The sequence below is a fragment of the Streptomyces speibonae genome (assembly GCF_984686075.1).
Genome location: NZ_OZ480260.1, coordinates 734,064 through 791,734 on the forward strand (window position 1 = coordinate 734,064; position 57,671 = coordinate 791,734).

Genomic DNA, 57,671 nt, shown 5'->3' on the forward strand with positions numbered 1-57,671 from the left:
GGGCAGTCCCGTGCCGCTGTACTACCAGCTGGCGCAGCAACTGGAGGCGGCGATCGAGCGCGGCGTCCTCGCACCGGGCAACCACCTGGGCAACGAGGTCGACCTCTCCGTGCGCCTCGGCCTGTCCCGCCCCACCGTCCGCCAGGCCATCCAGTCCCTGGTCGACAAGGGCCTCCTGGTCCGGCGGCGCGGGGTGGGCACCCAGGTGGTGCACAGCCAGGTCAAGCGCCCCCTGGAACTGAGCAGCCTCTACGACGACCTGGAGGCGGCCGGGCAGGGACCGACCACGGAGGTGGTCGGCAACGAGACGGTCCCGGCCTCCCCCGAGGTGGCCGCCGCCCTCGGTCTCGCGGAGGGCGCCGAGGTGGTCCGGCTGGAGCGCCTGCGCCGCACCCACGGCCAGCCGGTCGCCCTGATGTGCAACCACCTGCCGCCGGGGCTGCTGGACCTGGACGGCGCCCGCCTGGAGTCGACCGGCCTCTACCGGATGCTGCGCTCGGCCGGGGTGACCCTGCACAGCGCCCGCCAGACCGTCGGCGCCCGCTCGGCCACGGCGCCGGAGGCCGCCCGCCTGGACGAGGAGGAGGGCGCCGCCCTGCTGACCATGCAGCGCACGGCCTACGACGACACGGGCCGCCCGGTGGAGTTCGGCGCCCACCTCTACCGCGCGTCCCGCTACTCCTTCGACTTCCAGCTGCTGGTCAGGTCCTGAGCGCACGGGCGGCCGGGGCGCAGCGGGCGAGGATGTCCCGGTGTCGCCGGGGGGTACTGTTCCCCCGTCGTGCTTCGTCCTGATCGGCGGGACGGGCGAACGGGGAGTCGGGCTGGAGCGGGAGGGCGGCGGTGTGACGCCGGCGGGGAAGGCAGCGGTGGGCCGGCGTCCCTGGGAGCGGGAGCCCGGGCGGGTACTCGCCGTGTGCGCGGTGGTGACGGGCGCGCTGCTGGCGTTCCACCGCGCGGTGCCCAACACGCCCGGGCGGCTGGGCAGCCTGCTGGAGGCGTTCCTGCCGTGGCTCGGCCTGGTGGCCGTCCCGCTGTTCGGCCTGGCCCTGCTGCGCCGCTCGGCCGTCGCGCTCCTGGCCCTGCTGCTGCCCGTGGCGGCCTGGACGCAGCTCTTCGGCGGACTGCTGCTGCCCGGGACCGCGTCCGGCCCGCACAACCTGGTCGTGGTGCAGCACAACGTCAGCGACGAGAACACCGACCCGGCGGGCACGGCCCGGGCGCTGGCCGACGCCGGGCCCGACCTCGTCGCGCTGGAGGAACTGGTGCCGCCCGCGCTGTCGGTGTACCGCAGGACGCTCGCGGCCGACTATCCGTACCACGCGGTCCGGGGGACCGTCGGCCTGTGGTCGAAGCATCCGCTCACCGGCGTCCGCGCGGTGGACATCAAGCCGGAGGACATCACGGAGCCCTGGCACCGCGGGCTGCGGGCCGTGGTCCGCACCCCGTACGGCGAGGTCGCCGCGTACGTCGCTCATCTGCCCTCGATCCGGATCGGGGCGGGCGGTCTGGCGTCCGCACGGCGCGACGAGAGCGCCGGTCTGCTGGGCCGGGCCGTGGCCGCCGAAAGGCTGGACCGGGTGGTGCTGATGGGCGACCTCAACGGCACGGCCGACGACCGCGGGCTGGCGCCGCTGACCGCACGGCTGGACACGGCCCGGCGGGGCTTCGCCCTCAGCTTTCCCGCCGCCCTGCCGCTGGCCCGGATCGACCAGGTCATGGCCCGCTCGGCGCGCGTCGACCACATCCGCGCGCTGCCCGCCACCGGCAGCGACCATCTGCCGGTGGCGGCCCGCGTCACTCTGCGCTGAGACCGGCGAACGGGCCGTCCAGGGCGGCCCACTGCAGCAGCATGATGGTCTTGGCGTCGTTGATCCCACCCGTACGGATCATGCGCAGGGCCCGGCGGAAGGGCAGCTCGAGGATCTCGATGTCCTCGCCCTCCTCGTCGAGTCCGCCGCCCTCGTGGGTGCGGGTGGCGGGGCCGTAGGCGGCGGCGTAGAAGCTGACGCGTTCGGTGACCGAGCCGGGGCTCATGTAGACGTCGAAGACGTGCTGGACGGGGCCGATGGTGTGGCCGGTCTCCTCCACCACTTCCCGGCGCACCGCGACCTCGGGGTGCTCGTCCTCGTCGTCCAGCAGGCCGCCGGGTGTCTCGATCAGCATGCCGTCGGGGTGGCCGTTGACGTACACCGGGAAGCGGAACTGGCGGGTGAGCAGCACGGTTTCGCGTTCGGCGTCGTAGAGGAGCATGGTGGCGCCGTTGCCGCGGTCGTGCGTCTCACGCTCCTGGGTGCTCCAGGTGCCGTCGGCGTGCTGGAAGTCGAAGCGCGTGGTGCGCTCGACGTACCAGTGGCTGGACAGCAGGGTCACGTCCCGGATCTTCACGCGCGGGTTGCCGGTCAGGTCACGGCCGGTCCGGTCGAGTCCGGTGCGTCCCCGGCGGTCCGGGGTGTCGACGCCGGCGGTCATCGGCGGGCCGTTCGGTGGGCGGCGGGATGCACAGTGCTCATGCCCGCTATGAAACATGAAAGAGGAAGGCCATGGAAAAGGCCGCATCGGAGCATCCGATGCGGCCCGGTGACCTGCTGTACCGCAAGTCGGGACGACAGGATTTGAACCTGCGACCCCTTGACCCCCAGTCAAGTGCGCTACCAAGCTGCGCCACGTCCCGGTGCGCCCACGTGCGGTGACCCACGTGATCGCGCGGACAGCACTTTACCTCACGCCCCGGGCCGCGCCGAAGCGGGCCCGGACTTGGGACAATCGGCGTATGGGCAGCACGGACAACACCTCCGCGGGCCGGACAGCCGCCGCGCGGGACCGGGACGACGAGGGGCGCGCGCGCAACGCGCGGCCCCGGGACGGGCTCGGCCGGCCCCTCCCGCACGGCGCGGAAGGGGTGCCACGGCAGCCCGAGGGGGTCGTACGGCGGCCGGAGGAGAGCGTCGCGGAGGCGCAGCGGCTGCTGGACGGGGGAAAGCCGTTCCACGCGCACGAGGTGTTCGAGGACGCCTGGAAGTCGGGGCCGGAGGAGGAGCGTGAGCTGTGGCGGGGGCTGGCCCAGCTCGCGGTGGGGCTCACCCATGCCGCGCGGGGGAACACCGTCGGCGGGGCGCGGCTGCTGCGGCGCGGGGCCGCGGCGGTGGAGGAGTGGGCCGTGGGGGCGAGCCCGCGCCCGCACGGGATCGACCTGCCCGGTGTGATCGCGTGGGCCCGGGAGCTGGCCGCCGAGGTGGAGCGGGGGGTGGCGGTGGACGCGGGGGTGCGGCGGCCGCGGTTGCGGGGTGAGGTCTGACGGGGGGTGCCGTCGGCCGGGTGCGGTGGCGGCGCGGGGAGTGCCGTGCGGCAGACTCGGGGCGTGCGAGAGATTCATGTCATCGGTATCGGTGCGGGCGATCCGGATCAGCTGACCCTGCAGGCGGTCAAGGCGATGCGGTCCACGGACGTGTTCTTCATCCTGGACAAGGGGGAGGCCAAGGCGGATCTCACCCGGCTGCGGCGGGACATGCTGGACGCGCACCTGCCGGAGGGCGGCTACCGCGTGGTGGCGGCGCGGGACCCGGAGCGGGACCGGTCGGCGGGCGGCTCCGCCTACTCCCCCGCCGTCGGGGACTGGCGCAGCGCCCGCGCGGACATCTACGAGGAGCTGATCGCGCGGGAGCTGGGGGACGGGGAGACGGGTGCCTTCCTGGTGTGGGGTGACCCCTCCCTGTACGACAGCACGCTCGGGATTCTGGAGGAGGTCCTCGAGCGCGGGAACGTCTCCTTCGGGTACGACGTGGTGCCGGGGATCAGCAGTGTGTCGGCGCTTGTGGCCCGGCACCGGACAGGGCTGAACCGGGTGGGCCGGGCGGTGCAGATCACCACGGGGCGGCGGTTGGCCGAGGGGTTTCCTGAGGGGGTGGACGATGTGGTGGTGATGCTGGACGCGCACCAGACCTTCCGTGAGTACGTCGGCCAGGACCTTGACATCTACTGGGGTGCCTATATCGGTACGCCGGACGAGGTTCTCGTCTCCGGGCCCCTTCATGAGGCCGCGCCGCGGATCGAGCGGGTGCGGGCGGAGGCGCGGGAGCGGAAGGGGTGGATCATGGATACGTATTTGCTGCGGCGTGGGGGTGTTGGGGACTGAGCGCCCAGGGCGTGCGGCACCAACCTTGTCGATACGTAGTGGACGCTCCTTAAGGGGCGCCCAGTGTGCGGAGGGTTGTCCCGACGTCTTCGGTCTGTGTGACGCCCGGGGGCAATGGTGGGCGGTCGATGATGACGACCGGGAGGGACAGCGCGCGGGCCGCTGTGAGTTTCGCCGTGGTTGCTGTGCCGCCGCTGTTCTTGGTGACCAGGACATCCGTGCGGTGGTGGCGGAGCAGTTCCGTCTCGTCGGGGACGGTGAAGGGGCCGCGGGCCAGCAGGACCTCCGTGTGCGGTGGCATCGGCGGCTCGGGGGGTTCCACCGAGCGGACGACGAAGCGCTGTTCCGTCAGGTGCGCGAAGGGCGCGAGGCCGAGGCGGCCCGTGGTGAGGAACACCCGGTGTCCGAGGCGGGGCAGCAGGTCCGCGGCCGCCTCCGTCGAGGGGACAGGGTGCCAGCGGTCTCCGGGGCCCGGCCGCCAGGCGGGGCGGCGCAACACCACCAGGGGTACCCCTGTGGCCGTCGACGCCCGTGCCGCGTTCGCCGTGATGGTCTCGGCGAACGGATGTGTCGCGTCGACCACGGCGTCCACCCGCTGTTCGCGCAGCCAGGCGGCGAGTCCCTCCGCGCCGCCGAAGCCGCCCACCCGTACCTCTCCGGCGACGGGCCCCGGGCGGCGCACCCGTCCGGCGAGCGAGGTGGTCACCCGGGTGCCGGGCCGGGCGGCCAGTGCGTCGGCCAGTTCGCGTGCCTCGGTGGTGCCGCCGAGGACCAGGACGTGCGAGGGCATGGCGCCGAGGGTACGGGGACGGGACACGGCGTCCGGCACCGGTCCGTGTCCGAAGATCGTCATCCGGCCGCACTCATGTGCGCACACGCCCTACGATGACGCCGGGCGAGTGGAGGAGTCATCACCGTGAACTGGAGTGAGCAGGGCTATCACGCTCAGCGTTGGGCGGCGCGGGGGGCGTTGGCCGCCGGCGTGCTCGCGGTGGTGGCCCCTCTCGCCTACGGCGGGACGCGCGGGCTGGTGCTGCTGGTGTGCGCGGTCGCGGGACTGGCGCTGAGCGCGGCCGCCGTGTGGTGGACGCTCACCCTGCGGGGCCCGGTGCGGTGGGTGTCCGCGCTGGTCGCCGTGGGTGTTCCGGCCGGTCTGCTCGCCCTGTTCGCGGTGACCCTGTTCTGGGGACTGCTGATGTCGCTGGCCTTCTGGGGGCTCGCGGTGTGGAGCGGGCGGTACGCGCTGCGCGGCACGGGCAGCGGGCGGGCCGTGCGGGAACGGCGGCTGCCGCCGCCCCGGAAGCCGGTGCTGATCATGAACCCGCGTTCGGGCGGCGGCAAGGTGGGCCGGTTCCGGCTGCGGGAGAAGGCGGAGCGGCTGGGTGCCCGGGTGGTCCTGCTCGAGCCCGGCAAGCAGCACGACGTCACCGAAATGGCACGGGCCGCCGTCGCGGACGGCGCGGATCTGCTCGGCGCCGCCGGCGGCGACGGCACCCAGGCGCTGGTCGCGGCCGTGGCCGCCGAGCACGACATCCCCTTCCTCGTCATCAGCGCCGGGACCCGTAACCACTTCGCCCTCGACCTCGGCCTCGACCGGGGGAATCCGTCCGCCTGCCTCGACGCGCTCACGGACGGCGTGGAGATCCGCGTCGACCTGGGGTTCGCGGGCGATCAGCCGTTCGTGAACAACGCCTCCTTCGGCGCGTACGCCGCGATCGTGCAGAGCCCCGCGTACCGCGACGACAAGATCGGTACGAGCCTGGAGATGCTGCCCGACCTGCTCACCGGTCAGCAGGGGCCCCGGCTGGTCGCGCGGGCCGGGGACACGACGCTCACCGCTCCGCAGGCCGTGCTGGTCAGCAACAACCCGTACCGCACCGGGGACCCCTTCGGGCTGGGCCGGCGGGAACGGCTCGACTCCGGTGTGCTCGGCGTCCTCGGGGTCAAGCTGGAGGGCGCCATCAGTGCCGCGGCGCTGCTACTGAATCCGGAGCCGAGCGGGCTGACGGTGCTGACCGCCCGCGAGGTCGTCATCGAGGCGGACCGGGACGAGATCGAGGCCGGCATCGACGGGGAGGCGATGGTGCTGCCGGCCCCCGTGCGCTGCCGGATCGCGCCGGGCGCGCTGCGGGTCCGGGTCCCGCGCAAGCGGCCCGGCGCCACCTCGGCCCCGCCCCGGCTGGACTGGCGGCGGCTGCGGAAGCTGGCGGCGACGGTCGGCCGTACCGCCGCGCCGAGCCGCATGCACCGTCCCCACGCCGTGCCGAACGACACCGGGGCGGCGCCGGACGAGCGCGGCGAGTCGGCCGGGTCCTCCTCCTCGGCGCGGCAGTAGCCGGTTCCTTCGTCAGCGCAGCAGCAGTTGCAGGCCGCCCACCACGGTCGCGGCGATCACCAGCCGCTCGAAGAGTCTCTGGTTGATCCGGTCCACGGCCCACCTGCCGAGGAACGCGCCGGGCACCACGAACGCCACCAGCGCCGCGTCGAGCAGCAGCGAGTCGGCGTCGATGAGTCCGAGTCCGGCGCTGAAGGGCAGTTTGGAGGTGTTGACGATCAGGAAGAAGAAGGCGGAGGTGCCGAGGAAGCCCAGCTTCCGGAAGCCCGCGGAGAGCAGGTACAGCGACATCACCGGGCCGCCCGCGTTGGCGACCATGGTGGTGAAACCGCCGAGGACGCCGTAGGAGCGGGCCTTGAGGCGGCCCGCGCGGGTGGTGACCGGGGCGGGTTCCTGCCCGGCGTCGGCCCGGCGCCGGCGCCACACCGTCACCGCGGCCATCAGCAGCAGGATCGCTCCGATCGAGGTCCGTACGGCGCCGTCGTCGGCCCACATCAGGAACGCGGTGCCGGCGACGACGCCCGCCGCGACCGCAGGGAAGAGCCGCCACAGCGTCGGCCAGTGGGCGTGCCGGCGGTAGACGAGCACGGCGAGGACGTCTCCGGCGATCAGGATGGGCAGCAGCACGCCCGTGGAGGCGCGGGCGGGCAGGACGGCGGCGAAGACGGCGAGGCTGACCGTGTTGGCCCCGCTGACGGCGGTCTTGGAGAAGCCGACGAGCAGGGCGGCGAAGGCGAGCGCGGCGAATTCGAGGCCGGTGAGGTGCCAGGGCGTCAAGGTGTTCATGCGGGGGCCGATGCTATGTGCAAGCAATGGACGCCCGTAAGGACCGTCTCGCCTGTTGGCTCCCCCTCCCCCGGCCGCCGGTCAGTGCCGTTCGACCAGGACCGCGCTCCCCTGGCCCACGCCCACGCACATCGTCGCCAGGCCGCGGGCGCCGCCGGTGCGGCGCATGCGGTGCAGGAGGGTGGTGAGGATGCGGGCGCCGGAGCAGCCGAGCGGGTGGCCCAGGGCGATGGCTCCGCCGCTGGGGTTGACCAGGTCGGGGTCGATGCCGAGCTGGTCGACGCAGGCGAGGGCCTGGGCCGCGAACGCCTCGTTGAACTCCGCCTCCTGCAGGTCGCCGATGCCCCAGCCGGCCCGGGCGAGCACCTTGCGGGTGGCGGGAACGGGGCCGATGCCCATGACGTCCGGGTGGACGCCCGCCGAGGCGCCGGCGACGTAGCGCCCGAGCGACTCCAGGCCCAGTTCGTTCAGGGCCTCCTCGCTGACCAGGAGCAGCCCGGCCGCGCCGTCGTTCATCGGGGAGGCGTTGCCGGCGGTCACCGAACCGCCCGCCCGGAAGACGGGCTTGAGGCGGGCCAGCTTCTCGGCCGAGGTGTCCTCGCGGACGCATTCGTCGGTGTCGACGACCACGCCGTCGGGGCGGGTCACGGGGAGGAGCTCGTCGTCGAAGTGGCCGCGTGCGCGGGCGTCGGCGGCCCGCTGGTGGCTGCGCAGGGCGAACGCGTCCTGGCGCTCGCGGGCGATGCCGTGGCGGGCGGCGACCTCCTCGGCGGTCTCCCCCATGGACAGCAGGCCGTGCAGGTCCTTCATCGCGGGGTTGACCAGCCGCCAGCCCAGGCGGGTGTCGGCGGTCTCCATGCGGTGCGGCAGCGCCTCGTCGGGGCGGGGCAGCACGAAGGGGGCGCGGCTCATCGACTCGGAACCGCCCGCGATCACGATGTCCGCCTCGCCGGCCGCGATGGTGCGGGCGGCGGTGGTGACGGCCTCGAGACCGGAGGCGCACAGCCGGTTGACGGTGGCGCCCGGCACGGTCTCAGGGAGCCCGGCGAGCAGGGCCGCCATGCGCGCGACATTGCGGTTGTCCTCGCCGGCCTGGTTGGCGGCGCCCCAGTAGACGTCCTCGACGCGGGCCGGGTCGAGCGCGGGGACGTCGGCGACCAGGCCGCGGATCACGGCGGCGGCGAGATCGTCGGGCCGTACGGTGGAGAGGGCTCCGCGCAGTTTGCCGATGGGGGTGCGGCGGGCGGCCGCGAAATGGACGGGACGCACGACTGGACTCCTGACCCGACGCCGGTGACCGAGGTCCGACCGGCGGCTTCCTCAACTTGTGATGGGCACCGCAACTCTTAATTAGCACCGCTAGTTTTGCACTATAGGCCGCCGGACGGCCCGCTGGGAAGATCCCGCGGGCCGTCGTTCCGTCCGGGCCGCCGGATACCCCGGGCCGGGTTTGTGCCGTTCGGGCGGGGGCACCCGCGCGTTCGTGGAGGGGTTGCGAAGCACCGCGGCACCCATGGACGAAGCGAGAAGGAGGAACGGTTCTTCATGACTGTCGTGAGGAGCACCCTGTCCGACGAGGCCCGCCGGGTTTCCTGCGAGGCCCTGCAGGACACCCTGGTGGACCTGCTCGGACTGTCACTGACCGGAAAGCAGGCCCACTGGAACGTGGTCGGACCGCGGTTCCGTTCGGTCCATCTCCAGCTGGACGAGGTGGTCTCGGCCGCGCGCACCCACGCCGACACGGTGGCGGAGCGGTCCGCGGCGCTGGGCGTGCCGCCGGACGGCCGCGCGGAGACCATCGCCAAGGTCTTCTCCCTGCCGGCCCCCAAGGAGGGGTGGCTGCGCGACGAGGAGGCCGTCGCGGTGATGGCACAGGCCCTGGGCTCGGCGGTCACGCGGCTGCGCGAGCGCATCGACGCCACCGAGAAGGCGGATCTGGTCACCCAGGACCTGCTGATCACGATCACCGCCGACCTGGAGAAGCAGCGCTGGATGTTCGAGGCGGAGAACGTCCCCGGCGCGTCCTGACCGCGGTGGCCGGCGGAAGCACACGCACGTGAGGGGCACATGATGAGCGACGCCCTCGAAATGGACGCGCTGTGGGAGGACTTCCACCGCGTGGTGAACATGACCTCGGCCGAGCTGGCGGCCTGGCTGCGGGTGAGCGACGCCGACGAGACGACCGAGCCGCTGCCCGACCGGGCGGGCTCCGAGGCCGGGCAGCACGTCCTCGCCATCCTGCAGAAGCGCCGTACCGACCTCACCGAGGACGATCTGCGCCTGATGGAGGAGGTGGTGGACACCGTCACCGCCGAGACCGACCCGGAGAACGAGCCGGCCGCCGAGGACACCCCGCGCCGGCACCGTCTGATGACGCTCGGCCACGATCCCCTCAAGGCCTGACCGTGCCCGGCCGGGAGGAGGAGCGGGCCGTGGTGCGCGCGCTGCTCGACGCCCACGGCGAGACGTACGCGGAGGAGGCCGGCATCGAGCTGCGGAACACGCCCCAGCCGCTGTACCGCCTGCTGGTGCTGGCCCATCTCCTCAGCGCCCGCATCAAGGGACCGATCGCGGTGGCCTCCGCCCGTGCGCTGCACGAGGCGGGGCTGCGCGATCCCCGGCGGATGGCCGACGCCGACTGGCAGGAACGGGTGGACGCGCTCGGCAGGGGCGGCTACCGGCGCTACGACGAGCGCACCGCGACCCAACTCGGTGAGGCCGCCCAACTGGTGACCGAGCGGTGGAACGGCGACCTGCGCGGGCTGCGTGCGCAGGCGGACGGCGACGTCCGCGAACTGCGCCGTCTGTTCCAGGAGTTCCCGGGCGTGGGTCCCACCGGCGCTGACATCTTCCTGCGCGAGGTCCAGCGCGTATGGCCGGAGGTGACCCCGTACCTGGACGACAAGGCACTGCGGGGAGCGGAGCGGCTGAAGCTGCCGCGGGACCCGGAGCACCTTCTTGCGCTGGCGGGAGACACCGAACCGGCCGTGCTCGCGTCGGCGTTGGTGCGCGCGGCGCTCGACAAGGAGGTCGTCGAGGACTCCCTGAGCCACGCCGGGTAGGGTCCGGGTGACCCCGGCCGGACGGACGGCTCCCGTCCCCCCGTTCACGGGACAACGTGATCACCACGCGGCACAATGGCCGGGGTGGTCCGAACGGGCCGTCCGGGCGAGGGAGAGGAACACGGACGTGAACGAGAGCCACACCCCGCCGAGCGGGTCGGCAAGGCTGAACACCGGTGTGGCGCACAACGCGCGGGTGTGGAACTACTGGATCGGCGGCAAGGACAACTACGAGGTCGATCAGCAGGTCGGCGATCACGTCGCCTCGATCAACCCGGTCATCCGGGACATCGCCCGCGCGGACCGGGACTTCCTGCGCCGCGCGGTGACTCATCTGACGCGCGACCGCGGGGTGCGGCAGTTCCTGGACATAGGCACGGGTCTGCCGACCGCGGACAACACCCATGAGATCGCGCAGCGCATCGCGCCGGACGCGCGGATCGTGTACGTGGACAACGACCCGATCGTGCTGGTGCACGCCCGCACCCTGCTGACCGGCAGCCGCGAGGGGGCCACCGACTACATCGACGCCGATGTGCACGACCCGGACGCGATCGTGACGCGCGCGGCCGGGACGCTCGACCTGACCCGGCCGGTCGCGGTGATGATGCTCGGCATCCTGAACTTCGTGCTCGACACCGACGCGGCCCGCGACATCGTGCGCCGGATCATGGCGGCGACGGCGCCGGGGAGCTTCCTGGTCCTCACGCATCCCACCTTCGACGCCGAGGTGGGCGGCGAGCTGCAGGTGCCCGCCATGGAGTTCTGGAACAAGAACGCCACTCCCCCCATCACCGCCCGCAGCGCCGCCGACATCGCCGCGTTCTTCGAGGGCCTGGACCTGATCGAGCCCGGCCTGGTCTCCTGCTCGCAGTGGCACGCCGAGTCCGGCACCGCCGTGGTGGTGCCGCAGTACGGCGCGGTGGCCGTGAAGCCCTGACCCGTTGAAAGTATGATCAAGCAATGTCTGACATGACCGAAACCACGCCGGGCTGGCTCTCCTCCGACGACCTGGAGATGGCGCGCGCCCGCATGCCGATCCTGTACGTCGAGGCCGTGCCCGTGCGGGTCGACGACAGCGGCGAAGTCACCAGCGTCGGCCTGCTGCTGCGCATAGGGCCCGACGGAACGGTCAGCCGGACGCTCGTCTCCGGCCGGGTGCTGCACCACGAGCGGGTCCGTGACGCCCTCCTGCGCCATCTGGAGAAGGATCTCGGCCCGGTGGCGCTGCCCCGTGTCCCGGCGTCGCTGCAGCCGTTCACGGTCGCGGAGTACTTCCCCACGCAGGGCATCACCCCGTTCCACGACCCGCGTCAGCACGCGGTGTCGCTGGCGTACATCGTGCCGGTGACGGGTGACTGCCGGCCCCGGCAGGACGCGCTGGACCTGGTGTGGTTCAGCCCTCAGGAGGCCGTGTCACCGGCCGTCCAGAGCGAGATGCCGGGCGGGCACGGGGTGCTGCTGAAGCAGGCGCTGGCCCATGCGGGCTGTGTGATCTGAGGCGAGGGAGGGTCACTCGCGCTCCGGGTGGGTCAGGTTGGCCCCGTTCGACGGGTCGAAGACATGGGCCTTGCTCATGTCGACCCGGAGCTCCACGGGTGCGCCCTCGCGGGCCCGGGTGGCGGCGTCCAGCCGGGCCACGACCTGCTGGTCCGCCCCGGCGCCGGTGTCGCCGAGGCCCGAGTCCGTGGCGAGTTCCTCCAGTTCGGCGGTGGCCACCGGGCCGCCCTCGGCGCTGAAGTACACATACGCGTCCGAGCCCAGGGACTCCAGCACGTCCACGGTGGCGGTGACGACGGGCCCTTCCGTGCGGGGGGTGAGGCTCGCGTCCTCGAAGGCCTCGGGCCGCAGCCCCAGGATCACCTCGCGGGGCGCCTCCCGGCGCTCCAGCGCCCGGCGGGCGCGGTCGTCGAGCGGCAGTTCGCCGAGCGGGGTGTGCAGGCTGCCGGCGGACAGCGAGGCGTTGAGGAAGTTCATCGACGGGGAGCCGATGAAGCCGGCGACGAACAGGTTGCGCGGCATGTCGTAGAGCTCGGCCGGGGTGCCGACCTGCTGGACCACGCCCTGGCGCATGACGACGACCCGGTCGCCGAGGGTCATCGCCTCGGTCTGGTCGTGGGTGACGTACACGGTGGTGGTGCCCAGGCGGCGTTGCAGCCGGGAGATCTGGGTGCGCATCTGCACCCGCAGCTTGGCGTCCAGGTTGGACAGCGGTTCGTCCATGAGGAATGCCTTGGGGTCGCGCACGATCGCCCGGCCCATGGCCACCCGCTGGCGCTGGCCGCCGGAGAGGTTGGCCGGCTTGCGGTCCAGGAACTCGCTCAGGTCGAGCACCTTGGCGGCCTCCTCCACCTTGCGGTCGATGGTCTCCTTGTCGACCTTGGCCAGCCGCAGCGGGAAGCCCATGTTCTCCCGCACGTTCATGTGCGGGTACAGGGCGTAGCTCTGGAACACCATGGCGACGTCCCGCTCCTTGGGGGCGAGGTCGTTGACGACCCGGCCGCCGATGCGCAGGGTGCCCTCGGTGATGTCCTCCAGGCCCGCGATCATGTTCAGGGTGGTGGACTTGCCGCAGCCGGACGGGCCGACCAGGATCACGAACTCGCCGTCGGCGATGTCGAGGTCCACGTCCCGTACGGCGAGGGATCCGTCGGGATAGCGCTTGGTGACCTTCTCGAGGACGATCTCGGCCATGGGTGGTGCCTCCTTGCCTTCATGGTCAGCCCTTGACCGCCCCGGAGGTGAGTCCGGCCACGATCCGCCGCTGGAAGAGCAGGACGAAGACGATGATCGGGACGGTGATCACCACGGCCGCGGCGGCGATGGACCCGGTGGGCTGCTGGAACTGCGAGCTGCCGGTGAAGAACGCGATGGCGGCGGGCACGGTGCGCGCGGACTCGGTGGAGGTCAGCGAGATCGCGAACAGGAAGTCGTTCCAGCAGAAGATGAACACGAGGATGGCCGTGGTGAACACGCCGGGCGCGGCCAGCGGCACGATGACCAGCCGGAAGGCCTGCGCGGCGGTGGCCCCGTCCACCTTGGCGGCCTTCTCCAGGTCCCAGGGGATCTCCCGGAAGAACGCCGACAGCGTGTAGATGGCCAGCGGCAGCGAGAAGGTCATGTACGGGATGATCAGCCCGGGCCAGGTGTCGAAGATCCCGATGATCCGCTCGATGTTGAACAGCGGGGACACCAGGGAGATCGGCGGGAACATGGCGATCAGCAGGGACATGCCGATGAGGACCTGCTTGCCGGGGAACCGCAGCCGGGCCACCGCGTAGGCGGCCATGGTGCCGAGGATCACCGCGATCGCCGTGGCGATGAGGGCGATGCCGATCGAGTTGATCAGCGCCCGGGTGAACTCGGAGGTGGCGAAGATGCCGCGGTAGTTCTCGAAGGTCCAGTCCGTGGGGATGTAGTCGCCGTCGGTGAGGGTGCCCGGGTCCTTGAAGGACAGGGCGACGATCCACCACACCGGGAACAGGGCGTAGAGCACCACCACCACGTTGACGACGGCCCATCGGCCCGCGTGGGTCCTGCCCGCGGCGGCCATCAGCGCTTCACCTCCGCGCCCGGTGCCGCCGCGCCGAACAGCTTGACGAAGGTGAAGGCGATGATCCCGACACAGATGAAGATCAGGACCGAGATCGCCGACCCAATGCCCAGGTTCAGCGCGGTGAACAGGTTGTCGTAGCCGAGGATGGACAGGGAGCCGGTGCCGTGGGCGCCCGCGGTCAGGACGTAGATGTTGTCGAAGATCCGGAAGGCGTCCAGGGTGCGGAAGAGCAGGGCGACCAGGATGGCGGGCTTCATCAGCGGCAGCATGACCTTGGTGAACCGCTGCCATGGGGTGGCGCCGTCGACCATGGCCGCTTTCAGGGTCTCCTCGGGGACCAGGGCGAGGCCCGCCAGGAGGAGCAGCGCCATGAACGGGGTGGTCTTCCACACCTCGGCGAGGATGATCAGCCACAGCGCCGGCCACTGCTCGGTGAGCGGGGCGTCGCCCTCGGGCAGCAGCGAGGCGAGGTAGCCGAGTTCGGGGGTCCAGGCGTACTGCCAGGAGAAGGCGGCGACGACGGTGACGATGCCGTACGGGATGAGGACGGCGGTGCGGACCGTGCCGCGCGCGAAGAGGGTGCGGTGCATGACCAGGGCGAGGCTCATGCCGAGGACGAGTTCGATGGCCACGGACACGACGGTGAGGAACAGCGTCACCCAGAAGGCGTCCCACCAGAACGGGGAGGTCAGCACCGCCCCGTAGTTGCTCAGTCCGGCGAACTCGGCCTGTGCCGGAAAGCGCAGGTCGTAGCGCTGGAGGGACAGGTAGACCGCGTAGCCGATGGGATAGGCGGTCACGGCGATCATGACGATGACGGCCGGGGCGCACAGCAGCCAGCCGAGCCGGCGCTCCTGCCGGGCGCCGGCGGAGAGCGCCTTGCCGCCGGTGTCCTTCGCCTTGGTCTTCGCCGGCTCTGCCATGGTGCTCACGGGATCACACCCTCGGATCGCAGGGCCTGGTCGATCTGTTCCCGGATGGTGTCGACCGCGCTCTCGGGCCGGATGTCCGACGGCGGGGACAGGGTGTGGGAGACGGCGATCGACACGTTCTGGTAGGCGGGGGTGAGCGGCCGTACGCTCGCCCGCTCCAGGGAGGACAGGACCTCCTCGGAGAAGGGGTACTGCTTCTTGAACGACGGGTCGTCGTAGAGGGCGCGCAGGGTGGGGGGCAGTCCGCCGTCGAGGGCGGCGGTGAGCTGGTTCTCCCGGTTGCGCAGGCACAGCGCCGCCTCGAAGGCCAGGTCGGGGTGGCGGGAGTAGGCGCTGACGGCGAGGTCGATGCCGCCGACGGTGGGGCGGGACTCGCGGTCGGCGTCGACGCGGGGGTAGGCGGCCCAGCGGAAGTGCTCGAACAGCTCCGGGTTGTTGCTTCTCATCGACGGATAGACGAACGGGTAGTTGATCTCGAAGGCCGCCACGCCGGACTCCATGGCGAGGCGGTTCTGGTCCTCCATCTGGTTGGGCAGGGAGGGGTCGGCGGCCGGTGAGTTCGCCAGGTCGCGCATGATCGAGGCGGCCCGTACGGCGGGCGGGCCGAGGGAGGGCTCGGTGGCGCTCGGGTTGAGGATGGTGCCGCCCGCGCTGTTGATCAGGGAGTTGAACCAGACGGTCAGGCCCTCGTACTGGGCGCCCTGGATCTCCACGTAGTGCGGTTTGCCCTGCCGGGCGAGCTCGCGGGACATGTCCAGCATCTCGGACCAGGTGGCGGGCGGGTCGGGCACCAGGTCGCTGCGGTACCACAGGAGCTGGATGTTGGTGTTGTACGGGACCGCGTACAGCTTGTCCTTCCAGGTGGCCGTCTGGAGCGGGACGCGGAGCGTGCCCTCGGTGGCCTGCCGCTTCATCTCCCCGGTCCACTCCCGGATCCAGCGGGCCTCGGCGAACTCGGCGGCCCAGGTGACGTCGAGGCCGAGGATGTCGAGGGAGTCGTCCTCGGCGGCGAGCCGGCGCACCAGCTGCTCACGCTGGCCGTCGGCGTCGCGGGGCAGCTTGTTGTAGACGATGCGGTAGCGGCCGCCGGAGGCCCGGCTGCACCGGTCGGCGGCCTGCTGGAGGGCGCCGGAGTCGTCGGGGAAGTTGTACCAGTTCAGGGTGGGGCGGGAGGTGCTGTCCGCGTCACCTCCGCAGGCGGCGAGCGCCGACGCCAGCAGGGTCAGCGCGACCAGCGCACGCGTCCGTCGCGGCCTGCCGGTACGTCCGCGCCTCACGTGCACGCGTTCCACACCTCGCTCCCGGGATTGCCGCGCGGGGGTCGGATCCCGCGGCGGTGGCTACCCGGCGAACGCTAAGCAGCACCCAGGGCGATATCAAGGACATCCGCGGACGATTCGCCCAGGGAGGGGCGTGGGCGGGGCGTCGCCGAGGGGGACGGGCCGGGGCGGCTGTTCAGCCGGCGGCACCGCCGGGAGTCACCAGTCCGGTCTCGTAGGCCACCACGACGGCCTGGGCACGGCTGTCGAGGTCGAGCTTGGTCATGGTGCGGTTGAGATGCGTCTTGACCGTCGCCTCGCTGATGAAGAGCTGCTCGGCGATCTCGGTGTTGGACAGGCCCCGCGCGGTGAGCAGCAGCACCTCGCGCTCCCGGGCCGTGAGCGCCTCCAGCGACGCCGGGGAGTCCGGCACGGGCTCGGAGCGCTGGACGTACGCCTCGATGAGCCGGCGGGTGACGCTCGGCGCGAACAGCATGTCGCCGCGGGCGACCGCGCCGATCGCCTCCAGCAGACGCTCGGGGCCCGTGTCCTTGAGGAGGAATCCCGAGGCCCCCGCGCGCAGGGCGGCGTACACGTATTCGTCGAGGTCGAAGGTGGTGAGCACCAGGACGCGCGGCAGCGCGGGCCGGCCGTCCGGCGCCCCGGGCTCCGGCGGAGCGGCGGCGGCCTCGGCGAGAATGCGTTCGGTCGCGGTGATGCCGTCCATGCCGGGCATGCGGATGTCCATCAGGACCACGTCGGGCCGGGTGCGGGCAGCGCAGGCGACGGCGTCCGCACCGCCCGTCGCCTCTCCGACGACCTCCACCCCGGACGCGGCCCGCAGCAGCGCCACGAGGCCCGCGCGGATCAGGTCCTGGTCGTCGACCACGAGCACCCTGATCATCCTCGTAATCGATTCCCTCATTCCCCGGCGGTCCGTGCCGCGGTGGGAAGCGTGAGGCACACCCTGAAGCCACCGTCGGCGCGCGGACCGACGTCCACCGTGCCGCCGTAGAGCCTGGCGCGTTCCCGCATGCCGATCAAGCCGTGCCCCGCCGACGGCGGGACGTTGGCCGGAAGCGATCGCTCGGGCCGTCCGTCGTCGGTGACCGTGACGGTCAGCTCCTCGGCACCGTAGGCGACGACGACGACCGCTTCGGCGGGGCGGGCGTGTTTGATCACGTTGGTGAGGGCCTCCTGCACCACGCGGTACGCGCACAGTTCGACGCCGGACGCCAGTGACCGGGGGTTTCCCTCCGTCCGCAGGTGCACCGGGACGCCGGCGGCCCGGACCCGTTCGACCATCTCACCGAGCCGGGACAGCCCGGGCATCGGCGTGTACGGCGCCCCCTCCGCGTCCTCCGGCCGCGCGCCGTCCTCGGGGCCGGTGCGCAGCAGGGTCAGCATGCGGCGCAGTTCGCCCAGCCCTTCTTGGCTGGTTTCGTTGATCGTGCGCAGCGCCGCGCGGGCGGTTTCCGGTTCGGAGTCGAAGACGTAGCTCGCCAGCCCGCCCTGCACGTTGATGACCGACATGTGGTGGGCGACCACGTCGTGCAGCTCGCGCGCGATCCGCCGCTGCTCCTCGGCGACGGCACGGCGCATCCGGTCCTGCTGCTCGCGCCGCAGCTGCTCGGCCAGTTCGGCGAGCCGGTCGGCGCGGCGGGCGGAGACCTGTGCGGCGATGCCCACCCGGCAGCCGACGGCGGGGAAGACGGCCGCCTGGGCGAGCACGGCGGGCGTGGCCTGTCCGGCCCGCCAGCCGGCGTACACCCATACGACGCCCACCAGGACCGTGCAGGCGATCGCCGGACACCGGCGGCGCAGCGAGGCGACCGTGTACAGGGCGAAGAACGGGCCCATCGAGTTCACGACGGGCCAGTAGTCGAGGGTGATGAACAAGGCCCAGGCCGAGCAGCTCACCGCGAAGACGGTGAGCGGGGCGCGTCTGCGCAGCGCCAGGGGTGCGTTGACCAGGCAGGTGAGGGCGATGCCGAGGCCGTCCTGGGCCTGCCAGCCCGCCCCGGGCTCGGGTTCGCGGCCGAGCAGGACGGCAACCACGGTGAAGGCCGCCGCGATGGCGGTGTCCAGCCAGAGGTCCCGGCCTTCGATCAGTTGTTTGATCCAGCGCACGGGCGCAGCGTACGGCCACGGCGGCGTGCGGTCCGCCGGTTCCGCGCAGAGCGGGGCGAGCCGCCACCTCCCCCTCTCATGCCCGTTCTGGGTCATGGGTGACTCCGTGCTCGCCCCCCCTGCGGCCCCCGTCTGCGGGTGCGTCCCCGCTCCCCCACTGAAGGTAGGCCCATGGAGCTCGGGGATCGTCAGACCCACGGATGACGATCGGGGTAAACCCTGGCGGTATTGCGTCGGGCGGAGTTGCTCCTCTCGATCCGAGATTGACAGCGGGCGCTTGCCCGTATGGGCAGTGCGTAGGGCATGACGGCCACCCGACGCCTCCCTTGCCGGCACACGAAAATGCGCACGAAAAGGCCTTCCACGAAGACCTCAGGCTGCAGTAGAGGCGCGGCCCACGTGCGCGGGGCGGGCCGGCACTCGATCGTGTTCACCTTGACGCTTTAACAGCGTTAACGCCATACTCGAACCACACTCACCGAATGAAGCAAAGGGAGCACTGGCGCAACTTACGCCCTCATGACAACGGACGTAATGGCCGTCTCCAGGCACGGGCTTCCAGTCGGATCGTGAACGCGGTACACGATTGGCTTATCAAGCGAGGTGGATATGCAATTTTCTCTACTTGGACCTCTTGAGGTGATTTCGTATCGCAATGAGTATGTCCCGCTGGGGGGACCCAGGCAGCGAGCGATGCTGGCGATGCTGTTATTACATCCCAACAGGATCGTATCGCTGCAGAGGTTCAACTCCGCGTTCTGGGGTGAAGACCCTCCTGTGAGCAGCCGCAAAATCCTGCAGAACGCCGCTGCGGGCTTGCGCGCTACCCTCCGGAAAGGCTTCGGAAGTGACGGTCCCGTCGCCTTGGTGACCCAGGACCCCGGGTACCTGCTGCAGGTCGATCCCCGCAGTATCGATGCATGCCGGTTCCAGCACATCGCCCAACGTGGCCGGGCCTCGATGTCGGCCGGGCGCTGGGATGCCGCCCGCCTCGAACTGGGCAGTGCGTTGTCGATGTGGAGAGGCCCGATGCTCGCAGGAGTCGGTGCCGATTGTTCAGCCTGGCCCGAGGTGATAGCGGCGGAGAACGCGCAGCTCGACACCCTCGAAGACTACTTCCACGCGGAGCTCTCCTGCGGCCGCCATCGAGAGGTACTGTCTTCTCTGGAAACCGCTGTCGAGCTGAATGCGTCCCGCGAGCACCTCGTGGCCCAGCTCATGGTGGCCCTCTACCGAGCCGGCCGGCAGATAGACGCTCTCGCGGTTTATCGCCGCACCTGCACGCTTCTGCGAGACCAGTACGGCGTGGAACCGGGTCGCGGTCTTCGTCGGCTGGAATCCGCGATCCTCAATCACGAGGCGTATCTGGACAGGCTGCTCGGTCCGTATCCGGACGTTTTCGCCGGACGGGGAACCTGATCCGGCAGCGGTCCGCCTTCCCCGCCGGCGTGAGGAAGGCACACAACGTGCGGGCCTGCGGGGGACGGCGCGTCGGGGCCCGGCCGACCGGCACGGTCACATGTCCTGAACGGCCAAGGTCCCGACCGCGGTGCGCAGGCTGCCCGAGGCGATCATCCGGGCCACCTCCTCGATGTCGGAGTCCATCGGGCGGTCCCGGTCGAGGAACGGACACACCTGGCGTATGCGGTCGTACGCCTTCCGGGTGGGCGGGCTCAGCACATCCGGACCGCGCAGGTCCGCGGCCTGGCAGAGGGCGATGAGGTGAATGGCGGCGACGCGCTGCACCAGGTCGACGACGCTGCGTGCGTCGCGGGCCGCGATCGTTCCCATGCTCACCTTGTCCTGGTTGTGCGCCTCGGTGGAGCGCGAGAAGGACGCGGCCGGCATGGTCCATTTGAGGGCTTCGGCGGTGAGCGAGGACGCGGCGATCTGCGTGCCCTTGAAGCCGTGGAACAGGCCCGCTTCGAAGTCGTCCGGCCCGATCCACGGGATGAGGTTGGGCGTGAGGCCATGGTTGAACTTCTCGTCGACGATCAGTTCGAGCTGCCGGTCGAGCAGGTCGCCGATGCCGGCCACGGCGGTCTTCAGGGCGTCCATCGCCTGGGCGACGTGGCCGCCGTAGAAGTTGCCCCCGTTGCGGACCATGCCGGTCTGAACGTCGAACAGCGGGTTGTCGTTGGCCGAGTTCACTTCGACGGTCAACCAGCGGTCGGCCCAGTCGGCGGTGTCCAGCAGCACACCTGTGACGTGTGGGGCGCAGCGGACCGAGTAGTGGTCCTGGATGCCGCGTGTCAGCTCGGCGAAGTCGGCGTCGGGCCGGACGGTGTCGCGGTCCACGGCGGCGCCACCGGTCAGCAGTGCGCGCAGGGTGGCGGCACTGGACACCGTGCCCGGGTGCGGCTTGGCGTCGAAGAGGAACTGGGTGAAGTGCGCCGGGTCGCCAAGCAGTACTTGGCTGGTCATGGCGGTGGCGAGGTTGGCGGCGAAGGCCAGCTCACGTGCGTCGTGCACGGCGAGCACTCCGAACCCGGCCATGAACGAGGTGCCGTTGACCAGGGCCAGCCCTTCTTTGGCCTGCAAGGTCAGCGGACTCAGGGCGCAGTCGTGGAGGGCGTCGGCGGCCGGTTTCGGCCGACCGCCGTGCAGGACCGTTCCGCGGCCGATGAGCGCGGCCGCCAGATAGCTCAGCGGGACCAGGTCGCCGCTGGCGCCGACGGAGCCGCGCTCAGGTATCTGCGGCAGGATGTCCGCGTTGATCATGTCGACCAGGGCGCCGACCAGCTCGGGGCGTACGCCGGAATGGCCGCGGGCAAGGCAGTTCGCGCGGATCAGCATGGTCGCCCGCACCACGTCGGGCGCGGCGATCGGGCCGGTGCCGGCGTTGAGGAACCGGATGAGGTTGTCCTGCAACTGGTCCGTCTTGCGCTTGGAGATCTGCCGGGCGCTGCTGTCGCCGAACCCGGACGTGACGCCGTAAATGGGACGGCCGGTGTCAATGAGGTGATGCTTCATCCCGTTCGACGCGTCAACGCGCTTGGCGGCGCTGTCGGCCAGGCGAACGGTGGAGGTTCCGGGCTGCCGAGCCAGCGCGACGATGTCCGCGGTCGACAACTCGTGACCGTCGAGCTCGACTTCGGACAGGCGGGGCTCACTGGGGGTGGGTGTGCTCATGTCGGTCCTCTCTCCGCGCGGACCACGGCCCACGCATGTGAAGAAGTCGCCGTAGCGGGCTGCGTTCTTACGCGCGCCTTCATTACGCGATGCCGGGATCACGTAACTCCCGAAAAGCTGCACGCCGATTATGCGGGACGCCCATAACTGCTGGTTCCTCATTTCGGGAACGAGGGGCGCGGAAGCGGTCGAGGAACGAACAGTTACCGGTTTGTGGAGGCGGCGGTGTTAGCTTCCAAAGGCAAGGTCAGCCCCTTCTTCGAGGCGGCCTGGAAGCCTTATCGCGAGTCCGCGGTTTCCTGGAATCGCATAACTCGGCGGCAACGCCGGCGCCGCGGGAACCTGGGCTGAGGATGAATGGGGAATAGGGTGCTGGATCCCAGTTCGGTCCGACCGCTTGAGGATGTGCTTGAGCAGCGCGCGGCGGAGTTCGGCGCCAAAGCGGCCTTCGCGGACGCCCTGCGCAGTGTCAGCTACGCGGAGTTGGCACTGCGTACCCGGAGAATTGCCGGACACCTGCACGCGATGGGTGTCCGCCCCGGGGACCGGGTCGCGATCTGCGTGGGCAACAGAGTCGAGGCGGTCGAGACGGCCTTTGCCGCGGTACGGGCCGCGGCGGTCTGTGTCCCGCTCGACCCGAATGCTTCGGCTGCCGAACTCGCCTTCCGGTTCGATGACAGCGGTGCCAAGGTGGTGTTCGTCGACAGCGCTCGCCGGGAATCGGTGACGCGGCTGGCGGCCGAACGGCCGCACCTGCGCGTCGTACTCGTCGAGGGCGAGTCCGGGGACCTGCCCACGCTCGACGCTCTCACCGCCACGGAGCCGGAGCCGTCCGCCTTCGGGCCGGCGGAACTCGACGCCCCCGCATGGCTGTTGTACACCTCCGGTACCACCAGCCGCTCGAAGGGCGCCCTCGCGACAGCGCGGGCTCACCTCTGGGTGGCGGGCGCCGGCGTTCAGGTGCTCGGGCTGGGTCACGCCGACGTGCTGGTCTGCTCGGCTCCGGTGTTCCACATCTTCGCGCACGTGTGTTCCAGCATCGCCGGACCGTTGGCCGGAGCGACGGTGCACCTGACCGACGGGCTCGACGCCTCGCGTGTGCTGGCCCTGGCCGCGGCGGTCGACGCCACCTGTGTGCTCGGGGTACCCGCCTTCTACCATCGTCTGGTCGACGCGGCCGCGTCCCCGGCCGCTCCGTCCCTCGGCCGTCTGAGGTTCTGTCTTTCGGCCGGCGCAAAGGCCTCGGCACAGTTGCTCGCCGCGTTCGGCGAGACATTCGGGGTCCCGCTGCTCGACCAATACGGCAGCACGGAGGCCTCGGGGTACATCTTCACCTGCCGGCCCACGCAGAGGCCGGGCGACGTCTCGCGACAGATGGCGATCCCGGGTGCCGAGATCCGCATCGTCGACACCACCTCCCGACAGGACGTACCGGCCGGGGACGAGGGCGAGATCTGGGTACGCAGCCCGGGCAACATGATCGGCTACTACGGTCGGCCCGACGAAACCGCGAAGGTCCTCACCGACGGCTACTTCCGTACCGGCGACCTCGGCCGGAGCACGGCGGCGAACCGCTACACGATCACGGGACGGCTGAAGGAGACGATCATCCGCGGCGGTGACAACGTGCACCCCGCGGAGATCGAAGACGTCGTTCGCCGAGCCGCGGGTGTCCGCGACGTCGCGGTCGCCGGCCGTCCTCACCCGGTGCTCGGTGAGGTGCCGATCGCGTTCGTCGTGCCCTCGGAGACCGGTTTCCGGCCCGGGGACGTCTTCGAGGTGTGTCGTGAGCGGCTTCCACACTTCAAAGTGCCGGAGGAGTTGTACGAGGTCGCCGACCTGCCCCGCAACGCGGGAGGCAAGTTGCTGCGCAGGGAACTGCCCTCCACACCGGCGAGGCTTCGCGGGCTCGGGCAGACCTGGACGGACGGGCTGTCCCGGCAGGAGTGGCGCGTCGCGGAGGGAAGGCAACGGGAGGGCGACGTCGACGAGTGGACGATCCTCCCCTGCCCCGAGGGAGCCCCGGCCGACGTCGTGCGGGAACTGAGCGGGCTGCTCGCCGACGCGGCCGATCCCGTCCTGGTCGTGACCCGGGGAGCCGACACCGACCTGGGGCAGGCCGCGGGCTGGGGTCTCGCGGAGGCCCAACAGGCCGACCGTGAACTGGTCCTGGCCGACGCGGGAGAGAACGACGAGATCGCGTCCGTGGCGCGCGAGGCGATCGCCCTGCGGGCGCCCCAGGCCGCCGTCCGGGACGACGTGTTGCTACCGCGCGTGGGGGCGGCACCCACCCGCGCCGGCGCGGCCTCCCCCGCCATGGACGGGACGGTGCTGGTCACCGGAGCAGAGACCGGACATGCGGCGGAGCTGGCCCTGCACCTGTGCACCGCGTACGGGGTGCGCGCTTTCCTGCTGGTCAGCCCCTCCGGCGCGCCGGACCTCGCGCACCGGCTCACGCGGCACGGCGCGGAGGTCGCGCAGCTGACCGGCCGTCTCACCGGCGCGGACGCGCTGACCCGGCCGCTCGAACAGCTCAGTCTTCCGCTGACCACCGTGCTGCACTGCGTCACCGAAGAGACGGACGAGGAACTGGCTGTCGCGGCCGCGACGGTGCTGGACGGGATCAGCACGACGTTCGCCCTCGACGCGGTCGTGCTGTCCACCTCCGTCACCTGCGGGCCGGTCTCCCATCTGCTGCGCACGCTGGCGCGGCGGCACACCGGAGCGGGCCGCCGCGTGCGGGCCCTGATGTGGGATCTTCCCGAGGACGCACCCGGCCGCGAGCGGCGCAGGCTGTTCGACGCGGCGCTGCTGACCGAGGAGCCGGTGGTGCTGCTCGGTGACTGGCCACGGGACGAGGCCGACGCCGCCGGAGGGGAACCCGCGGGCATGGCCCGCCCGCCGGCCGGAGGCGAGCAGGCACTCGGCCGGCAGGTCCGGGCAGCGGTGCATGCCGTGCTCGGCACCGAGGTCACCGACGACCGCAGCAACTTGCCCCTGGCCGGACTGACCTCCCTGTCCGCCGTTGCCCTGAGCAAGGAACTCGCCGCCGTGACCGGGCTGGACCTGCCGTCGACGCTCGCCTTCGACTACCCGAGCCCCGCGCAGCTGACCACGTACCTGGCCGAGCGGCTCACCGGGGCGAGGCGCGACCAGGCGGCCGAGCCGTCCCGGCACCCGGGCGGGCCGGACGAGCCCATCGCCATCGTCGCCATGTCCTGTCGGCTGCCCGGCGGGGTGCGGTCCCCCGAACAGTTGTGGGACTTGCTGACGTCCGGCGCCACCGCGACCGGTCCGTTCCCCACCGACCGAGGCTGGAACCTGGAGGATCTGTTCGATCCGGATCCGGACCACTCCGGCACCACGTACGTCCGTACCGGCGGATTCCTGGACGACGCCGCGGAGTTCGATGCGGCATTCTTCGGAATCCCGCCGCGGGAGGCCGCATACATGGATCCCCAGCAGCGACTGGTGCTGGAATCCACCTGGGACCTCTTGGAACGGGCCGGGCTACGCGCCGGTGACCTGCGGGGCAGCCGGACCGGCGTCTTCCTCGGAACCATGTATCACGACTACGTCTCACGGTTCGGGGCGCAGACACCGCGGCTGGACCGGTTCGCGACCGCGGCGGGGACCGGTGGCGTCGTGTCGGGCCGCGTCGCCCATACGTTCGGCTTCGAAGGCCCCGCGGTCTCTGTGGACACCGCTTGCTCGTCGTCCCTGGTCTCGCTCCACCTCGCCGTGCAGGCGCTGCGGACCGGGGAGTGCTCGCTCGCGGTGGCGGGCGGCGTGACCGTCATGTCGACGCCGGACGCGTTCATCCAGTTCAGCCGGCAGCGGGGCCTTGCCCCCGATGGAGTGTGCAAGCCCTTCTCCGCGTCCGCCGACGGGACCGCGTGGGCCGAGGGAGTGGCGCTCCTGCTCGTGGAACGCCTCGCCGACGCGGAACGCGCGGGCCACCCGATCCTTGCCGTCGTCCGCGGATCGGCGGTCAACCAGGACGGTGCGTCCCAGAGCATGGCCGCGCCGAACGGCACCGCGCAACAACGGCTGATCGAGTCGGCTCTCGTCCGTTCGGGCCTCACGCCCGGCGAGGTCGACGCCGTCGAAGCACACGCCAACGGTTCCCGGCTGGGTGACCCGATCGAAGCGCGCGCTCTCCAGCGGGCATACGGCCGGGACCGTGCGCGGCCCCTGCTGCTCGGAACGATGAAGTCGAACATCGGGCACGCGCAGGCCGCGTCCGGGGCAGCGGGCGTCATCAAGATGGTCATGGCCATCCGGCGTGCGACGTTGCCGAAGACCCTGCATGCCGAGGTGCCGACACACGAAGTGGACTGGTCCACCGGCGACCTCGAACTGCTCACCGAGGCGCGGGAGTGGCCCGCCACCGGACGGCTTCGACGGGCCGGCGTCTCCTCGTTCGGACTCAGCGGCACGAATGCCCACGTCATCGTCGAGGAGTATCCGGACCCACCCGTCCGGCGCCCTACGAGCGGCGCGGCCGGGCCGGTGCCCTGGGTGCTCACCGCACACACGGCGCCCGCCCTGCGGGCCCTCGCACAGTCGATGCGCGGCACCGAGGAAGACATCCAGGACGTGGCGTACACCCTGGCGAGGACCCGCACTCCGTGGGCGCACCGGGCCGTGGTGGTGGCGGACTCCCTGGACGGCCTGCGGACCGGCCTGGACCGGGTCGCCGACGGAGAACCGACGACGCCGACGACAGGGCCGGTCGCTGTGCTCTTCACCGGCCGGGGAGCGGGTCGGCGGGGCATGGAGCAGCAACTGCGGCACCGGTATCCGGTCTTCGCCGCCGCGCTCGACGAGGTACTGGCGTACGCACCCGACGGCCTGTCCACGGCGCCGGAGGACGAAGACCCCGCCGAAGGGCTCGAAAACACCGGGTACGCCCGGATGGCGGGCTTCGCCTTCGAGGTCGCCCTGTACCGCCTCTGGGAATCGTGGGGGCTGCGTCCCGGATACGTTGCCGGCCACGCGGGCGGGGAGATCACGGCCGCCCACGTCGCCGGGGTGCTGTCATTGGAGGACGCGGTCGCTGTGATCACGGCGCGGGCACGTCTGACGCAGACGTCGCCGTCCGGCGGCAGCCCGGCCGAGGACTTCGCCACGGCGATCGCGGACGTGCGCTTCGGGGAGCCGTCCATCCCCCTCGTGTCCATGGCCACCGGCCGGACGGCCGATCCGGGTGAGATGACCGCGCGGCACTGGACCGAGCATGCGCAGGCCCCCGTACGGTTCGCCGAAACCGTGCGGTGGCTTGCCGACCATGGTGTGGGCGGCTTCCTGGAACTCGGCGCGGACGAGGTGCTGACCGGCATGGTGCGCCGGGCCCTCGGTGCCGGTGCCCGGGCGGTGGCCGCCGTCGGCCGTGACCGCGACGGGACCGCCACTCTGCTGCCGGCCCTGGGTGAGGTCTTCGTCTGGGGCGCCGATCTGGACTGGCCGGCGATCGTCGGCGGCGGTCGTCCGGTGCCCCTGCCGGCCTACCCCTTCCAGCGCGAGCGTTTCTGGCTGGAGCTGGAGGGCACCGCGGACGATCCGCGGAACCGTGCGAGCGCCGCCATCGGCTCGTCGGCGTCGCACCACGGCGGTGACGCCCCGCCGGAGAGCACCACCGACCACAGCCTGCTCAGGTGGGAGTGGATGCCGCGGTCCGTCGTGGCCGGCCGGTCCGGCTTCGACGTCCACGCCGTCCGGCTGTCCGACGCGAGCACACCCGCCGACATGCGTGCGGCACTGCGGAACGCTGTCGGCACCGTGCAGCAGCGGCTCGCGTCGGATGCGTCGCGACCGCTGGTGGTCGAGGTTCCGTACGACCGGCCCGCCGGGGCTGCCGTCTGGGGGGCGCTGCGCGTGGCGCAGTCGGAGCACCCGGGCGCCGTCGTGCTCGTCGACACGGACCACGACGAACGCTCCCGGGCCGCCCTTCCCTCCGTCGTCGCCTCCGGCCTGACCCAAGCCCGCCTCAGGACGGGCGAGGTCGCGGTGCCCAGGCTGGTACCCGCCGGGCCTGCCGTGCGGGTGCCCTCACCCTCCGGGCACTGGCGGCTGGACACCGACGCACCGGGCACGCTGGAGAACGTGCGGGTGACGGTGTCCCCCGACGCCGGGCGCCCCCTGGCCGCGGGCGAGGTCCGCGTCGCCGTTCGTGCCGCCGGTCTGAACTTCCGCGACGCCCTGCTCGCCCTCGGCCGCTACCCGGGGCGGGACGCCGACATCGGGGCCGAGGGAGCCGGTGTCGTCATCGACGTCGGCCCCGGCGTCGACGGGCCGGAAGTCGGCGATCGGGTGGCAGGGCTGTTTCCCCATGCCGTCGCGGACGTCGCCGTCGCGGATCACCGGCACCTCGTCCGGATGCCCGACTCCTGGTCGTTCGCACGGGCCGCGGCCTTCCCCGTCGTCTTCCTGACGGCCGTCCACGCGCTGCGGCACCTGGCGGGGCTGCGGGCCGGGGACACGGTGCTGATCCACGCGGCAGCCGGTGGGGTGGGGCTGGCCGCGGTACAGGTGGCCCGGGCCGCGGGGGCGGAGATCTTCGCCACCTGCAGCCCCGGCAAACGGCATCTGCTCCGGGAGTCCGGCATCGCCGAGGACCACATCGCGTCCTCGCGCGACGCCGGATTCGCGGAAATGGTGCGGGCGGCGACCGAGGGCCGGGGCGTCGACGTGATTCTGAACTCGCTCGCCGGCGAGTTCGCGGCCACGTCCGCGAAGCTGCTCGTCCCCGGTGGGCGGTTCGTGGAGATCGGGGCCGCCGACCTGCGTGACGACAGCTGGCCGGCCGGTATCCGCCACCACCACTTCACCCTGACGGACGTCGACCCGCACCGCATCGCGACCATGCTGGCCGAGGTCGTCCAAGAGCTGGAACGCGGAACACTCCGGCACGTACCCGTCCGGCGGTGGGAACTCGGTGAGGCGCGCACGGCCTTGCGCTCCTTGTCGCGTGGCCGGACGTCGGGGAAGAACGTCATCGCCATGCCCCGGGCACTCGACCGCCCGGTACTCGTCACCGGCGGCACGGGGCGACTCGGCTCCCTGTTCGCCCGGCATCTGGTCGCCGACCGTGGCGCCCGGGACATCGTTCTGGCCGGTCGACGAGGCCCGGACGCCGAGCACACCGATGCGCTGCGCGCAGAACTGGAAGGGCTCGGCGCACGGGTCCGCATCGTGGCCTGCGACGTGGGCGACCGGCAGGCGCTCGCCGCTCTCCTGGAGGACACCGGCCCGCTGTCCGGGGTCGTCCATGCCGCCGCGGTGGCGTCGGAGTCGCCGTTCACCGAGGTGGACGGCGAGCGGGAGGAATCAGTCCCGCTCCCCGGGACGGACGCCGCCTGGTGGCTGCACGAGCTGACCCGGGAACACGATCTGGCGTTGTTCGTCCTCTTCACTTCGGTCGCGTCCGCGATCGGCAGCCCCGGCCGGGCCGTTCACGCCGCGGCCGACGGCTATCTGGAAGCCCTCGCCGTACTCCGGCGGGATCTCGGGTTGCCGGGCACAACGATTGCCCAGGGAAGCCGGCACCCGACCGACGACGAGGCACTCCGGCTGTTCGATGCCGCGTTGCGCACCGGACTTCCCCATCTCGCCGCGGTCGGGCCGGCGGACACGCCATCGGCATCCGATGGGCCGGAGCCCGAGGTACTGGAGGTCGCGCTCCGTGGTGACGACAGCCGCCAGACGGTCTTCTCCAGTGGCCCGCTGCGCCGGCCACGGCTGGTGCAACTGGTGCGCGAACACGTGGCGGTCGTCCTCGGGCACTCGTCCGCGCACTCCGTGGACCCGCACTCCCCCTTCCGAGAACTCGGCCTGGACTCACTCGGTGCTGTCGAACTGCGCAACCGCCTGAGCGCGGTCACCGGGCTCGGACTGCCGGCGACGCTGGCCTTCGATCGTCCGACCGCCGACGCGGTCGCGGACCTGCTCGATTCCGTCCTCCCCGGCTCCGCCGGACGCGGCGGTGAGGCACCGGCCAAGGCCGAACTCGACGGTCTCAGAGCCGTGTTGACGGGGCTCGGCGACAACCGGTCCGCACGCGAACGGATCGCCCGCGAACTGCGCGTGCTGCTCGGCCTGTGCGGTGCCGACGACGCGCAGGGCGAGGAGGCCGACGATCTTTCATCCGCCGACGACGAGGAGCTGTTCTCCATCATCGACGGCCGGGCCGGTCGAGAAGGAGTGAGGGACGATGGCTGACGAACAACAGCTCCGGGACTACCTGCGCAGGAGCACGGCTGAGATACGGACGCTGCGCCGACGTCTCGACGCTCGGGAACAGAGCGCGGCCGAGCCGCTCGCGATCGTCGGCATGGCGTGTCGCTTCCCCGGCGGGGTGCGCTCACCGGAAGACCTGTGGCGCCTGGTCCTGAACGGGACGGACGCCACGTCCCGCTTCCCCGCCGACCGCGGGTGGGATCCCGCCGAGATGGGCGGGGCGGCCGCGGACACCGGTCGTGGCAGCCGGGTACTGCGGGGCGGATTCCTCGACGACGCCGCTCTGTTCGATCCCACGTGCTTCGGCACGGCCCCGCGTGAGGCGCTGGCGATGGACCCGCAGCAGCGCCAGTTGCTGGAGGTGACGTGGGAGGCCGTCGAGCGCGCCGGAATCGGCATCCATGCGCTCAAGGGCAGCGACACCGGGGTGTTCACCGGTGTCACCCATCACGAGTACGGCGGTTCGCTGCGCGACGCACCGGAAGCCGTCGGAGGGCATCTGCTCACCGGTACCGCGCAGAGCGTCGCGTCCGGACGCATCGCCTACCAGTTCGGCCTGACCGGTCCGGCGGTGACGGTCGACACCGCGTGCTCCTCGTCCCTGGTCTCGTTGCACCTGGCCGGGCAGGCGCTGTGGAGCGGGCAGTGCTCGCTCGCCCTCGTCGGGGCGGCCACGGTCATGTCGAGTCCCGGGGTGTTCGCGGAGTTCTCCCGGCAGGGCGGACTGGCTCCGGACGGCCGGTGCAAGCCGTTCGGCGCGGGAGCCGACGGGACCGCCTGGGCCGAGGGCGTCGCGGTCCTGGTCGTCGAGCGGCTCGCCGACGCGGTCCGCCATCGGCACCCGGTCCGGGCGCTGGTGCGGGGGACGGCGGTCAACCAGGACGGGGCGAGCAACGGGCTGACCGCTCCCCATGGGCCCGCGCAACAGGCGGTGATCCGTGCGGCGTTGACGGCTGCGCGGCTGTCGCCTGCCGATGTCGACCTCGTGGAGGCGCACGGCACCGGAACGCCGCTCGGGGATCCGATCGAGGCGCAGGCCCTGATCGATGTGTTCGGTCACGACCGCGACCCGGCCAATCCGCTTCGTCTGGGCTCGGTGAAGTCCAACCTCGGCCACACACAGCACGCAGCGGGGCTCGCCGGAGTGGTGAAGAGCGTGATGGCCCTGCGGGCGGCCACCTTGCCGCCGACCCTGCACGCCGAGACCCCCACCCCGATGGTCGACTGGGACGACAGCGGTGTGCGCCTGCTCACGGCAGCGGAGGACTGGACCGCCGCGCCCGGCCGGCCACGCCGGGTGGGTGTGTCGAGCTTCGGGATCAGCGGCACGAACGCCCATGTCGTGCTGGAGGAGCCCGGCCCGGAGCACCTGGCCGCCGAACCGGCGCCCGGTGTCCCGTTGCTGAGCGGGCCCGCCGTGCTACCGCTCTCGGCGCGCGGCGAGGCATCGTTGCGGGCCCAGGCAGGCCGGCTGGCGGACCTCGTGGACACCGGCCACGGCCCCCGGCCGGAGGACGTCGGGTGGTCGCTGGCGCGCCACCGCAGCGCCCTCAGCCATCGTCTCCTCGTCCACGGGCGCGACAGGGCCGAGGTGCTGGCCGGTCTGCGGGCGGTCGCCGCCGGCAACCGGCCGTCGGCCGCGCCGCGGGCCGCGGACCGGCCCGTCTTCGTCTTCCCGGGCCAGGGCTCGCAATGGACGGGAATGGCTCGTGGTCTGCTGAGTCACTCCCCCGTCTTCCGTGACGCCATCGCCGACGTCGATGCCGCGCTCGCCGAGTTCTCGGACTGGTCGGTGACCGCGACCCTGCAAGGAGCACCGGGTGGCGCCGACATCAACCGGGTGGACGTCGTCCAGCCGGTCCTCTTCGCCGTCATGGTCTCCCTGGCCGCGGTGTGGCGCGCGGCCGGGGTGGAACCCGTGGCCGTGCTCGGGCACTCCCAGGGCGAGATAGCCGCCGCCCATGTCGCCGGGGCGCTCTCGCTGCGCGACGCCGTACGCATCGTGGTGCTGCGCAGCCGGGCCCTGCGGGCACTGGCCGGACAGGGAGGGATGGCCAGCGTCCGGGCCACGCCCGAGAGGGTCGAGCAGCTGCTGGCCCGCTGGCCGGACCGCCTGTCGGTGGCCGCGGTGAACGCCCCGGAGGCGGTCGTCGTCTCCGGTGACAGCGCGGCCCTGGAGGAACTGCTGGAGGCGGAGCCGCAGGCCCGGCGCATCACGGTGGACTACGCGTCGCACTGCGGGCAGGTGGAGCACGTGCACGAAGAGATCCTGTCCGGTCTCTCCGGCATCGCTCCGGTGACGTCCGCCATCCCCCTGTGCTCCACCGTGGCGGCCGACTGGATCGACACCGGCACCATGGACGCCGGGTACTGGTACAGGAATCTGCGCCAACCGGTGCTGCTGGCGCCCGCGTTGCGACGACTGGCCGAGTCCGGGCACCGCACGTTCGTCGAGATGAGCCCCCATCCGACGCTGAACACGGCGATTCAGCAGGTGCTGGACGATGCCTTCGTCACCGGCTCACTCCGGCGGGACCACGACGACACGACCGAACTGATGACCTCGCTCGGCCGGTTGTTCACGGCAGGAACCGACGTGGACTGGACGGCCGTGATCGGCGGCGGCCGACGGGTGGACCTGCCGACGTACGCCTTCGACTCGCGCCGGTTCTGGCTGCGGCCCGCGGTCACCCGGCAGGAGTTGGCCACGTCCGGTGTGACGGTGCTGGCTCATCCGCTGCTGCGGACCTCGTTGGAACTGCACGGCTCCGGGGCGGTGGTACTCAGCGGACGGATGTCCGCCGCCTCAGCCGGCTGGTTGCTCGAACATCGAGTCGCCGGTTCACCGGTGCTGCCCGCGACCGCGTTCGCGGAGATCGCGGTTCTCGCCGGCGACCAGGTCGGATGCGACCGGGTGGCGGAGATGGTCCTCGAACGCCCGCTGGTCCTCGACGCCGACGAACCCGTCGCGCTGAGAGTCGAGGTCGATGCGCCGGGCGCGGAGGGGCGCCGGAACTTCGCGGTGCTCGCCCGGACCCCGTCGTCGAACCCCGCGTGGGTCCGGTATGCGAGCGGCACACTCGACCATGCGGAGGGCACCGGCCCGGCCCGCCTCACGCAGTGGCCCGGCCCGGACGCGGTCCCGCTCGAGACCGAGGGACTCTACGACGAGTTCGCCGCCGGCGGGCTCGACTACGGTGCGACCTTCCGCGCCCTGGGAACCGTGTGGCGTTCGGGCGACGACGTACTGGCGGAGGTCGGCCTGCCGGAGAGCGCCCGGCACGAGGCGGAGTCCTACACGCTGCATCCGGCCCTCTTCGACGCGGCTCTGCACGCGATCGCCCTGACCACCCGTGCCGCGGCGGGGCGCCGGTCGCTCCCCTTCTCCTGGCACGGTCTCTCCCTCCTCGCTTCCGGAGCGACGTCCTTGCGGGTGCGGATCACCCCGCTCGAGGACGAGAACCACTTCGCACTCCTCGCCACGGGTCCCGACGGCCTTCCGGTGGCCGCCGTCGACAGGGTGGTCCTGCGCCCGACGGGGGACGAGGCCGTCGCGAGCGACGAGCTGCCGGACCCCCTCCATGAAGTCTCCTGGCACGCGTGCACGTCGGCGTCCGGCGAGCGCCCGCAACCCACGACGTACGCGGTCCTCGGCGGAGAACGCGGCGACGGTCCAGGTGCGCCTCCGGCAGACGTCACCGAGTATCCCGGTGTGCCGGAGTTCTCGGCCGCCCTGGACGGTGGAGCTCAGGTCCCGGACGTGATCCTGACGTCGTGCACCACGGCGGATGAAGCCCTCACCGTGGTCCATCTGCTGCTGGAACGCGAGTCCCTCGCTCGCACCACCGCGGTCTTCCTGACCCGCGGCGCGGTGGCCGCCGCGCCCGGCGAGGCTCCGGCCGATCCCGCCGAGTCGGCGGTCTGGGGTCTGCTGCGGGTTGCGCAGAACGAACATCCGGGCCGGTTCGTGCTGCTCGATCTCGGAGGACGGCCGACGCCAGCGGATCCGGACCTGATACGAAAGTCCCTGGCGGCCGGTGAGCCGCAGCTCGCCGCGCGTGCCGGCAAGCTCTTCGTCCCCCGTCTTCGTGCCCACGCCCTCAACCCGGCACTGCAGCCGCCTCGGGCGGACGGGCCCTGGCGGCTCGCCGTACCGGTGCGGGGCAGCATGGACGGCCTGGCGCTGGTCCCCGCCCCTGAGCAGGCGCAGCCACTGGCCGCGGGCCAGGTGCGTGTGGCGGTGCGTGCAGCGGGCCTCAACTTCCGGGATGTCCTCATCGCCCTGGACATGTACCCGGAAGAGGGAGACATCGGCAGCGAGGGCGCGGGCGTCGTCGTCGGCGTTGCCGAGGACGTGCCGGACCTGCGGCCCGGCGATCGCGTGTTCGGCCTGTTCGGACAGGGCTCGACAGGCACCCACGCGACCGCCGACCGCCGGCTGATCGCGCGGATGCCGACGGGCTGGACCTTCGCGCAGGCCGCCTCGGTGCCGGTGGCGTACCTCACCGCCTACCAGGGCCTGGTGGACATGGGCGGCCTCGAAGCGGGGGACGCGGTGCTCATCCACGCCGCCACGGGCGGTGTCGGCGCCGCAGCCGTACACCTGGCCCGTCACTTCGGTGCCCAGGTCTTCGCGACAGCGCATCCCGACAAATGGCCCGCTCTGCGAGCGGCCGGTGTTCCTCCGACGCACATCGCCTCGTCGCGCGACGACGGCTTCGTCCACCGGTGGGCGGGACGGCGGATGGACGTGGTCCTGAACTCGCTGACCGGTGAGCTGGTGGACGCCTCGCTGCGGCTGCTGTCGGACGACGGTACGTTCGTCGAGATCGGCAAGACCGACGTGCGGGACGCCGACGAGGTGACCGCCCGGCTGCCGCGGGCCCGCTATGCCGTGCTCGACCTGATGCGCACCGGCCCGGATCGGGTGGCGGAGATGCTGGCCGAGCTGCGGTCGCTCTTCGAGAGCGGGGCCATCGCCCTGCCCCTGATCACGGCGTGGGACGTACGCCGCAGTGCCGAGGCCATGCGCTTCATGAGCGGCGCGCGGCACATCGGCAAGATCGTGCTGACCGTGCCCGCCCCGCTGAACCCGGACGGCACCGTCCTCGTCACCGGGGGCACCGGAACGCTCGGCGCGAAGGTGGTCCGGCACTTGTCCACCGCCCACGGGATGCGCCGATTCCTCCTGGCCGGCCGCCGTGGTGACGCGGCCGAACTGCGAGAGGAAATGGCCGCGGCGGGAGTCACGGTGACGACCGTCTCCTGCGACGTCGGCAACCGGGACGAGGTGGTCGAGCTCCTGGCGGCTGTGCCCGCCGAGCATCCGCTGACCGCGGTGATCCACGCGGCGGGCGTGCTCGACGACGGCGTGGTCACCTCGTTCACCCCCGACCGGCTCGCCGCCTTGATGCGGCCGAAGGCGGACGGCGCGCGTCATCTCCATGAACTCACCCGTGACAGCGACCTCGCTGCTTTCGTCCTGTTCTCGTCCGCGGCCGCCACTCTGGGCAACGCCGGTCAGGCGGGATACGCGGCAGCCAACGGCTACCTCGACGCTCTCGCCCAGCAGCGGCGAGCCGCGGGGCTTCCGGCCGTGTCGCCGGCCTGGGGCCTGTGGGCGGAGCGTTCCGAGATGACCGGACATCTCGACGACGCCGACCTCGCCAGGCTGGCTGCCTCCGGCGTTCGGCCGCTGCCCGACGCCGTCGCACTCGAGCAGTTCGACCGTTGTCTGCGCGCCCCGGACGCTGCGCTGGTCGTGGTGCCGGTCGATCGACGGGTCACCGAGCGGGCGGGGGACGGCAGCATCTCACCCCTGCTGAAGGGCCGCTCCTCCCGGCCGCGCCGACGGACGGTTTCCGAGGCCGGGACGACCGATCCCCTGCACGCCCGTCTCGGCGGTATGGACGACGCCACGGCCGAGGCCGAACTGGCCGAGACCGTCCGTGAGGTGGCCGCCGCCGTACTGGGGCATCCGGACCACACGGCTTTCGGCCCGCACACCTCGTTCTCGGAACTCGGGTTCGACTCCCTGCTCAGTGTCGAACTGCGCAACCGGCTGAGCACGGTCGTCGGGCTCACACTGCCCGCCACCGTCGTCTTCGACCATCCGACGCCGGTGGAGCTGGGCCGCAGGCTGTGGCAGGACCTCGCCCCCCGGATCCCGGGCCGCCCGGCGTCCCTGGCGATGACCTTGGACCGGCTGGAGAGCCTTGTCGGCGCGGGGAACCTGCACGCGGCGGAAGCGGACGACGCGGTACGTCGGCTACGGGCGATGCTCACTCGGATCGAGCCGCCCGCACGATCGGGGGAAGCGGCACAGACCACTGATCTGAGCGGCCTTTCCCCCGAGGAGATCTTCGCGATCCTCGACGACCGGTGAGCCGGGCTGCCCGCTGGGATTCAGCCCGGAGGAGCCACGCACGACGGGATATTCGCGCACCATCGAGGGAAAGTGATCATGGCTACCGAATCAGAGCTCTTCGACTACCTGAAGAAGGCGACCGCGGACCTGCAGGAGTCCCGGCGCCGGGTCCGCGAACTGGAGGACGCCGCGCGGGAGCCGATCGCGATCATCGGGATGGCGTGTCGCTACCCCGGCGGCGTGCGTACTCCCGAAGAACTGTGGAGCCTCGTCGCAGCGGGCACCGACGCCATCACGGACTTCCCCGGTGACCGGGGATGGGACCTGGCCGCCCTGTACGACCCGGACCCCGACCGCAGTGGCACGTCCTCCACCAACCAGGGCGGATTCCTCGACGGCGTAGGCGATTTCGACCCGGACATGTTCGGTATGAGCCCGCGTGAGGCGTTGGCGACCGATCCCCAGCAGCGGCTGGTGCTGGAGATCTCCTGGGAGGCCATCGAGCGGGCCGGGATCGCCCCGTCGTCGCTTCGGGGCAGCGACACCGGGGTGTTCATCGGTGTTCTGGGCCAGGACTACTTGCCGGATCTGCGGAACCTGCCGGAGGCCGCCGACGGTTACGGCATCACCGGCAGCGCCGACAGCGTGGTCTCCGGCCGGGTCTCCTACACGCTGGGCCTGCACGGTCCGGCGGTCAGTGTGGACACGGCGTGTTCATCGTCGCTCGCGGCGCTGCATCTGGCCGCGCAGGCCCTGCGCGGCGGCGAGTGCGGGCTCGCCCTCGTCGGCGGAGTCACCGTGATGTCGACGCCGGGCATGTTCGTGGAGTTCTCCCGGCAGCGAGGGCTGTCGCCCGACGGCCGCTGCAAGGCGTTCGGCGCCGCGGCCGATGGGACGGGCTGGGGCGAGGGCGCGGGAATCCTGCTGGTGGAACGGCTGTCCGACGCGCGTCGCAACCATCACCCCGTCCTGGCTGTCGTGCGGGGTTCCGCGATCAACCAGGACGGAGCGTCCAACGGACTGACCGCGCCGAACGGCCCGTCCCAGGAGCGAGTGATCCTCAAGGCGCTCGACGACGCCGGCCTGACCGTGGCCGACGTGGACGCCGTCGAGGCGCACGGCACCGGGACCGTGCTCGGCGACCCGATCGAAGCGCAGGCACTGCTCGCCACCTACGGCCGCAACCGCCCCGACGACCATCCGCTGTGGCTGGGGTCGGTCAAGTCCAACATCGGCCATACGCAAGCGGCAGCCGGCGTCGCCGGTGTCATCAAGATGGTCCAGGCCATGCGCCACGGCACTCTGCCGCAAACCCTGCACGCCGGCCGGCCGTCCTCTCATGTCGACTGGACCACCGGCAACGTACGCCTGCTCACCCGGAACAGGCCATGGCACGACGCGGGCCGCCCACGCCGAGCGGGAGTGTCCTCGTTCGGAGTCAGCGGCACCAACGCGCACGTCGTCATCGAGCACGTGGCCGAGCCTGCCGAGCCGGAACCCGGGCCCCCGTTCCCCGGACCGGTTCCCTGGGTGGTGTCGGCGCACTCCGAGGCCGCACTGGCCGAGCAGGCGCGCCGGCTGTCCGCACACCTGGGCGCTCACGCCGGGTCATCGGCGGCGGACGTGGGTTTCTCCCTTGCCACCACACGGTCCCGGTCGGAGCACCGTGCCGTCGCGGTGGGGGCCGGCCGAGCCGAGTTGCTCGACGCCATCGGCACCATCGGGGGCGACACCACGTCGCCGGACCTGGTCGCCGGCGTGGCCGATGTGCGCGGCAGGACGGTGTTCGTGTTCCCCGGCCAGGGTGCGCAGTGGGTGGGCATGGCCACCGAACTGTGGGACAGCAACGCGGTGTTCGCGGACCGGATGGCCGCGTGCGAACGGGCCCTGGCCGCCCACGTCGACTGGTCGCTGCGTGAGGTACTCGCCGACAAGGCGGCACTGGAGCGGGACGACGTCGTGCAGCCCGTCCTGTTCGCGCTCATGGTGTCACTCGCGGAACTGTGGCGCTCCTACGGCGTGGAACCCGACGCCGTGGTGGGGCACTCGCAGGGTGAGATCGCCGCCGCTTGCGTCAGCGGCGCGCTGTCGCTCGACGACGCCGCCCGGGTGGTCGCACTGCGGAGCAGGGCCGCCACCGCGCTGGCAGGACTCGGCGGCATGATGACCGTTGCCCTGCCCGTGGACGACGTGCGGGCGCGGCTGCGGGCACACGGCGACCGTGTCTGGGTCGCGGCCGTCAACGGACCGCGATCGGTCGTGGTGGCAGGCGACCTGGACGTTCTCGACGAGTTGCACACCGTCACCGACGCTGCCGGAGGCCGGCCACGCCGCGTTCCGGTCGACTACGCCTCGCACACCCCCTCCGTCGAAGCCATCGAGGGGGAACTGCGCACCGCCCTCGCCGGCCTGTCGCCCCGCCCGCCCCGGGTGCCGTTCTTCTCGACCGTCACCGGCGATTGGCTCGACCAGCCGGTCGACGCCGGGTACTGGTATCTCAACCTGCGCCGGACGGTTCGGTTCGAGGACGCCGTCCACGCGCTCGCCCGGCAGGGCTTCAGGTTCTTCATCGAGGTCAGCGGACACCCGGTGCTCACCACCGGTGTGGAGGACACCGTCGAGGCCCTCGGGGTGGACGCCGCCGTCCTCGGTACGCTGCGACGCAACGATGGCGGTCTGCGGCGTTTCCTGCTCAACGCGGCCGGGGCCCACGTGCGGGGACTCGACGTGGACTGGACGCCCTCTTTCCCTGCCGCCCGCCGCGTCGACCTGCCCACGTACGCCTTCCAGCACCGGAGGTTCTGGCTCTCCCCCGCCCCCGCCGCGGTCCGGCCCCGGGAGGACGGTTGGCAGTACCGGGTCGCGTGGCGGCCGGTCCCCGCCGCCGAGTCGACGGCCGGCGACTGGCTGGTGGTCCTGCCGTCGACGGTGGACGACGACGGCGACTGGGCCGGGCCGGCGGCGGTACGGGTCGTGCTCGACACCGCGACCGCCGATCGCGAGCGGATCGGCCGCCAGGTGCGTGCGGCGCTGGCCGGGAACCCCCGAGTGGCCGGGGTGCTCTCGCTGCTGGGCCTGGACCGGCGTCCCAGCCGGGGTACGACCGCCGGCACCGTCGGCACGGTCGCTCTCGCCCAGGCGCTCGGCGACATCGGGCTGGACGCCCCGTTGTGGCTGGCGACCCGTGGCGCGGTGTCGGTGGACGGTTCCGACCGGCCGGTCTCCCCGGAACAGGCCCAGTTGTGGGGACTGGGCCGGGTCATCGGGCTGGAACACCCCGAGCGCTGGGGCGGTCTGGTCGACCTGCCGACGCCTTACGGCGACGGCGTCCTGAAGCAGTTGGTCCGCGCCGACGGCGAGAGCGAACTGGCGATCCGCGGCACCACGGTGTACGCGCGCAGGCTGGTTCATGTCGCCGAGGACACCGCCGCCCCGGCCGGCGGCTGGCGGCCCACGGGAACGGTGCTGGTCACCGGGGGGACCGGGGTGCTGGGCGGTCACGTGGCGCGTTGGCTCGCCCAGCACGGGGCCGGCCACGTGGTGCTGACCAGCCGTCGGGGGGCGGCCGCCCCGGGCGCCGCGGAGTTGACCGCGCACCTGCGCGAGCTCGGCACCGAGGTGACCGTGGCGGCCTGCGACGCGGCCGACCGGGACGCGATGGCCCGGCTGATCGCCGAGCATCCGCCGTCGGCCGTCTTCCACGTGGCGGGCGTGCTCGACGACGGAGTCATCGAAGGGATCGACGCCGACCGGCTGGAGGGCGTCTTCAGGCCCAAGGCCACGGCCGCCAGGATCCTTGATGAGCTGACGCGTGACCTGCCGCTCTCGGCGTTCGTGCTGTTCTCTTCGGTGGCGGGAGTGCTGGGCAGTGCGGGCCAGGCGAGTTACGCGGCGGCCAACGCCTACGTGGACGCGCTGGCCGAACAGCGGCGGGCGGTCGGACTGCCCGCGACCTCGGTGGCCTGGGGAGCCTGGGCGGAGGGCGGCCTGGCCACCGACGGTGGAGTGATCGAGGAACGGCTGCGGCACACCGGTGTGCGGCCGATGCGGCCGCCGTCCGCGATGCGGGCGCTGCAGAGCGTTCTGGACCGGGACGAATCCGCCGTCGCGGTCGTCGACGCGGACTGGGACCGCTACGTCGCGGCGAGCCACACACACGGGCTCCCGCCCTGGGCCCGCGACCTGCCGGAGCTCGCGCGAACCGCCTCGGCCGGGGAACCCACCGAGGACCGGGCCGCCGCGTTGCGACGGCGGTTGGCCACCCAGACACCCGAGGACCGCGCCCGTACGCTGCTCATGCTGGTGCGCACGCACGCCGCCGCGGCCCTGCACCACTCCGAGCTGGACGCCGTCGCGGCCGACCGGGCGTTCCGCGAGCTCGGTTTCGACTCGCTGACCGCTCTCGATCTGCGCAAGCGGCTGAACGCGGCGACCGGGCTCCGGCTGCCGAGCACGGTGGTATTCGACTACCCGGCGGCCCGGTCGTTGGCCGATCACCTGGGCGAGTTGCTCCTCGGTGCCGACAACGCCGTACACGTCCCCGCGGTCACCGCGCCGGCCGACGACGGCGACCCGATCGCCATCGTGTCGATGGGCTGCCGGTTCCCCGGTGGTGTGCGCTCCCCCGAGGACTTCTGGAACCTGCTGGTGACCGGCGGCCACGTCGTCGGCGAATTCCCCACGGACCGCGGCTGGGACACCGAAGCGCTCTACCACCCCGATCCGGACCACCCCGGCACCAGCTCCACGCGGTACGGGGCGTTCCTGAGCGACGTGGCCGGCTTCGACGCCGACCTGTTCGGCATCTCCCCCCGTGAGGCGCTGGCGATGGACCCGCAGCAGCGACTGCTGCTGGAGACGGCGTGGGAGACGTTCGAGCGGGCAGGCATCGATCCGACGTCGTTGCGGGGCAGCCGGGCAGGCGTGTTCGTCGGCACCAACGGGCAGGACTACTTCACCGGACTCGATCAGGTGCCGAGCGGTGTCGAGGGCTACCTTCTCGGCGGCAATGCCGCCAGCGTGGTGTCCGGTCGCATCGCCTACGCCTACGGTCTCGAAGGGCCCGCCGTCACCATCGACACCGCCTGCTCCTCGTCCTTGGTGGCGCTGCACCTGGCGGCTCAGTCGCTCCGGCAGGGCGAGTGTTCGCTGGCGTTGGCCGGCGGGGTCACCGTCCTGTCGACCCCCACCGTGTTCGTGGAGTTCTCCCGTCAGCGAGGCCTCGCCGCGGACGGACGGTGCAAGCCGTTCGCCGACTCCGCCGACGGAACCGCCTGGGGCGAAGGCGCCGGTCTGCTGGTACTGGAACGGCTGTCCGACGCGCGACGCCATGGCCATCCCGTGCTGGCGGTGCTGCGCGGATCGGCGGTCAACCAGGACGGTGCGTCCAACGGGCTGACCGCTCCGAACGGCCTCTCGCAGCAGCGGGTGATCCGGCAGGCACTCGCCAACGCCGGCCTCGAACCGTGCGACGTGGACGCCGTGGAGGCGCACGGCACCGGCACCACCCTGGGCGATCCCATCGAGGCCCAGGCACTGATCGCGACCTACGGCCGCGAACGCGACCGGCCCTTGTGGCTGGGGTCGGTGAAGTCGAACATCGCCCACACCCAGGCCGCCGCCGGCGTGGCCGGTCTGATCAAGACGGTGCTGGCGATGCGCCACGGTGTCCTGCCGAAGAGCCTCGGCAGCGACCGCCCGTCGACCCACGTGGACTGGACGGCCGGCATGGTGCGCCTGCTCACGGAGAACACACCGTGGGAACACGGCGACGGGCCGCGTCGTGCCGGAGTCTCCTCGTTCGGTGTCAGCGGCACCAACGCTCACGTGATCCTCGAGTCGGTCCCGTGCGACACCGCCGAGCACCGGCAACGGGCTCCCCACGGCCCGTTGCCCTTCCTCGTGTCGGGCCACACCGGGGCCGCGCTCCGTGACCAGGCCGCCGCGCTCCGCGCCGATCCCGGCGGAGATCCGCTCGACACCGCGTTCTCGCTGGCGACGACGCGCGCCGCGCTGCCGCACCGTGCCGTCGTCGTCGCCGAGGACTCCTCGGAACTGACCGGTTCGCTCGACGCCTTCCTCGACAGCCGTTCGACGCCCGGGGTGAGCGGCGGGGTCGCTGAGCGTGAGCACAAACTCGCCTTCGTCTTCTCCGGTCAGGGGTCCCAGCACACCGGCATGGGACGTGAGCTGTACGCGCGGTTTCCGGTGTTCGCGACGGCACTGGACGAGGTCTGCGAGGAACTCGACCCGCTGGTGGGGCATGCGGTGCGGGAGGCGATGTTCGAACGGCAGGCCGAGCCGGACGACACCGGGAACGCGCAGCCGGCGCTCTTCGCGTTCCAGGTCGCGCTGTTCCGGCTGCTGCGGTCGTGGGGCCTGCGGCCCGACGTCGTGGCCGGTCATTCGGTCGGCGAGATCGCGGCGGCCCACGTCGCCGGTGTGCTGAGCCTGCCCGACGCGGCCGCGCTGGTCGCGGCGCGGGGGCGGCTGATGGGGGCCCTGCCCGCAGGCGGAGCGATGATCGCGGTCGGGGCGGCCGAGGCCGACGTGCTCCCCTTGCTGGGCGAGGACGTGAGTCTCGCGGCCGTGAACGGCGAGACGTCGGTCGTCGTCTCGGGGACCGAGCCCGAAGTACGGCGCGTCGCCGGCCACTTCGCCGGCCTGGGCGTACGGACCAAGCGCCTGCGGGTCAGCCATGCCTTCCACTCGGCATTGATGCAACCGGTTCTCTCCCCGTTCACCGACGTGCTCAAGACGTTGTCGTTCGAGCCGCCGGACATTCCGTTCGTGTCGTCGGTGACCGGTGGCCGGGTCACCGACGAGATCACCGACCCCGCCTATTGGACACGGCACGCGCGCGACACGGTGCGGTTCGCCGACGCCATGGCCGCGGTGCGCGCGGACCAGGTGACCGGCATGGTCGAGATCGGTCCCGACAGCACGCTCACGGCCCTGGTCGCCGAGGTGTTTCCCCTTGCTGTCGCGGCACAGCGCATGGACCGGGGCGAGCAGCGGACCGCGATCACCGCGCTGGCGCAGCTGTGGGCGAACGGTGTGCCGGTGAACTGGGCCGCGGTGTTCAGCGGCACCGGTGCCCAGCGGGTCGACCTGCCCACCTACCCCTTCCAGCACCGGCGCTACTGGATGCGCGGGAGCCGCCCGGCCGGTGACCTCGGTGCCTCCGGACTGGCCGGCGTCCCACACCCGCTGATCGGCGCACGCGTGCCGGTTGCCGACACGGGAGCGGTGCTGTTCACCGGGAGCCTCTCGACGGGGACACACCCGTGGCTGTCCGATCACGCGGTCGCGGGCGACGCGGTGTTCCCCGGCACAGGCTTCGTGGAAGTGGCGTTGCAGGCGGCCGGGCAACTGGGCTGCGACCGCGTGGACGAACTCACCGTCGAAACACCTCTGGTGCTCACCGACGCGGTGCAGTTCCAGTTGGCGGTCGACCCGCCGGATCACGACGGTTTCCGTGCCCTGAGGCTCTACGCACGGCCGCAGCAGGCCACGGCCGACGTCCCATGGAACCGGTATGCCAGTGGGACTCTGGCCGTCGCCCCGGCACCGGAGCTGTCCGACCTGGGCGAGTGGCCTCCCGTGGACTCCGTCCCGGTCCCGGTGGACGACCTCTACGACCGGATCGCGACGGCGAGCAGTTTCGCGTACGGGCCCGCCTTCCGCGGCCTGGCCGCCGCCTGGCGCCGGGACGAGGAGATCTTCACGGAAGTCACGGTGCAGCTGGACACGGCCGGCTTCGCCCTGCACCCGGCGCTGCTGGACGCGGCGCTGCATGCCGTGGCGCTGCGCGAAGGCGTCCCCGACCAGGACGTGATGCCGTTCTCCTGGAGCGGCGTCACGTGCCACCGGCCGGGTGCCGGCACGCTGCGTGTCCGGCTCGGTGTGCTGGGGCCGGACGCCGTGTCGCTGACGGTCACGGACAGCGTGGGGCGGCCGGTGGCCTCGGTGGAGTCCGTACGGCTGCGCCCGATCGCCGGCGGTCGCTCGAACCCGCTGTACGGGGTGGACTGGGTGCCGGTGCCGGTGCCGGCCGTCGAGGCCGGGCCCGTCGCGCCGGCATGGCTCGCGCCGGGGGATGACCTGCCGGCCCCCGATGGCGCCGTTCCCGACGTCGTCGTCGTGTCCTGCCTGGACGATCCCGACGGGACCACGCTGCGCGATGCCGTGGTGCGCACGCTGGAGCTGGTGCGGTCCTGGGTGACCGACGAGCGGTTCGCGGAGCGCCGGCTCGTGTTCGTCACACGCGGCGCCGACGACTTGGTGCATGCCGGCGTGTGGGGGCTGATCCGGTCCGCGCAGACCGAGCACCCCGGCCGGTTCGTGTTGCTCGAGGCGGACGGTCCCGATGCCGTGCGGGAGCATCTGCCCTCGGTGCTCGCCGTCGGCGAGCCGCAGCTGGCGCTGCGGGCGGGGGTGCTCCACGCCCCCCGGATCGCCCCCGTCGGGGACGACGCGCTGGTCCCACCGGCGGGCACCCCGCACTGGCGGCTGGACGTCCGGACCCGGGGCACCCTGGAGGGCCTCGCCCTCGTGGCCGATCCGGATGCGGGGCGGCCGCTGGCGGAGGGCGAGATCCGGGTCTCCATGCGCGCGGCCGGTGTGAACTTCCGAGACGTGCTGGGCACGCTCGGTGCCTATCCGGGCGACGTGACCATCGGCGTCGAGGGCGCCGGCGTGGTCACGGAGGTGGGCCCCGGAGCGACCGGCCCGGCAGTCGGCGACGCGGTGCTGGGGCTGTTCTCGCACGCGTTCGGGCCGACGGCGGTCACCGATCACCGACTGGTCGCGCCGATTCCCGACGGCTGGACGTTCGAGCGGGCGGCATCGGTACCGGTGGCGTTCCTGACCGCGTACTACGGGCTGGTGGACCTGGCGGACGTGCGTCCGGGCGAGTCGGTGCTGGTGCACGCCGCTGCCGGCGGCGTGGGCATGGCGGCGGTGCAGCTGGCCACGTGTCTGGGGGCCGATGTCTTCGGCACGGCGAGTCCCGCCAAGTGGGACACGCTGCGGTCCTCGATACCCCAGGACCGCATCGCCTCCTCGCGGTCGCTGGAGTTCGGCGACCGGTTCCGCGACGCGACCGGCGGCCGGGGCGTCGACGTGGTGCTGAACTCCCTCACCGGTGCATTCATCGACACGTCCCTGCGGCTGCTGGCCCCGGGCGGCCGGTTCCTGGAGATGGGCAAGGCCGACATTCGCCCGGCGGCCGAGGTGGCCGCGCACTACACGGCGTTCGACCTGATGGACGCCGGGCCCGAGCGGATCCGCGCGATGCTGGCCGAGGTGCTCGCGCTGTTCGCGGACGGTCGGCTCACGCCCCTGCCCGTGCGGAGCTGGGACGTGCGGCGGGCACGACACGCCTTCCGCACCATGAGCCAGGGCGAGCACGTCGGCAAGATCGTGCTGACGGTGCCGCCCGGCCTCGACCCGGCCGGCACGGTCCTGATCACCGGGGCGTCCGGAGCCCTGGGCTCGCTCATCGCGCGACACCTGGCGGTCGAGCACGGCGTCCGGCACCTGGTGCTGGTCAGCCGGAGCGGAGCCGACGCGGACGGCGCCGAGCAGTTGCGCGCCGACCTCGTCGAAGCGGGTGCGACGGTCGGCTTCGAGGCCTGTGATGTCGCCGATCGGGACGCTCTGGCCGCCGCGCTGGCAAGGGTGCCCGCCGAACACCCGCTGACCGCGGTCGTGCACAGTGCCGGTCTCCTGGCCGATGGGGTGGTCTCGGCACTGACGGCGGACCAGGTGGACGCGGTGCTGCGGGCCAAGGTGCGGGGCACGGTCAACCTGCACGAGTTGACCAAGGACAGGGACCTGGCCGCGTTCGTGCTGTGTTCCTCGGTGGCCGGCGTCCTCGGTGGGCCGGGTCAGGGCAACTACGCGGCCGCCAACGCCTTCCTGGACGCCTTTGCCCGGCACCGCAGGGCCGACGGTCTGGCCGCGCAGTCCCTCGCCTGGGGCCCGTGGACGGCCGACCAGGGCATGACCCGCCACCTGGACATCACCGACCACGTCCGGGTCAGCCGGGGCGGCCTCGAACCCCTGTCCGTGGCACAGGGCCTGGCCCTGTTCGATGCCGCCCTGGGTGCAGACAGCGCTCTGGTGCTGCCCGTCCGGCTGAACACCGCGGCTCTTCGGGACGCGGCGGACGACGGCACGCTGCCGTCGATGCTGCGCGGCATCGTCCGTCCCCGCACCGGCGCGGCGGCCCGCCCCGCGTCCGGTGGGGCCGACGGAGCGGACCTGACACGGCGGCTGGCCGGTCTGGACGACGCCGCGGGGGACCGGCTGCTGCTCGATCTGGTGTGCACGGAGACGGCAGCGGTGCTCGGCCACTCCTCGGCCGACGCGGTGGACGTCCAGCGCGGCTTCCTCGACCTGGGCATCGACTCGCTGACCGCGCTGGAGCTGCGCAACCGCCTGGGCACGACGACCGGGGTGCGTCTGGCCGCCACGGTGATCTTCGACTGCCCCACGCCCTCGGCCCTGGCCGGGCATCTGCGGACACGGCTGTGCCCCGCCGACGACCGGTCCGAAAGCGCGGTCGAGGAAACCGAGTCGACAGCCATCGACGCAATGGATCTCGACGACCTGGTCCGGCTGGCGCTGGACGACTCCGACCTGTGACCTGTCCGCACCTGGGAGAGAACGATGACGAAGCGGCCCGACCAGAAGATCACCGAAGCGCTGCGGGCGTCTTTGAAGACGAACGAGAAACTGCGGCAGGAGAACAGGAAACTCACCGAGGCCGCCCGGGAACCCCTGGCCATCATCGGCATGGGCTGTCGCCTGCCCGGCGGAGTGACCAGCGGGGAGCAGCTGTGGGACCTGCTCGCCGAGGGACGCGATGCCCTTTCACCGTTCCCCGACGACCGCGGCTGGGATCTGGACGGCCTGTACTCGCCGGACGCCGACCGCCCGGGCACGACGTACGTCCAGGAAGCCGCCTTTCTGACCGGCGCCACCGAGTTCGACGCCGGCTTCTTCGGGATCTCGCCCCGTGAGGCCACCGCGATGGATCCCCAGCAGAGGCTGGCGCTGGAGGTCTCGTGGGAAGCGTTCGAACGAGCGGGCATCGACCCGACCGGCATACGGGGCAGCGACACGGGCGTCTTCATGGGGGCCGCCGACCAGGGGTACGGCTTTCGCCGGCACCCCACTCCACCGGAGCTGGAAGGCCTTCTGGCCACCGGCAGCACCTCCAGTGTCATCTCCGGCCGGATCGCCTACACGCTCGGCTTCGAAGGGCCGGCGATCACCGTCGACACCGCGTGTTCCGCCTCCCTGGTGGCCCTTCATCTGGCGGCACAGGCACTGCGCCGGGGCGAGTGCTCGCTGGCGTTGGCCGGAGGGGTGTCGGTGATGGCCGGGCCGGGTCCCCTCGTCGAGTTCGCACGGCAGAAAGTACTCGCCCCCGACGGCCGGACCAAGGCGTTCGCCGCGGCGGCGGACGGCACGGGGTGGGCCGAAGGCGTCGGCGTGGTGCTGCTGGAGCGCCTGTCCGAGGCACGACGCAACGGCCACCGGGTACTGGCGGTGCTGCGCGGTTCCGCGGTGAACCAGGACGGTGCGAGCAGCGGGCTCACGGCGCCCCACGGCCCCTCCCAGCAGCGCGTCATCCGCATGGCGCTCGACGACGCCGGACTTTCACCGGCCGATGTGGACGCGGTGGAAGCGCACGGAACCGGCACCGCTCTGGGCGATCCGATCGAGGCCCAGGCACTGCTGGCGACGTACGGCCAGGACCGCGAACAGCCGTTGTGGCTCGGTTCGGTGAAGTCCAACATCGGCCACACGCAGGCCGCCGCCGGCGTGGCCGGTGTGATCAAGATGGTGCTGGCGCTGCGCAACAACATGCTGCCCGCGACCCTGCACGTCGACCGCCCGTCGCCGAAGGTGGACTGGTCGTCCGGCGCGGTGCGGCTGCTCACCGAAGCCGTGCCATGGCCGCGGAACGACCGGCCGCGACGGGCCGGCGTCTCCTCGTTCGGCATCAGCGGCACCAACGCACATGTGATCGTCGAGCAGGCACCGACCGTGCCCGCCGAGCCCTCCGCACCGGCGGGCACGGCCTGCTGGGTGCTGTCCGCCAAGTCCGAATCCGCTCTGCGGGAACAGGCCGCGCGGCTGCGCGACCACGTCGCGGCCCGTCCCGAGCCGGCCGCGGTGGACGTGGCCCACTCGCTGGTCACGTCACGGGCGGCATTCCCCCACCGGGCCGCGGTCGTCGCCACCGATCACGACGAGTTCCTGCACGGTCTGGGCGAGATCGCCGACGGAGCCGGCCGCACCGGTGTGGCCAGGGCAGCGGCCGAGGCGGTCTTCGTCTTCCCGGGCCAGGGCTCGCAGTGGGCCGGCATGGCGACCGAGTTGTGGGACACCAGCCCCGCCTTCGCCCAGCGGATGGACGAGTGCGACCGGGCGCTGAGGGCCTACACGGACCGTCCGCTGCGCGACATGCTCACCGACAGCGACGCGCTGGCGGGCATCGACGTCGTACAACCCGTGCTCTTCTCCGTCATGGTGTCGCTGGCCGCGCTGTGGCGCTCGCACGGCGTGGAGCCCGCTGCCGTCGTCGGCCATTCGCAGGGCGAGGTGGCCGCCGCCTGCGTCGCCGGGGTGCTGTCGCTCGAGGACGCCATGCGGGTGGTGGTCCTGCGGTCGCGGGCGCTGAGGACGCTGGCCGGCAAGGGGGGCATCGTCTCCGTGCCGTTGCCCGCCGGAGAGGTGGGCGACATGCTCCCCGCCGGTGTGTCCATCGCCGCCTACAACGGGCCCGGCTCGGTCGTGGTGGCCGGTGACCCGGACGGCCTGGAGACGGTGCTCGCGGCCGTCCCCCGCGCCAAGCTCATCGCGGCGGGGGTCGCATCGCACTGCGCGCACGTCGAGCGGCTCCGCGACGAACTGCTGAGCGACCTGGCTCCCGTCTCCCCGCGGGCGGCGGGCGTTCCGTTCTTCTCGACCGTCACCGCCGACTGGCTCACCGAGCCGATGGACGCCCGGTACTGGTACCGCAACATGCGCGAACCGGTGCGTTTCGAAGCGGCCGTCCGCGCGCTCGCCGAGCAGGGCCACACGATGTTCATCGAAGTCAGCCCGCACCCCGTCCTCACCTCGGCCGTCCAGGACACGCTCGACGAACTGGACAGCACGGCGACGGTGGTCGGCTCGCTGCGCCGTGATCACGGCGACCGGGCGACCTTCCTCGGAGCCCTGGCCGACGCCTACGTGCGCGGCGCCACGGTGGACTGGGCCACCACCCTGCCCCCCGCCCATGTCGTCGACCTGCCCACCTACGCCTTCCAGCGAGAACGCCACTGGCCGACGACCGGGTCGTCCCCGGTCGCGGACCTGGGGGCTGCCGGACTGACCCCGCTCGACCACCCGCTGCTGACCGCCGCGGTGGAGCTGGGGGACGGCGCCGGGGTGGTGTTCACCGGCCGGCTGTCGCTGCGGGCGCAGCCGTGGCTGGCCTATCACGCGCTCATCGGCACGGTCCTGTTCCCCGGCACGGGCTTCTTGGAACTGACCATGCGTGCCGCTGACCACGTCGGGTGCGACGTGGTCGAGGAACTGGTCATCGGTGAACCCCTCGTGCTCACCGAGGAGCGCGCCATGCAGTTCCAGCTCGTGGTCGGCGAGCCCGACGGGGCCGGGTCCCGGAGCGTCCATGTCCACTCCCGGGCCGACGACGCCGAGCCGGGGCAGCCGTGGACGCTCAACGCCACCGGGTCGCTCGGCCGCTCCGGCCGGCCCGCCGGGTTCGACCTCGCGATGTGGCCGCCGCCCGGCAGCGAACCGCTGCCGGTCGACCAGCTCTACGACCTCTTCGCCACCCTGGGCTACGAGTACGGGCCGGCCTTCCAGGGCCTGAGGTCGGGCTGGCGGCACGGCGACGACGTCTTCGCCGAGGTGGTGATCCCCGACGACCAGCGGGAGGCCGCCGAACGGTTCGGCGTGCACCCCGCCCTGCTGGATGCCGCGCTGCACGCGGTGGGCGTGGGCCCCCGCGACATGACCGCGGGCCCGGAGGGGTCCTATCCCCTGGTGTTCTCGTGGAACGGAATCCGGTTGCACGCGCGGGGGGCGTCGGCGTTGCGGGTGCGGCTGACGCCGCTGGCGTCGGGAGCGGTCTCGCTCGAGGTCGCCGACGCGGCCGGTCGGCCCGTCGCGTCCATCGGCTCGCTCGCGCTGCGCGAGGTCGGCGCGGACGAACTGCGCAGGGCTCGGCTCCGGCGGCACGACTCGCTGTTCGGGGTGCGCTGGACCAGGGTGTCCCGCAGGAGCGGCCATCCGCACCGGGTGGTGCTGGATGCGGATGGGCCGTTCCCCGGCCTGGCGGCGCTCGGCGAGGCCATGGACGGCGGGCTGGAGGTCCCCGACGCGGTCGTGGCCGCGTGTCGGCCGACCGGTGACGCGGACCTGGCCGCCGCCACGCGTACCGCGCTGGCCGGGGTGAGCGACCTCACGCGGTCCTGGCTGGCGGACGACCGCTTCGCCCGCAGCCGGCTGGTGCTCGTGACCCGGGGAGCCGTCCACGTGGACGGTGACTCCGTGCCCGATCCGGTGCATGCCGCCGTGGGTGGACTCATGCGGTCCGTCCAGATGGAACATCCGGATCGATTCGTCCTGGTGGATGTGGACGATCCCGGCGCGGTCGAGGAGGTCGTCGCGTCGGCCCTCGGGGCGGACGAACCTCAATTGGCGTTGCGGGACGGCGTGCTGCACGCCCCGCGGCTGAACCGGCTGCCACTCGACCCCGACGGCGATCCGCTGCCGGGCCTGGATTCCCGGGGCACCGTGCTGATCACCGGCGGCACCGGCGGACTGGGCCGGACGGTCGCCCGGCATCTGGTCCAGCAGCACGGCGTCCGCCATCTGCTGCTGCTCAGTCGCAGGGGTCTGCGGGCGCCCGACGCAGCCGGGATCATCACCGAGCTGGCCGCGCTCGGCGCAGAGGTCGTGATCACCGCCTGTGACGCCGCCGACCGGCAGCAACTGGCCGCGGTGCTCGACGCCATTCCCGCCGGGCATCCGCTGACCGCGGTCGTGCACTCCGCGGGCGTCCTCGACGACGCGACGCTCAGCTCTCTCACCGCTGATCAGGTGGACCGGGTGCTGCGGCCCAAGGTCGACGCGGCTCTGAACCTGCACGACCTGACGGCGGGCACGCCGTTGTCGGCGTTCGTGCTGTTCTCGTCGGCGGCCGGCCTGATCGGCAGCGCGGGTCAGGGCGCGTACGCGGCCGCCAACGCGTTCCTGGACGCGCTTGCCCGGCAGCGCAGGGCACACGGCCTTCCCGCGACGTCGATCGCCTGGGGACTGTGGGGCGACGTCGCGAGCGCGATGCTCGGCACGCTGGACTCGGCCCGCACGGCTCGGCTGGGCCGTTCCGGGATGGTCCCCATCACCGCTTCGGAGGGCATGGAGTTGTTCGACCTCGCGGTCGCACAGAACGACGCGATGGTGGCGCCGGTCCGGCTGGACTTCGCCGAGCTGCGGATGCGGGCGCGGGCCGACGGGCTGCCACCGTTGCTTCGCGGCGTGGTGCGTACGCCGATGCGCCGCAGTACGGCATCCGGTACCGGGGCCACGGATGCCCGGTCGCTGAGCCGCCGGCTCGCCGGCCGCTCGGACGCCGAGCGGGAAGAGGTACTGCTGACCCTGGTGCGCGAGCAGGTCACGCGGGTGCTGGGCTACGGCTCACCCGAGGCCGTGGGCGAGGACCATGAGTTCCTGGAAATGGGGTTCGACTCGCTGACCACCGTCGATCTGCGCAACCGGCTGGTCGCGGCGAGCGGCCTGCGGATGCCCAGCACCGTCCTGTTCGAACACTCCACGCCTCGCCGGTTGGCCGGTCACCTGAACCGTGAGCCGGCGTTGTCCCCGGACGACGAAGCCGAGCCGGTTCCGGCCGACGACGAACCGGCGAGCACGTTGACGAGCCTGTTGGACCATGCCTGCGGGCAGGGCAGGTTCGCCGAGTTCCTGAACGTGCTGGAGAGTGCCTCGCTGTTCCGGCCCACCTTCGGCGTCGGCGCCCATCCGGCCGCGCGCCCGCTGCGGCTGGCCGAGGGCGGGCTGCCGACCGGTGTCATCTGTCTGCCCTCGGTACTGGCCACCGCGGGCCCGCACCAGTACGCACGGTTCGCGGCGACCTTCCGTGGCAGGCGCGAGCTGTCCGCGCTCGCCGAACCGGGGTTCGTCCACGGCCAGCCGCTGCCCGACAGCATGGAAGCCCTCGCCGACCTGCACGCCCGGTCCGTACTGCGGGCCGCCGGCGACGCACCCTTTGTGCTGCTGGGCCATTCCTCCGGCGGCAACATCGCGCACGCCGTCGCCGGCCGGCTCGAACAGCGGGGAACCGTCCCGGCGGCGGTGGTACTGCTGGACGCGTTCACCTTCGAGGACCGGGCGCTGGACGGCCTGCTGGACGGCGTCGCCGACGCCGTCCGGGGACACCAACGGTCCAAGGCCCCCATGAGCGACGACCGGCTGACCGCGATGGGTGCCTACTACCGGCTGCTGCGGCACTGGCAGCCGGCTGAGCTCTCGGCACCCACCCTGCTCGTCCGAGCGGGCGAGCCGACGCCGGGCGGTGCGGACGGGCGGGCGTGGCAGCCCTCCTGGCCGACCGAGTGCACCGTCGCGGACACGCCGGGCAACCACTTCTCCATGCTGGAGGAACACGCCGACGCGACAGCGACACTCGTCCAGGACTGGCTTTCCCGCACGCTGCGGGAGGATCGGGCCGCATGACGGGGAGTGCCCGCTGACGGCGGCCAAGGGCACCGGCAGCGGGGCCCCGGGAATGGCCGAGGGCCGGTTTCGGACTCCTCCGAAACCGGCCCTCGGCCGACGACTGTCTCCAGTCGGGACGACAGGATTTGAACCTGCGACCCCTTGACCCCCAGTCAAGTGCGCTACCAAGCTGCGCCACGTCCCGTTGCCCGTCTGACCTGGGGCTTCCCCCGGCCGAACGCGCACGGAAACCATACCGCACTCGGGGCGGTGATCGCGCACGCGTTTATCGGCGGGCGGCCCTTGACCTGAAGTTTGGTTGAGGTTGAACGATGGCCGTATGACGATCACCGAGGAACGCGCACACGAGTACGGATACGCCGATCTGCCGGCCCTGATGGGGCTGATGACCGGCGACGAGAAGCACGGCCCGGCCGCGACGTCCACGCTGGACGTGCTGTGGGTGCTGTACGACCGGGTGCTGCGGGTCGGCCCCGGACGGATGGACGATCCGCAGCGGGACCGGTTCCTGCTGTCCAAGGGGCACGGGCCGATGGCGTACTACGCCGTGCTGGCGGCCAAGGGGTTCGTGCCGGCCGGCTGGCTGCCGGGGTTCGGTTCGTTCGACTCCCCGCTCGGCCACCACCCCGACCGCGTGCTCGTGCCGGGCGCGGAGATCGGCAGCGGCTCGCTGGGTCACGGGCTGCCGATCGCGGTCGGCACGGCGCTGGGACTGCGTGCCCAGGGGCTGGCCGAGCCACGGGTGTGGGCGCTGGTCGGGGACGCCGAACTCGACGAGGGCAGCAACCACGAGGCGATCGCCTTCGCGGGCAGCGCGGGTCTGGAGCGCCTGCACACCGTGGTCGTCGACAACTCCTCCGCCTCCTACGCCCGGCCGGGCGGCATCGCCGCGCGCTTCGAGGCGGCCGGCTGGTCGGTGGTCACGGTCGACGGACGTGACCACGAGGCGCTGTACGCCGCGTTCACCGCTCCGCATCCGGGCAGGCCGCACGCGGTCGTGGCCCGGGTCGAGCCGAAGCACGCGTGAAGCGCTCCGCGCCCTGCCCCTCACCGCTCATTTCCCTCTACGAAAGGACCGGTCTCCATGGACACCATGCGTGATCGTCTCGCCCCTGTCGTCACCCGGCTGCTCGACGAGGACCCACGGGTCGCGGTGGTGCTCGCCGACATCGGCCTGGACGGCTTCGCCGGGGCACGGCGGCGCCATCCGGACCGAGTGGTCAATGTGGGCATCCGGGAACAGCTCCTGGTCGGCGCCGCGGCCGGGATGGCGCTGACCGGGCTGCGCCCCGTCGTGCACACCTTCGCCAGCTTCCTGGTGGAGCGGCCCTTCGAGCAGGTCAAGCTGGACCTCGGGCACCAGGGCGCCGGGGCGGTGCTGGTGAGCGCCGCCGCCTCCTTCGACTGGCCGGCCGGCGGGTACACGCACATGGCCCCGGGCGATGTGGCGCTGCTGAACACCCTGGACGGCTGGACCGTGCATGTGCCGGGGCATCCGGACGAGGCCGAGGCGCTGCTGCGGCACGCGGTGGCGGCCGGGGACGACAAGGTGTACGTGCGGCTGTCCCTGCAGTCCAACGCGCGCGGGCTGCCCGTGGACGGGGAGCGGTTCCGCACGGTGCGCGAGGGACGGTCGGGGGTCGTGGTCGCCGTCGGGCCGATGCTGGACGCCGTGCTCGACGCGACGGAGGGTCTGGACGTCACTGTGCTGTACGCGACCACCGTCCGCCCCTTCGACGCGGGGGCGCTGCGCCGCGCGACGGAGGGGGCGGGAACGGACGTCGTGCTCGTGGAGCCGTACCTGGCGGGCACGTCGACGGCCGCGGCGAACGAGGCGCTGGCCGATCTGCCGCACCGCGTGCTGGGGCTCGGCGTGGGCCGGGCGGAGCTGCGGCGGTACGGCACGCTCGAGGAGCACGTCGCCGCGCACGGTCTGGACGCCCGGTCGCTGCGGGACCGCATCGGCGGGTTCCTCGACGCGGTGCCGGCGGGCGCGTGACGCGCGCGGCGGGTTCCTACCGGGCGGACGGCAGCCCCAGCCGGGGGTGCGCCTCCAGCAGCCGTGAGGGGGCCGCCTGACGCCAGGAGTCGGCGAGGATGTCGCGCAGTTCGCCCTCGTCCTCCAGGGCGGCCAGGCGGGCCCGGACCCACGCGAACTGCGCCTCGTGCTCGGCGATCCAGAACTTCTCCGGTTCGGCGAGGGCCAGTTCGTCGCGCTCCTCCTTGGGGCAGCGCACGGCGACGGAGGTCTCGTCCTCGGGCAGGGTGGCGAACATCTTCCCCGCGACACGGAACGTGGGCATGCCCCAGGCGATCTTCTCCGTGGCGTCCGGCAGGGACAGGGCGATCCGACGTACGTCTTCGGCATCCGGCATGCCAGGCACGGTAGCGCCCACCACTGACATTGACGTGCCCGTTCACGCCGCACGGAGCGCACAGGCCCGGGCGGCTCAGCGGGCCTCTCGCTCGGCCGCCCGAACCCAGCGGGCCGACGCCACCCCGTCCACCGGACGGGACAACCACCGCCGCTCCCCAGCGGCGCGGGGTCACCCCTCGGCGGCCGCCGCGCGGAGGGCATCCAGGGCCAGGCGGATCAGCGGCGCCCCGGCGCACCCACGCCCAGACCCGGCGGGTCCGGGCCCCGGTCCACCGGACGGACGACCACCGCCGAACACGGCCACGGCCGCTCCCCGGCCGCGCGGCGGCGTGAGCCAATACGGCACGGCCGACAGACCGGCGCCCACGCCTCGGCGCCCGGCCCGCGGCCGCGAGAGCGCGGCAGGCCGGCCGTCCCGTGCACCGGACGGGCACCCACACGCTCGGCCGGGGCCGCCTCCGGTACGGGGCGTGGCAGGCCTCCGAGGCCGGTCGCTACGCCTCGGCGGCTGCCGCGTGGAGGGCGTTCAGGACCGGGTGGATCAGGGGGTGCTCCTCGGCGCCGCGGCGTACGGCCGCGAAGACGCGACGGGTCGGGGCCACTCCGTCCACCGGGCGGACGACGACGCCCGCGAGGTCCATGCCGCGCAGCGCCGAGCGGGGTACCAGGGCGACGCCCACGTCCGCCGAGGCGAGGGCGACCACCGCGCGGAAGTCGTCCGAGGAGTGCTCCAGGCGGGGCTGGAACCCGGCGTTCTCGCAGGCCAGCACCACCACGTCGTGACAGGGGTTGCCGGGGTAGGGACCGATCCAGGGGTCCTTGGCCAGCTCGGCCAGCGGCACCTCGGCGGTGCCGGCCAGGCGGTGGGTGACCGGGACGACCGCGTCGAAGGGCTCGGCGTACAGGGGTATGTGGGCCAGGCGCGGGTCGTCGGCGGGCGGCGCGCCGCGGTATTCGACCGCCACGGCGACGTCGACCTGCCGGTCGAGGACCATCGGCAGGCTGGCGTCCCCCTCGGCGTCCTGGACCCGGATCCGGATCCCGGGTGCCGACGTGGCGAGGCGGGCCACGGCGGGCGCCACGACCTGGGCGATGCCGGTGGCGAAGGCGGCGACCGTGACGGTGCCGGCCTCACCGGAGCCGTAGGCGGCCAGCTCCGCCTCCGCGCGCTCCAGCTGCGCCAGGACGGCGTTGGTGTGGTTGAGCAGGATCTCGCCGGCCGGGGTGAGCCGTACGCCCTTGGCGCCGCGCTCGACGAGACGGTGGCCTGTCTCCTGTTCGAGGGCGGCGAGCTGCTGGGAGACGGCCGAGGGGGTCAGATACAGCGCGGCGGCCGCCGCCGTGACCGTACGGTGGTCCGCCACCGCACGGAGGATGTGGAGCCGCCGCGCCTCGATCATGAGAGCGATTGTCTCAAATCGCTCGGTGTGTTCCGCTCAGGCGTCGAGTTCCGCCCGCGCCGCGACGAAGGCGTCCACCGCGCGGTTCACGTCGTCCGTGGAGTGGGCGGCGGACAGCTGGACGCGGATCCGGGCCTGCCCCTGCGGGACCACGGGGTAGGAGAAGCCGATCACGTAGACGCCGCGGTCCAGCAGCAGCTCCGCCATGCGTCCCGCGCGGGCCGCGTCGCCGATCATCACGGGGGCGATGGCGTGGTCGCCGGGGAGGACGTCGAAGCCTTCCTCGGTCATCCGCCGGCGGAACAGGGCCGTGTTCTCGGCCAGGCGGACGCGCAGGTCGTCGGCGGACTCGAGCAGGTCGAGGACCTTCAGGGAGGCGGCGGCGATCACCGGGGCGAGCGTGTTGGAGAACAGGTACGGACGGGAGCGCTGGCGCAGCAGGGCGACGATCTCCGCGCGGGCGGCGACGTAGCCGCCGGAGGCGCCGCCGAGGGCCTTGCCGAGCGTGCCGGTGATGATGTCGACGCGGTCCATGACGCCGTGCAGCTCGGGCGTGCCGCGCCCGCCGGGGCCGACGAAGCCGACGGCGTGCGAGTCGTCGACCATGACCATGGCGCCGTGCCGGTCGGCGAGGTCGCAGATCTCGTCCAGCGGGGCGACGTAGCCGTCCATCGAGAAGACGCCGTCGGTGACGATCAGCTTGCGCCGGGCGCCGCCCTCCGCGGCCTCCTTGAGCTGCCGCTCCAGGTCGGCCATGTCGCGGTTGGCGTAGCGGAAGCGGCGGGCCTTGGACAGCCGGATGCCGTCGATGATCGAAGCGTGGTTCAGCGCGTCGGAGATCACCGCGTCCTCCGGGCCGAGCAGCGTCTCGAAGACACCGCCGTTGGCGTCGAAGCAGGAGGAGTAGAGGATCGTGTCCTCCTGGCCGAGGAACGCCGACAGGCGGGCCTCCAGCTCCTTGTGGACCTCCTGGGTGCCGCAGATGAAGCGGACGGACGCCATGCCGTAGCCCCAGCGGTCGAGGGCCTCGTGGGCGGCGGAGACCACCTCGGGGTGGTCGGCGAGCCCGAGGTAGTTGTTGGCGCAGAAGTTGAGGACCTCGCCGGGGCGGCCGCCGGCGGTGACGTTCACGGTCGCGGACTGCGGGGTGCCGATGACGCGCTCGGGCTTGTGCAGG

Annotated in this window: 29 protein-coding genes, 2 tRNA genes and 2 pseudogenes (2 of these 33 cut by a window edge); 17 read left to right on the top strand and 16 right to left on the bottom strand. The window is 72.3% G+C overall.

Annotated features, from left to right (window positions below; genetic code table 11):
• Both AC5L3C_RS03135 and AC5L3C_RS03140 read left to right on the top strand, forming a co-directional pair.
• Positions 1–712, top strand: the 3' portion of a protein-coding gene (locus AC5L3C_RS03135) for a GntR family transcriptional regulator (RefSeq protein ID WP_125502337.1). The gene continues 74 nt to the left of window position 1, outside the view; the window shows 712 of its 786 coding nt (coding positions 75–786); the start codon falls outside the window, past its left edge; the stop codon is at positions 710–712.
• A 157-nt stretch (positions 713–869) separates the two neighbouring features.
• Complete coding sequence (locus AC5L3C_RS03140) at positions 870–1,811, top strand: endonuclease/exonuclease/phosphatase family protein (RefSeq protein WP_493646729.1); 942 nt, start codon at positions 870–872, stop codon at positions 1,809–1,811.
• Here AC5L3C_RS03140 and AC5L3C_RS03145 read toward each other — a convergent pair.
• Complete coding sequence (locus AC5L3C_RS03145; protein WP_493646730.1) at positions 1,798–2,472, bottom strand: NUDIX domain-containing protein; 675 nt, start codon at positions 2,470–2,472, stop codon at positions 1,798–1,800. The genes AC5L3C_RS03140 and AC5L3C_RS03145 overlap by 14 nt on opposite strands.
• Positions 2,473–2,600: 128 nt before the next feature.
• Positions 2,601–2,674 (bottom strand) — tRNA-Pro (locus tag AC5L3C_RS03150).
• A gap of 99 nt (positions 2,675–2,773) precedes the next feature.
• On the opposite strand from AC5L3C_RS03150, the gene AC5L3C_RS03155 reads away from it, so the two are divergent.
• Entirely contained in the window at positions 2,774–3,298 is a 525-nt protein-coding gene (locus AC5L3C_RS03155; protein ID WP_493646732.1) for a DUF309 domain-containing protein, read from the top strand.
• 63 nt (positions 3,299–3,361) lie between these two features.
• The gene (cobF, locus tag AC5L3C_RS03160) at positions 3,362–4,135 is read left to right on the top strand and encodes a precorrin-6A synthase (deacetylating) (protein WP_493646734.1); all 774 of its coding nucleotides are present in this window, start codon (positions 3,362–3,364) and stop codon (positions 4,133–4,135) included.
• Between the two features lie 49 nt (positions 4,136–4,184).
• On the opposite strand, the gene AC5L3C_RS03165 is transcribed toward cobF, so the two are convergent.
• Positions 4,185–4,925 (bottom strand): cobalt-precorrin-6A reductase, encoded by a 741-nt coding sequence (locus tag AC5L3C_RS03165; RefSeq protein ID WP_493646736.1) that lies wholly within the window; start codon positions 4,923–4,925, stop codon positions 4,185–4,187.
• Between the two features lie 120 nt (positions 4,926–5,045).
• Between AC5L3C_RS03165 and AC5L3C_RS03170 the strand changes: the two genes are divergently transcribed.
• Entirely contained in the window at positions 5,046–6,470 is a 1,425-nt protein-coding gene (locus AC5L3C_RS03170; protein ID WP_493653728.1) for a diacylglycerol/lipid kinase family protein, read from the top strand.
• A gap of 12 nt (positions 6,471–6,482) precedes the next feature.
• Here the strand turns inward: AC5L3C_RS03170 and AC5L3C_RS03175 are convergent, their stop codons facing one another.
• Positions 6,483–7,256: a sulfite exporter TauE/SafE family protein gene (locus AC5L3C_RS03175; protein ID WP_125502350.1), complete on the bottom strand. Its 774-nt coding sequence runs from the start codon at positions 7,254–7,256 to the stop codon at positions 6,483–6,485.
• Positions 7,257–7,337: 81 nt separating this feature from the next.
• Positions 7,338–8,525 carry a thiolase family protein gene (locus AC5L3C_RS03180; RefSeq protein WP_125502352.1) on the bottom strand — a complete coding sequence of 396 codons (1,188 nt, stop codon included), beginning with the start codon at positions 8,523–8,525 and terminating at the stop codon, positions 7,338–7,340.
• Between the two features lie 276 nt (positions 8,526–8,801).
• On the opposite strand from AC5L3C_RS03180, the gene AC5L3C_RS03185 reads away from it, so the two are divergent.
• From AC5L3C_RS03185 to AC5L3C_RS03205, 5 genes are all read left to right on the top strand, one after another.
• Positions 8,802–9,284, top strand: a complete 483-nt coding sequence (locus AC5L3C_RS03185; RefSeq protein WP_493646738.1) for a Dps family protein — start codon at positions 8,802–8,804, stop codon at positions 9,282–9,284.
• Positions 9,285–9,326: 42 nt separating this feature from the next.
• The gene (locus AC5L3C_RS03190) at positions 9,327–9,659 is read left to right on the top strand and encodes a DUF3140 domain-containing protein (protein ID WP_493646740.1); all 333 of its coding nucleotides are present in this window, start codon (positions 9,327–9,329) and stop codon (positions 9,657–9,659) included.
• Positions 9,660–9,661: 2 nt separating this feature from the next.
• Positions 9,662–10,318: an HhH-GDP family DNA glycosylase gene (locus tag AC5L3C_RS03195; RefSeq protein ID WP_493646742.1), complete on the top strand. Its 657-nt coding sequence runs from the start codon at positions 9,662–9,664 to the stop codon at positions 10,316–10,318.
• A gap of 127 nt (positions 10,319–10,445) precedes the next feature.
• Positions 10,446–11,258 (top strand): SAM-dependent methyltransferase, encoded by an 813-nt coding sequence (locus AC5L3C_RS03200; protein WP_493646744.1) that lies wholly within the window; start codon positions 10,446–10,448, stop codon positions 11,256–11,258.
• A 23-nt stretch (positions 11,259–11,281) separates the two neighbouring features.
• Positions 11,282–11,818, top strand: a complete 537-nt coding sequence (locus AC5L3C_RS03205) for an NUDIX hydrolase family protein (protein WP_125502363.1) — start codon at positions 11,282–11,284, stop codon at positions 11,816–11,818.
• Positions 11,819–11,830: 12 nt separating this feature from the next.
• On the opposite strand, the gene AC5L3C_RS03210 is transcribed toward AC5L3C_RS03205, so the two are convergent.
• The 6 genes from AC5L3C_RS03210 to AC5L3C_RS03235 all read right to left on the bottom strand — a co-directional run bounded on the left by AC5L3C_RS03210 (position 11,831) and on the right by AC5L3C_RS03235 (position 18,195).
• The gene (locus tag AC5L3C_RS03210) at positions 11,831–13,012 is read right to left on the bottom strand and encodes an ABC transporter ATP-binding protein (protein WP_493646746.1); all 1,182 of its coding nucleotides are present in this window, start codon (positions 13,010–13,012) and stop codon (positions 11,831–11,833) included.
• 25 nt (positions 13,013–13,037) lie between these two features.
• Complete coding sequence (locus AC5L3C_RS03215) at positions 13,038–13,871, bottom strand: carbohydrate ABC transporter permease (RefSeq protein ID WP_493646747.1); 834 nt, start codon at positions 13,869–13,871, stop codon at positions 13,038–13,040.
• A complete protein-coding gene (locus tag AC5L3C_RS03220) occupies positions 13,871–14,806 on the bottom strand; it encodes a carbohydrate ABC transporter permease (protein ID WP_493646749.1) in 936 nt (311 codons plus the stop codon). The genes AC5L3C_RS03215 and AC5L3C_RS03220 overlap by 1 nt, the downstream gene beginning before the upstream one ends.
• Positions 14,803–16,083 (bottom strand): ABC transporter substrate-binding protein, encoded by a 1,281-nt coding sequence (locus tag AC5L3C_RS03225; protein ID WP_493646750.1) that lies wholly within the window; start codon positions 16,081–16,083, stop codon positions 14,803–14,805. Before AC5L3C_RS03225 ends, AC5L3C_RS03220 begins: the two co-directional genes overlap by 4 nt.
• Before the next feature lie 178 nt (positions 16,084–16,261).
• Positions 16,262–16,969: a response regulator gene (locus AC5L3C_RS03230; protein ID WP_493646752.1), complete on the bottom strand. Its 708-nt coding sequence runs from the start codon at positions 16,967–16,969 to the stop codon at positions 16,262–16,264.
• 17 nt (positions 16,970–16,986) lie between these two features.
• Positions 16,987–18,195 carry a sensor histidine kinase gene (locus AC5L3C_RS03235; protein WP_493646754.1) on the bottom strand — a complete coding sequence of 403 codons (1,209 nt, stop codon included), beginning with the start codon at positions 18,193–18,195 and terminating at the stop codon, positions 16,987–16,989.
• 693 nt (positions 18,196–18,888) lie between these two features.
• On the opposite strand from AC5L3C_RS03235, the gene AC5L3C_RS03240 reads away from it, so the two are divergent.
• Entirely contained in the window at positions 18,889–19,614 is a 726-nt protein-coding gene (locus AC5L3C_RS03240) for an AfsR/SARP family transcriptional regulator (protein WP_493646755.1), read from the top strand.
• A 96-nt stretch (positions 19,615–19,710) separates the two neighbouring features.
• Here AC5L3C_RS03240 and AC5L3C_RS03245 read toward each other — a convergent pair whose 3' ends face one another.
• Complete coding sequence (locus AC5L3C_RS03245) at positions 19,711–21,327, bottom strand: HAL/PAL/TAL family ammonia-lyase (RefSeq protein WP_493646757.1); 1,617 nt, start codon at positions 21,325–21,327, stop codon at positions 19,711–19,713.
• A gap of 405 nt (positions 21,328–21,732) precedes the next feature.
• Between AC5L3C_RS03245 and AC5L3C_RS03250 the strand changes: the two genes are divergently transcribed.
• From AC5L3C_RS03250 to AC5L3C_RS03265, 4 genes and pseudogenes are all read left to right on the top strand, one after another.
• The gene (locus AC5L3C_RS03250; RefSeq protein WP_493646758.1) at positions 21,733–29,547 is read left to right on the top strand and encodes a beta-ketoacyl synthase N-terminal-like domain-containing protein; all 7,815 of its coding nucleotides are present in this window, start codon (positions 21,733–21,735) and stop codon (positions 29,545–29,547) included.
• A gap of 22 nt (positions 29,548–29,569) precedes the next feature.
• Positions 29,570–35,950 (top strand): annotated as a pseudogene (locus AC5L3C_RS03255) (type I polyketide synthase); the annotation flags it as partial.
• 78 nt (positions 35,951–36,028) lie between these two features.
• Positions 36,029–46,582, top strand: coding sequence for an SDR family NAD(P)-dependent oxidoreductase (locus AC5L3C_RS03260; protein ID WP_493646760.1), 10,554 nt, complete (start codon positions 36,029–36,031; stop codon positions 46,580–46,582).
• A 60-nt stretch (positions 46,583–46,642) separates the two neighbouring features.
• Positions 46,643–52,714: pseudogene (locus AC5L3C_RS03265) on the top strand (type I polyketide synthase); the annotation flags it as partial.
• 113 nt (positions 52,715–52,827) lie between these two features.
• Here the strand turns inward: AC5L3C_RS03265 and AC5L3C_RS03270 are convergent.
• Positions 52,828–52,901, bottom strand: a tRNA-Pro gene (locus AC5L3C_RS03270).
• 135 nt (positions 52,902–53,036) lie between these two features.
• On the opposite strand from AC5L3C_RS03270, the gene AC5L3C_RS03275 reads away from it, so the two are divergent.
• A complete protein-coding gene (locus tag AC5L3C_RS03275) occupies positions 53,037–53,744 on the top strand; it encodes a thiamine pyrophosphate-binding protein (protein ID WP_493646762.1) in 708 nt (235 codons plus the stop codon).
• Positions 53,745–53,801: 57 nt separating this feature from the next.
• A complete protein-coding gene (locus tag AC5L3C_RS03280; RefSeq protein ID WP_493646763.1) occupies positions 53,802–54,716 on the top strand; it encodes a transketolase family protein in 915 nt (304 codons plus the stop codon).
• A 16-nt stretch (positions 54,717–54,732) separates the two neighbouring features.
• On the opposite strand, the gene AC5L3C_RS03285 is transcribed toward AC5L3C_RS03280, so the two are convergent.
• From AC5L3C_RS03285 to AC5L3C_RS03295, 3 genes are all read right to left on the bottom strand, one after another.
• Positions 54,733–55,092, bottom strand: coding sequence for an MmcQ/YjbR family DNA-binding protein (locus AC5L3C_RS03285; protein WP_164555558.1), 360 nt, complete (start codon positions 55,090–55,092; stop codon positions 54,733–54,735).
• Between the two features lie 496 nt (positions 55,093–55,588).
• Positions 55,589–56,494, bottom strand: a complete 906-nt coding sequence (locus AC5L3C_RS03290; protein ID WP_493646765.1) for a LysR family transcriptional regulator — start codon at positions 56,492–56,494, stop codon at positions 55,589–55,591.
• A 36-nt stretch (positions 56,495–56,530) separates the two neighbouring features.
• Positions 56,531–57,671: the 3' portion of a glycine C-acetyltransferase gene (locus AC5L3C_RS03295; protein ID WP_493646767.1), read on the bottom strand. The gene runs 59 nt beyond the window's last position; only the last 1,141 of its 1,200 coding nucleotides appear in the window; the start codon falls outside the window, past its right edge; it ends in the stop codon at positions 56,531–56,533.

Coding starts and splice junctions, on each gene's coding strand:
- AC5L3C_RS03145 (WP_493646730.1), bottom strand. CDS start 2,472: ATGACCGCCGGCGTCGACACCCCGGACCGCCGGGGACGCACCGGACTC.
- AC5L3C_RS03155 (WP_493646732.1), top strand. CDS start 2,774: ATGGGCAGCACGGACAACACCTCCGCGGGCCGGACAGCCGCCGCGCGG.
- AC5L3C_RS03165 (WP_493646736.1), bottom strand. CDS start 4,925: ATGCCCTCGCACGTCCTGGTCCTCGGCGGCACCACCGAGGCACGCGAA.
- AC5L3C_RS03175 (WP_125502350.1), bottom strand. CDS start 7,256: ATGAACACCTTGACGCCCTGGCACCTCACCGGCCTCGAATTCGCCGCG.
- AC5L3C_RS03185 (WP_493646738.1), top strand. CDS start 8,802: ATGACTGTCGTGAGGAGCACCCTGTCCGACGAGGCCCGCCGGGTTTCC.
- AC5L3C_RS03190 (WP_493646740.1), top strand. CDS start 9,327: ATGAGCGACGCCCTCGAAATGGACGCGCTGTGGGAGGACTTCCACCGC.
- AC5L3C_RS03205 (WP_125502363.1), top strand. CDS start 11,282: ATGTCTGACATGACCGAAACCACGCCGGGCTGGCTCTCCTCCGACGAC.
- AC5L3C_RS03210 (WP_493646746.1), bottom strand. CDS start 13,012: ATGGCCGAGATCGTCCTCGAGAAGGTCACCAAGCGCTATCCCGACGGA.
- AC5L3C_RS03215 (WP_493646747.1), bottom strand. CDS start 13,871: ATGGCCGCCGCGGGCAGGACCCACGCGGGCCGATGGGCCGTCGTCAAC.
- AC5L3C_RS03230 (WP_493646752.1), bottom strand. CDS start 16,969: ATGATCAGGGTGCTCGTGGTCGACGACCAGGACCTGATCCGCGCGGGC.
- AC5L3C_RS03240 (WP_493646755.1), top strand. CDS start 18,889: ATGCTGGCGATGCTGTTATTACATCCCAACAGGATCGTATCGCTGCAG.
- AC5L3C_RS03245 (WP_493646757.1), bottom strand. CDS start 21,327: ATGAGCACACCCACCCCCAGTGAGCCCCGCCTGTCCGAAGTCGAGCTC.
- AC5L3C_RS03260 (WP_493646760.1), top strand. CDS start 36,029: ATGGCTACCGAATCAGAGCTCTTCGACTACCTGAAGAAGGCGACCGCG.
- AC5L3C_RS03275 (WP_493646762.1), top strand. CDS start 53,037: ATGACGATCACCGAGGAACGCGCACACGAGTACGGATACGCCGATCTG.
- AC5L3C_RS03280 (WP_493646763.1), top strand. CDS start 53,802: ATGGACACCATGCGTGATCGTCTCGCCCCTGTCGTCACCCGGCTGCTC.
- AC5L3C_RS03285 (WP_164555558.1), bottom strand. CDS start 55,092: ATGCCGGATGCCGAAGACGTACGTCGGATCGCCCTGTCCCTGCCGGAC.
- AC5L3C_RS03290 (WP_493646765.1), bottom strand. CDS start 56,494: ATGATCGAGGCGCGGCGGCTCCACATCCTCCGTGCGGTGGCGGACCAC.